The following is a 56605-nucleotide window of genomic DNA, read 5'->3' as shown; positions in this document are numbered from 1 at the left end:
CACACCTGCTCGAACGCGCCCGGCGGGATCGACAGGTAGAACGCGGTGTTGCCGCGGGTGCCGCGGGTCCGCTCCAGGTCGGTGAGCGTGTCCTTGAGCCGGTCGAACCCGGCGGGGTCGTCGAAGGCACCCGTCACGAAGCGGATGCCCGCAGCCAGCTGCTGCCACACGTTCTCGTCGAACCTGGTCCGGGCGTTCTTCTGCACGGATTCCTTGACCAGGCCGGCGAACGTCTCATCGTCCCAGTCGCGGCGGCCGAAGCCGACGAGCGCGAAGCTCGGCGGCAGCAGGCCCCGGTTGGTCAGGTCGTAGATGGCCGGTAGCAGCTTCTTCTGCGCCAGGTCACCGGTCACGCCGAACAGCACGAGCGCGGACGGACCCGCGATCCGGCTGATCCGGCGATCACGGTCGTCCCGCAGCGGGTTGCCGTTCTCCCGGCCGGCAGGGCGCCGGTCGGTGGCGACGCCCTCGGGCACGTCCGTCCTGATGCTCATCGTGCTGCGTGTCCTTCCGGTCGATCGGTCGCGGTGCCTGAGGCAAGTCCGTCGACGACCTCGCGCAGCTGGGCGACGCCGGCGGCGCGGTCGGTCAGGTTCAGGCGCAGCACCGGCCGGCCGTGCTCACCGAGGACCTGGGCATCGCCGGCGGCCTGCGCCGTGATCAGCTGGCCGAAGGTGTACGGGCGGTCCGGGATCGCGACGTCGTCGCCGGGCGCGGTGGTGGCGGTGATCTGCAGGTACACGCCCTCCGCGGGCCCGCCCTTGTGGTACTGGCCCGTCGAGTGCAGGAACCGGGGGCCCCACCCGAAGGTGACGGGCCGGCCGGTCGCCCCCGCGAGGGTGTCCCGGATCCCGGCGAGCTCGGGGAACGCGAGCCGGTCGAGGTAGGCCATCACGGCGACGTAGCCGTGCTCGGGCAGCTGCGCGAGCAGCGCCTCGAGGGCACCGGACACCGTGGTCGCGTCGCCGAGCAGCCCGGCGTCGCCGCGCACCTCGACGGAGCCGTCGGTGAACGCGGGGTCCCCGGCGTCGGGGCGCTCATCCAGCATCCCGCGGGCGGCCGCCTTGGCGGACTCGACGTCGGGCTGGTCGAACGGGTTGATCTGGAGCAGGCGGCCCGCGACGGCGGTCGCGTACTCGAAGGTGAGCATGAGGGCGCCGAGCGAACCGGAGACCTCGACCTGGTCGCTGTCGCTTCCTCCGCGAGAGGGTGCCCCCGCGTCGTCGCCGACGAGCCGGACGACGAGCACGTCGTCCGCGCCGGAGGTGACCTCGGGGGAGTCAGGGTCGGCGACGACCGGCAGCACGCCGCGGCCGAGCTTTCCGGTCGACTCGGCGATCAGCTGCTCCGCCCAGTCGGGGAAGCCGGTGATGCCGGAGCCCTCGTCCACGAGCACGATCTTGTCGCGCAGCGGGGTGGTGCCGCCGAGCGCGGCGCCCAGCTGCAGGCCGATGTTGTCCTCGGCGTCCTCCCGCAGGTGCTCGCCGGCTTCCTCGGCCTCGTCGAGCAGGCCCGCGATGTCCACGCCGGCCAGGCCCGAGGGCACGAGGCCGAACGCGGTCAGCGCGGAGTAGCGGCCGCCCACGGCCGGGTCGGCGTTGAACACGTGCCGGTAGCCTGCGGCGCGGGACGCCTCGTCCATGGGGGAGCCCGGATCGGTGACGACGACGATGCGGCTGGCCGCGTCGATCCCCGCGTCGGTGAACGCCTGGATGAACGCCCGGCGCTGCGAGTCGGTCTCGACGGTCGAGCCGGACTTGGAGGACACGACGAGGGCCGTCTCGGTGATCCGATCGCCCAGCGCGCTGGCCACCTGCTGCGGGTCGGTCGCGTCGAGGACCGTCAGGTCCACGCCGGCGGTGCGCGTGATGACCTCGGGAGCCAGCGACGAGCCGCCCATCCCGGCGAGCACGATGTGGGTGACGCCGTCCGCGGTGAGCTCGTCGCGCAGGGCGGTGATCTCGGGCACCAGCGGGCGGGACGTCTCGGCCAGGGACACCCAGCCGAGGCGCTTGCCGGCCTCGGACTCGGCGTCCGGACCCCACAGGGTCGCGTCCTTGGCGGTGATCCTCGAGGCGATCCGATCCTGGACCAGCGTGGGCACGTGCGCCTGGACGGCGTCCGCCGCGGCCCCGGAGGCCCGGAAGGACAGCGAGCTCATCGGGTGCCCTCCGAGCCCGCGCCGACCTTCGCCTTCGCGCCGTCGAGAGCGTTCTGCACGGTCTCGAGCAGCTCGCTCCAGCTGACCTCGAACTTGCTGACGCCCTCGTCCTCGAGCACCTTGACGACGTCGTCGTAGGAGATGCCGAGCTTGTCGATGGCGTCCAGCGTCGCGTTCGCGTCGTCGTAGGAGCCCCGGATGGTGTCCCCGGTGACGTCCGCGTGGTCGGCGGCGGCGTCGAGCGTCTTCTCCGGCATCGTGTTCACGACGCCCTGGGTGACCAGCTCGGTGACGTAGAGGGTGTCCGGCAGGTTCGGGTCCTTGACGCCGGTGGAGGCCCACAGGGGACGCTGCGGCTTCGCGCCGGCGTCGGCCAGCGTGGCCCAGCGCTCGGTCGCGAACTGCTGCTCGAAGATCTGGAAGGCCAGTCGCGCGTTGGCGAGCCCGGCCTTGCCCTTGAGGGCCTTCGCCTCGTCGCTGCCGACGGCGTCGAGCCGCTTGTCGATCTCCGTGTCGACGCGGGAGACGAAGAACGAGGCCACCGAGTGGATGGTGGACAGGTCCTTGCCGTTCTCCTTCGCCTGCTCGAGGCCGGTCATGAAGGCGTTGATGACGGCCCGGTAGCGCTCGAGGGAGAAGATCAGCGTCACGTTCACGCTGATGCCGGCGGCCAGCGTCTTCGTGATCGCGTCCAGGCCCTCGTAGGTGCCGGGGATCTTGATGTGCAGGTTGGACTTGCCGACCTTCTCGGCGAGGCGGGCGGCCTCGGCGACGGTCTTGTCCCCGTCGCGCGCCATCCGCGGATCGACCTCGAGGGAGACCCGGCCGTCGACGCCGTTGGTCGCGGCCGCGACCGGGGCGAAGAGGTCGCAAGCCTCGGCGACGTCGGCCGTCGTGATCTCGAAGACGGCGGTCTCGACGTCGGCGCCGGCCGCGGCCAGCTCCTCGACCTGCTTGTCGTAGGCCTCGCCCTTGGCCAGGGCCGAGGCGAAGATCGTCGGGTTCGTGGTGACGCCGACGACGTTCTTGCCCTCGATCAGCTGGCGGAGGGAGCCGTCGCCCAGTCGTTCGCGGGACAGGTCGTCCAGCCAGATGGACACACCGGCGTCGGACAGGGCCTGGGTATTGGCGGTCATCGTTTCATCTCCTTGTCTCATCCCGGTTGCTCCACCGGGCGAATCGGTGTGGTCTCAGCCCTCGTTCGAGGCGTCGCCCTGGGCGACGTCGCCGGGCTGAGCACGCTCACCCGACGTGCCGGTGTCGGCGGCGGTGTTCAGCGTCGTGTCGGAGTCGGAGGACGCGGAGTCCAGCGAGTCGTGGGCGGCCGAGACGACCGCGTCCGCGGTGATGCCGAACTCGCGGAAGAGGGTCTTGTAGTCGGCGGAGGCACCGAAGTGCTCGAGCGAGATCGCCCGGCCGTGGTCGCCGATCAGCCCGCGCCAGCTCTGCTGGACACCGGCCTCGACGCTCACGCGCGCCCGCACCGAGGAGGGGAGGACCGACTCGCGGTACTCCTCGTCCTGGGCGTCGAACCACTCGAAGCACGGCATCGAGACGACCCGCGCGGCGACGCCCTCCGCCTGCAGCTTCTCGCGGGCCTCGACGGCCAGCTGCACCTCGGAGCCGGTGGCCATCAGCAGCACGTCCGGCGTCACGGTGGCGCCGTCGCGGCTCGCCTCGGCGAGCACGTACGCGCCGCGGGCGGTGCCCTCGGCCGAGCCGAAGGTGTCACCGCTGGCGTCGCCGTCGCCGCGCTCCCACACCGGCAGGTCCTGCCGGGAGAGCACGATGCCGGCCGGGTGGTCGGTCAGCCCGACGATGGCACGCCAGGCGTGGGCCACCTCGTTCGCGTCCGCGGGCCGGACGACGTCCAGGCCGGGGATGGCGCGCAGCGAGGAGAGCTGCTCGACGGGCTGGTGCGTGGGGCCGTCCTCGCCCAGGCCGATCGAGTCGTGGGTCCAGACGAAGATCGACGGGGCGCCCATCAGCGCGGCCAGACGCAGTGCCGGGCGCTGGTAGTCGCTGAAGATGAGGAAGGTGCCCGCGAACGCCCGCGTCGGGAAGTGCAGCGAGATGCCGTTGACGATGGCCGCGGCGGCGTGCTCCCGGATGCCGAAGTGCAGCACCCGTCCGTACGGGTTGCCCTGCCACATCGTGGTCTGTCGGCTCGCGGGCACGAACGAGGGCGCGCCCTCGATCGTCGTGTTGTTGGACTCGGCCAGGTCGGCGGAGCCGCCCCACAGCTCGGGCATGACCTCGCCGAGGGCGGTCAGGACCTTGCCGGAGGCCTTGCGGGTCGACACGGCCTTGCCGGCCTCGAAGGAGGGGAGTGCCTCGTCGACGCCCTCGGGCAGCTTCCGGGCGGAGATCCGCTCGAACAGCTTCGCCTCCTCGGGGTTCTTCGAGCGCCACGCCTCGAATGCGGTGTTCCACTGCGCGTGCTCCTCGGCACCACGCTGGGCCACCTGCCGCGCGTGCTCGAGGACCTCCGGCTCGACCTGGAAGGTCTTGTCGGGGTCGAAGCCGAGAATCTCCTTGATGCCCTTGATCTCGTCGTCGCCGAGCGCCGCGCCGTGCGCCTTGCCGGTGTTCTGCAGGGTCGGCGCCGGCCAGCCGATGATGGACCGCAGCGCGATGATGGAGGGCTTGCCGGTCTCGGCCTTCGCGGCGGCGAGGGCCTCGTAGAGCGCCTGGGTGTCCTCGACGTACTCGCCGGTGGCGGTCCAGTCGACGCGCTGGACGTGCCAGCCGTACGCCTCGTAGCGGCCGAGGACGTCCTCGGAGAAGGCGACGTTCGTGTCGTCCTCGATGGAGATGTGGTTCTGGTCGTAGATGACCACGAGGTTGCCCAGCTCCTGCGTGCCGGCCAGCGAGCTGGCCTCGCTGGTGACGCCCTCCTGCAGGTCGCCGTCGGAGGCGATGACCCACACGGTGTGGTCGAACGGGCTCTCACCCGGGGCGGCCTCGGCGTCGAGCATGCCGCGGACGCGGCGCTGCGAGTAGGCGAAGCCGACGGCGGAGGCCAGGCCCTGGCCGAGCGGCCCGGTGGTGATCTCGACGCCCTTGGTGTGCCGGTACTCCGGGTGGCCCGGGGTCTTCGATCCCCACGTGCGCAGCTGCTGCAGGTCCTCGACCTCGAGGCCGTACCCGCTGAGGAACAGCTCGAGGTACAGGGTGAGGGAGGTGTGGCCCGCGGAGAGGACGAAGCGGTCGCGGCCGATCCACTCCGGATCGGCGGGGTCGTGACGCATCAGGTTCTGGAACAGCATGTACGCGGCGGGGGCCAGGCTCATCGCCGTGCCCGGGTGCCCGTTGCCGACCTTCTGGACCGCGTCGGCGGCCAGGACACGGATCGTGTCCACCGCACGCCGGTCGAGGTCGTTCCACTGGAGAGAGCTTGACGTCGGCACGAAGACCGCCCTTCTGTTCGGGGTTCGGCGTCGTCCCGGTGCCGGTCGGCACCGCAGGCGACGCGTCGGAAGTCAGGGGCTGCACTGCGGCTCCATACCCGAGCGGGCGGACGGTCCGCGTGGGCGAACCGGCCAGCCACCTCTCGGGTTCCGTACCGCGGTGGACCTGGTTTCACCTTACTCGTGGCGGTACGGCCGTCGTCAGGCGGGTTCGTCATGATCGGCGAGGTTTCGCCCTCGACGTAACGCCGGCTTCGCGCGAGGTCACGGCGGGGCCGGGAGCGCCGGCGCGGGTGACGCCGGCGGTCCTCGTCGCCGGTACACTGGACCCGGACGCGCGCGCCCTCGCGGCGTGCTCGTTCCGCGACCGCCGCCACGGGCCGAGGGCTCGGGCGCCGCACGTACTGGGACTGGGTGAGGACTTCGTTGAACACCGCTGACGCGCCGTCGTCGATGCCGGAACCGGCTCTCGCGCCGGAAGGGACGGGGGGTTCCCCGTCCGCCGGTGCGAAGTCGCGGAACCCGGTGGCGCGCAAGCTGAAGGCGTACGTCGCCCTCACCAAGCCCCGGGTCATCGAACTGCTGCTCGTGTGCACGCTGCCGACGATGATCTTCGCGCAGGGCGGCCTTCCGCAGATCGGCCTGATCATCACGACGATGATCGGCGGCGCGCTGGCCGCCGGCGCCGCGGGCGCCTTCAACTGCTACATCGACCGCGACATCGACCGGGTCATGAAGCGCACCGAGAACCGTCCGCTCGTGACGGGGGAGGTCACCGACCGCGAGGCGCTCGTCTTCGCGTGGGTGCTGGCCGTCGCCTCGGTGGTGCTGCTGGGGGCCGGAGCCAACGCCCTCACCGCCTTCCTCGGCGTCGTCGCCATCCTCTTCTACGTCGTCATCTACTCGCTGATCCTCAAGCGCCGCACCCCGCAGAACATCGTGTGGGGCGGTGCGGCCGGTTGCATGCCGGTGCTGATCGCGTGGTCGTCGGTGACGAACACGCTGTCCTGGTCCGCGTGGATCCTCTTCGCCGTCATCTTCCTCTGGACGCCGCCGCACTACTGGCCGCTGTCCGTCAAGTACGGCGAGGACTACCGTCGCGCGAACGTGCCGATGCTCGGCGCCATCGCCGGGACCGACGCCGTCTCGGTGCAGGTCGTGCTGTACGCGTGGGCCATGGTCGTCTGCTCGCTGCTGCTCGTGCCCGTGGGCGATGCCGGCTGGGTGTACCTGGTCACCGCGGTGGTCGCGGGGACCTGGTTCCTCGCGCAGAGCCACCGGTTGCACGCCGACGCGATGGCCGGCCGCGCCACCCCCAAGGGCACCATGAAGGTGTTCCACGGCTCGATCAGCTACCTGACGCTGCTGTTCCTCGCCGTCGCCATCGACCCGTTCATCGGCGGCGCCGTCCTCCGCTGAGGGTTCCTGCACTTCCGGGACACGCCGCACGGCCTCCGTCGCGCTCGACCCGTCCCGGAGTAGACCGGGTGCATGAGCGCCATGCTGCTGGAGACCGCTGATCTCGTCGTCACCGTGCCCGTCACCGAGGCGTGCCTGCGTTGCGACGGCGACATCGCCGATGGCCGCGGCTTCGCGGGCCTGTGCCCCGGCTGCCTCACCGACGCGTGCGCCGAGTGCCTGGCCGCGCTCGGCGGCGACGAGGGCGCGGACGACGGCCGCTGTCACGCGTGCGTCGACGCTGCTGACTGACCACTCCGTCCTGCGCCTGTCGTTCGGTGCTTGTCGTTCGCCGCCCGCGCCTAGCATGACCGGTATGTGGATCGGCTGGATCGAGTTCGACGTGCTGCTCGGGGACGTCCATTCGCTCAAGGAGAAACGCTCCGTCGTGCGGCCGCTGGTCGCCGAGGTCCGTCGCCGGTTCGACGTGTCCGTGGCCGAGGTCGACCACCAGGACCTGCACCGCCGCGCCGGGCTCGGGGTCGGACTCGTCGGAGCGGACCGGGCCCACCTGGTCAGCGTGCTGGACGGCGTCGAACAGTTCGTCGCCTATCGCCCCGAGGTCGAACTCCTCGAAGCACGACGCCGGCTCATCAGCTCGGACGACTGACGTCGCTGTCCTGATCCGGTGGACCAACGGCATGGGGCGTCGCTGGCGCCTCGCGATGACGCCGTGCCGAATTAGCGGGTTGCGCCCGAGAGCAGGGCTCTTTGAGCAGGGCTTTCGGGCGGCAACGGCTAAGTCACGGCTGTGGCGCAGCGCTGTCGGGCGGCAACCGCTAAGTCACGGCTGCCGAGCAGGGCTTTCGTGCGGAAGCCGCTGACTCCCGGGTGCGGCGTAGTGCTCCGGGCGCCGGCGCTCTGCGGCCCGTTACCGCGCCGCTGCCGCCGCCGGAGCCACCGGCTCCGCGGCCACCACCGGCCGCGCCCGGACCTCGTCGACGATGTTCGTCGCCGCCGCGACCGCCAGGCACGCGCCGAGCATGTGCAGGGCGACGAGGACGATGGGCAGGCCCGTGAAGTGCTGGGTGAAGCCGATGGCGGCCTGCAGGACGGCGACGGCGTCGGCGACGACGAGCGTGCGCCGCAGCCGGGCGCTCACCTCGGGCCGCCGGTACGCCAGCACGGTCGCGATCACGAGGGAGCCGACCAGCAGGTACACGGGCAACGCGTGCAGGCGGGTGACGATGTCCGGGTCGAACGGGTGCCGGACGGCGCCGTTCGCGCCCGCATGCGGCCCCGTGCCGGTGACGATGGTGCCGAGGTAGACGGCGATGCCGGTGAAGACGGCGATCGCGACGGCGAGCTGACGCAGGGTCCGGCCGGCGCCTGCCGTGGGGCGGTCGATGCCGTGCTCGGCGTCGCGTACGCGCCCGGTCCGCTTGACCAGGACGGTGGCCGCCGCGACCATCACGGCCGAGACGATGAAGTGCAGCCCCACCACCCACGGGTTGAGGTTCATCCACACGCTGATGCCGCCGATCACCGCCTGCGCCGGGATCCCGGCGAGCAGTCCGACGGCGAGGCGGAAGATCAGCGGCTGCCGCCTCCGCAGCCGCCACACCGCCACGAGCGTCGCGATCGCGACCGCGGTGAGCACGAAGGTCAGGAGCCGGTTGCCGAACTCGATGACGCCGTGCGCGCCCATCTCCGGGGTGCTGATGAAGGAGTCCGCCGTGCAGCGCGGCCACGTGGGGCAACCGAGGCCGGAGGCGGTGAGGCGGACAGCGCCACCCGTGACGACGATGCCGATCTGCGCGACGAGGGAGGCGATGGCGAGGGCGCGCACCGCGGGAGTGACCGCGGGACGGCGGTCCTCGCTCGGGAGGTCAGCGGCGACGGTGGGCTGCTGGGTGGTCATCGGGTCGAACCTTCGTGTCGGTGTAGGAAGTGTCGGAAGTGTCGGAAGAAGAGGAGTGGCGCCGGAGGTGCTCAGTCCCACCGGAACCAGCGGGTGGCGGCCAGGGAGACGACGACGGTCCAGACCAGCAGCACGAGCAGCGGCCCGATGTCGAACGCGCCCGTGGTCAGGGCGGTGCGCAGCGCGTTGCCGAGCGCGGCGGAGGGCAGGAGGTCGACCACGGTATTGAGCCAGCCCGGGAACCGTCCCGTGGGCAGCAGGAGGCCGCCCGCGCCGGCGAGCAGCACCCACAGCAGGTTGGTGATCGCCAGGGTCGCCTCGGGCCGGACCGTCCCGGCCACGAGGAGGCCGAGCGACGTGAAGCAGGCGGCGCCGAGGACGAGCAGGACGACGGCGATGAGCAGGCCCGCGGGATCCGGCCGCCAACCGAGCAGGAGCGCGACGGCGCCGATCACGACGGCCTGCAGGACGAGGACCGCGAGGACGGCGATGGCCTTGCCGGCGATCAGCCCACCGCGGCCGAGCGGCGTCGTCGAGAGGTAGCGCAGCACGCCGTACCGCCGGTCGAACCCGGTGGCGATGCCCTGCCCGGTGAAGGCGGTGGAGACCACGCACAGCGCGAGCACGCCCGGCGTCGCGAGATCGACCCGGCGCGCCCCGTACCCGTCCAGCAGGTCGACGAAGGTCAGGCCGATGAGGGCGAGCAGCGGCAGGACGACGGCGAGCAGGAGCTGCTCGCCGTTGCGGAGCATGCTCACCGTCTCCCAGCGTCCCTGCGCAGCGACGCGGGTGGCGAGCGGCGCGGGGGCGCTCATCGGTCCACTCCCGCGGCCGTACGGGTGGCCAGGTCGAGGAAGACGTCCTCGAGGGTGGGCGTCGACAGGGTCAGACTCGCCGGCATGACGTCGCGGGCGGCGAACCAGGCGCCGAGCGCGGCGAGGTCGGACGGCGACAGGGTGCCGTCGAGCACATAGCTGCCGGGGGAGACCTCGGCGAGTGTCACCCCGTCCCGCGTCGGGAACGTGCCGGCCAGACCGCTCGGGGCCTCGAAGACGAGCCGCCCGGCGCCGGTGGTCCGGGCCGCGTGGTCCTGCAGCAGCTGCGGGACGGTTCCCTCGGCGACCGAGCGGCCGGCGTCGATGATGTAGACGTAGTCGGCCAGCCGCTGCGCGTCGTCGAGCAGGTGGGTGGTCAGGAGGATGCCGATGCCGTCGCGGCGGAGCTGGTCGATGAGGTCGAAGACGACGGTGCGGGACTGCGGGTCGAGACCGGCGGACGGCTCGTCGAGGAACACGACTTCGGGCCGGCCGACGAGCGCCGCCGCGAGGGCCACGCGCTGCTTCTGGCCGCCGGAGAGCCGGCGGATGCTGGTGCGGTCGAACTCGTCGATGCCGAGCCGTTCGACGAGGTCGTCGACCGGTGCCGGGTCCCGGTAGAGCCGGGCGAGGTGGCGCAGCAGGGGTATCGGTCGCCAGGACGGGGGGAGGCCGCCGTCCTGCAGCATGACGCCGACGCGGGCCTTCAGCTCGGGGCCGGCATCCTGCGGGTCGGCGCCCAGCAGGGTGATGTCGCCGCCCTGGCGCGCCGTCAGTCCCTGCGCGCACGCGAGCGTGGTGGTCTTGCCCGCGCCGTTGGTGCCCAGGAGGACCGTGACCTGACCGAAGGCGGCGCGCAGGCTCACGTCGTGGATCACCCGGAGCATCCGGCCCTCGAGGGCGGGCACCGGGCCGACATCCTTGACCAGATGGTCGATGACGAGGGCGGAGGTACTGCGGTCGGGCACCGGCCCAGTCTACCGGCGCGCCCGGGCCGTTCCGACCGTCACAGGGGTGCCTTACTGGCTTCACGGAACAAATTACGAAATGATCATGTTGTGCAACACGTGCAGCCCGAGACCGTGGTTTCCCCGGTGCCGGCCGATGGGCCGGCGGCTGCGTCGCGCCCGGATGCCGGTGCGGTGGCCACGGCGCGGGCGGACGCTCCGGCCGTTGCGACCCGCGGGTTCTCCGGGACGCAGGGCTTCGCGCGCGGATCCCGCGCCCGCCACGGCCTGCGGTCGACGGACGCCGACAACGCCACGCTGCCCGCGACCGAGGCCCGCACCCGTGACCGCGTTCTGCAGATGGTCCTCGAACGCGGCCCCGTCAGTGCGGCCGACCTCGCCAAGCGGCTCGGGCACACCCCGACCGCCGTGCGTCGTCATCTCGACGGGCTGCTCGCCGAGGACCTGATCGAGGTCAAGCTCGTCCGCAGTCCCGGCACGCGCGCCGGACGCCCCGCCCGCCAGTTCGTCCTCAGCCGCGCCGGTCAGGCCAGCCTCGGGGACGACTACCTCGGCATCGCGCGCATCGCGCTGCGGGAACTCGCCCGGATCGGCGGCGAGGAGGCCGTCGACCGGTTCATCGGCGACCGCGTCGACGACCTGGGCCGCCGGCTCGCCCCCGCCGTCGAGGCCGCGGGCGAGGACATCGCCGACCGGGTCCGCGCGCTGGGCAGCGCCCTGGCGGACCAGGGGTTCGCCGGGTCGTCCACGACGGTCGACGCCGGGCCGATGACCGTGATGCAGTTGTGCCAGGGCCACTGCCCGGTGCAGGAGCTGGCCGCGGAGTTCCCCCGCTTCTGCGAGCGGGAGACCGAGATGTTCGCCGGGTTGCTCGGCGTCGACGTCCGCCGGCTCTCGACGCTGGCCGCCGGCGGCCACATCTGCAACACCCACGTACCCACCGGACGGGCGGCGGTCCGGGTCACCCACCGGTGACGCCGTCGGCAGTGCCGGAACCGCGGGCCACCCGCGGTGAGCAGTCTCACGCCGAGCCCGGGCCGTCCCGGCACGGACGGCGACGAGGATTGAGAAGCAAGCAGGAGGAGGAAGGTCGATGACGGAGCAGATGGCCCGTGAGCGCACGGGCGAGCGCGACACCACGATCACCGAGGTGCTCGAGAAGAACCCGCAGCTGAAGGGTCTGGGCGCCTACGAGTACGGGTGGGCGGACACGGACGTCGCGGGTGCCTCGGCGCGCCGTGGCCTGTCCGAGGAGGTCGTCCGCGACATCTCGGGCAAGAAGAGCGAGCCCCAGTGGATGCTGGACCTCCGGCTGAAGGGCCTGAAGTACTTCGACCGCAAGCCGATGCCGCTCTGGGGCTCGGACCTGTCGGACATCGACTTCGACAACATCAAGTACTTCGTGCGGTCCACCGAGAAGCAGGCAGGCTCCTGGGAGGAGCTGCCCGACGACATCCGCAACACGTACGAGCGCCTCGGCATCCCCGAGGCCGAGCGCAACCGGCTCGTCGCCGGCGTGGCCGCCCAGTACGAGTCCGAGGTCGTCTACCACCAGATCCGCGAGGACCTGGAGGAGCAGGGCGTCATCTTCATGGACACCGACACGGCCCTGAAGGAGCACCCCGAGTTCTTCGAGGAGTACTTCGGCACCGTCATCCCGGCCGGCGACAACAAGTTCGCGTCGCTGAACACCGCGGTGTGGTCCGGCGGCTCCTTCGTGTACGTGCCCAAGGGCGTGCACGTGGAGATCCCGCTGCAGGCGTACTTCCGGATCAACACCGAGAACATGGGCCAGTTCGAGCGGACGCTGATCATCGCGGACGAGGACTCCTACGTCCACTACATCGAGGGCTGCACCGCGCCGATCTACCAGTCGGACTCGCTGCACAGCGCCGTCGTGGAGATCATCTGCAAGAAGGGCTCCCGCGTCCGGTACACGACCATCCAGAACTGGTCGACCAACGTCTACAATCTCGTGACCAAGCGGGCCATCGCCCACGAGGGCGCCACCATGGAGTGGATCGACGGCAACATCGGCTCGAAGGTCACCATGAAGTACCCGGCCGTCTACATGGTCGGCGAGCACGCCCGCGGCGAGACCCTCTCGATCGCCTTCGCCGGCGAGAACCAGCACCAGGACACCGGCTCGAAGATGGTGCACATCGCGCCGAACACGTCGAGTTCGATCGTCTCCAAGTCGGTCGCCCGCGGCGGCGGACGCGCGGCCTACCGCGGTCTCGTCCAGGTCCGCGAGGGCGCCAAGCACAGCAAGAACTCCGTGGTGTGCGACGCCCTGCTGGTCGACACCATCTCCCGCTCGGACACCTATCCGTACATCGACATCCGGGAGGACGACGTCACCCTGGGTCACGAGGCGACGGTGTCCAAGGTCAGCGAGGAGCAGCTGTTCTACCTGATGTCCCGCGGCCTGCCCGAGACCGAGGCGATGGCGATGATCGTGCGCGGCTTCATCGAGCCGATCGCGCGGGAGCTGCCGATGGAGTACGCGCTCGAGTTGAACCGGCTGATCGAACTGCAGATGGAAGGGTCCGTGGGCTGAGGATGGCCGAGACGAACACCACCGAAATCACCACCGAGGACGACGTCGAGACCCAGCGGGTCGACGGCGTCGAGGTCGGGAACGCCCGGGTCGCCATTCCCGGCATGAGCCTGGAGGGCGAGAAGCTCGCCGACGACACCGAGCCGGCCGAGGCCGGCGAGGGCACGGCCGTGACCGGCGACGAGGCGGCCGTCGTCGACGGCGCCGCGGACCAGGGCACCGACCCGTCGTTCGGCACGACGGCGACCGCCCCGGTCGAGGCCGACCACGGCACCGAGCAGCACGGCGCGAAGAAGCACTCACACGGCGGCGGCTACGGCATCCCCGACTCCTCGCGGGCGGGCCGGCTGACCTCCTACCGGGTGGCCGATTTCCCCGAACTGACCGGCCGTGAGGAGGACTGGCGGTTCACGCCGCTGCCGCGGCTGCGTGGCCTCGAGAAGGCCGAGCTGACCGGGGCTGCACCCACGGTCACCGTGGACGGTTCCGAGTCGGCCGTCGCGGTCGTCCGCGTCGAGACCGTCGGCCGGGACGACGCCCGCATCGGCGTCGCCGGCATCCCCGAGGACCGGGTCTCCGCCAACGCGTGGAGCGCGTTCACCGAGGCCACCGTGCTGACGGTGCCCGTCGAGACCGAGGTCGAGGGCTACGTGCACGTGCGGATCGAGGGCTCCTCCCTCGAGCCGGCGGCCGGCCACCTGGTCATCGACGCCGAGCGTCACTCCCGCGCCGTCGTCGTGCTCGACCACGCCGGCTCTGCCACCCTCGCGCAGAACGTGGAGATCCGGCTCGGCGACGGGGCGGACCTGACGGTCGTCACGCTGCAGGGCTGGGCCGACGACGCCGTGCACGTGAGCTCCCAGCAGGCCCGCATCGGCCGGGACGCGCACCTGAAGCACGTCGCGGTCAGCCTCGGCGGCGACCTCGTGCGGCTCACGCCGTCCACGCGGTACGCCGGTCCCGGCGGCGACGTCGAGATGTACGGCCTGTACTTCGCCGACGCCGGCCAGCACCTGGAGCAGCGGCTCTTCGTCGACCACGCGCAGCCGAACTGCAAGTCGCGGGTCACCTACAAGGGCGCGCTGCAGGGCAAGGACGCGCACACCGTGTGGGTCGGCGACGTGCTCATCCGGCCCGAGGCCGAGGGCACCGACACCTACGAGATGAACCGCAACCTCGTGCTCACGGACGGCGCCCGCGCCGACTCCGTGCCCAACCTGGAGATCGAGACGGGGCTCATCGAGGGTGCCGGCCACGCCAGCGCCACCGGTCGCTTCGACGACGAGCAGCTGTTCTACCTGATGGCTCGCGGCATCGACGAGGCGACGGCCCGCCGGCTCGTCGTGCGCGGCTTCCTTCACGAGATCGTCCAGCAGATCGGCGTCGAGCAGATCGAGGAGCGCCTGATGGCGGCCCTCGAGGACGAACTGAACGCCGGGAACCTCTGATGCCCGCCGGTGAGCTCGTCGCCCGCACCGAGGACATCGCGTCCGGGTCCGCGGTGCGCGTGCTCGTCGGCGGCTATCCCGTCGTCGTCGCCCGCGACTCCGACGGAGACCTGCACGCCCTCGCGGACACCTGCTCCCACGGGCAGGTGTCCCTCGCGGAGGGCGACGTCGAGGGGTGCGCGATCGAGTGCTGGGGCCACGGCAGCCAGTTCGACCTGCGCAGCGGCGAGCCGTTGAGCCTGCCGGCCTACGACCCCGTCGCCGTGTTCGCCCTCGCGGTCGAGGACGGCGCGGTGTGGGTCGACACGGCCACCGTCACCAACGGCGCAGACCTCACCTGAGACATCCGGGCCACGGCCCACCCCCAACGCCACTGAACCACTGAGCACCAAGGAGACAGCGAACCCCATGTCCACTCTCGACATCCGGGACCTGCAGGTCAGCATCGAGACCGAGCAGGGCACCAAGGAGATCCTCAAGGGCGTGAACCTCACCGTGAAGACGGGGGAGACGCACGCCATCATGGGCCCGAACGGCTCCGGCAAGTCCACGCTCGCCTCCACCATCGCGGGCCACCCGCGGTACAACGTCGACGGCGGCTCCATCACGCTCGACGGCGAGGACGTCCTCGCCATGAGCGTCGACGAGCGCGCCCGTGCGGGCCTGTTCCTGGCCATGCAGTACCCGGTCGAGGTGCCCGGCGTGACCATGACGAACTTCCTGCGCACCGCCAAGACCGCCATCGACGGGGACGCCCCGTCGCTGCGCACCTGGACCAAGGAGGTCCGCGAGGCGATGAGCCAGCTGCGGATCGACGCGGACTTCGCGCACCGCAACGTCAACGAGGGCTTCTCCGGCGGCGAGAAGAAGCGCGTCGAGATCCTCCAGCTCGAGCTCTTCAAGCCGAAGTTCGCCATCCTCGACGAGACCGACTCCGGCCTCGACGTCGACGCGCTCAAGGTCGTCTCCGAGGGCGTCAACCGGGCGCAGGCCGCCGGTGGCATGGGCACGCTGCTCATCACCCACTACACGCGCATCCTGCGCTACATCAAGCCGGACTTCGTCCACGTGTTCGTCGACGGCCGGGTCGCCGAGGAGGGCGGCGCGGAGCTCGCCGACCGGCTCGAGGACGAGGGCTACGACCGGTTCCTCACTCCGGCAGGGAAGTGACGACGATGAGTGACACGACCGCAGCGGGCCGGACCGGCCTGGAGGACGTCGAGGAGGCCCTCAAGGACGTCATCGACCCCGAGCTCGGCGTCAACGTCGTCGACCTCGGCCTGCTCTACGGGCTCAAGTACGCCGACGACGGCGCCCTGCTCATCGACATGACGCTCACCACCGCGGCGTGCCCCCTGACCGACGTGCTCGAGGAGCAGGTCGGCCAGGCACTGGACACGATCGTGGACGAGTGGCGGATGAACTGGGTCTGGATGCCGCCGTGGGGTCCCGAGCGGATCACCGAGGACGGTCGCGACCAGATGCGGGCCCTCGGCTTCAACATCTGAGACACGCCACCGACACCGAGAGGCCCCGGCAGTTCCACGGAACCGCCGGGGCCTCTCTGCGTCCTGTCGACGGTGCCTTACAGCTGCGAGGCCCGCAGGGTGTCGCAGCGGGTGATGTCACCGGTCCTGTAGCCGTTCATGAACCAGCGCTGGCGCTGCGCCCCGGTGCCGTGGGTGTAGGTCTCGGGCTGGGTGTAGCCCTGGGCCTTCGTCTGGATCCGGTCGTCGCCGATCTTCCCGGCCGCGTCCAGCGCCTCGTTCAGCTGCGTGTCGGTGATCGGGTCGAGTGACACCGGCCCCTGGTTCTGGTCGCTGGAGGCGTGCCGTGCCCACAGGCCCGCGTAGCAGTCGGCCTGCAGTTCGACGCGCACGGCGCCGGACTCCGCTCCCTGCGGATCGCGCTGTGCGTACCCGAGGGTGCCGAGCAGGTCCTGGATGTGGTGGCCGAACTCGTGGGCGACGACGTACTCCTCGGCCAGCGGGCCGCCGGCGGTGTCGAACTGCTGCTGCAGCAGGGAGAAGAAGCTCAGGTCGAAGTAGGCCGTCTTGTCGTTGGGGCAGTAGAACGGGCCGGTGGAGCTCGACGCCGTCCCGCAGCCGGTGCTGACCCGGCTCGTGAACAGCTGCGCGCGCGGCCGGGTGTAGGTCACGTCGTACTTCGGCAGGTACGCCGCCCAGAACTGGTTGAGGCTGTTGACGGTCGCCACGACGCGGCAGTCGCTGCGCTGGTTCGCCTGCTGGCCGGTCTGGCAGGACGAGAGCGAGGAGCTCACGGCGCTCGGCTGATCCTGGGCCGGGGCGTTGTTGGTGCCCTCGATGTCCCCGGGATTCAGGCCGAGCATGACGGCGATGAGGGCGATGACGAGACCGCCGATGCCGCCGCCGGCGATGAGGCCGCCACGGCCGATGCCGCCGCCTCCGCCGCGGGAATCGCTGACCTGGGACGGGTCCAGCTGGGACCCCGCGTCGAAGCTCATGGACACACCCTAGTGGGCGGTCCGCCCGCGGAACGCGGTGACCGGCGCGGTGACCGGCGCCGTGACCGGATCGGGTACTACCGCGGTGTCGGTACCGCTGCGTAGCATGAGGCCACGCCGGACGTCCTCGGCCGGCCCGAGGGAAAGGGGCACGCCATGGGCGTGCAGACCCACCGATCATCCGACACCGGCCCGGCCTCCGGCACCGGCCCGGTCACCGAGAAGCGGGCCCGCGAGACCGCGGAGGCCGCCCGGGAGACCCGCTGGGACCGGCCGAGCTTCGCCAAGGGCCTCTTCCTGGGGCGCCTCGATCTCGGCCTGATCCACCCCGTGCCCACCGGCGACCAGCGGTTCGAGGAGGAGGGGGCGGAGTTCCTCGGCCGCCTGCGGACCCTGTGCGAGGACCTCGACGGCCAGCTGATCGAGCGGGAGGCGCGGGTCCCCGACGAGTACCTGCACCGGATGGCGGACCTCGGCCTGTTCGGCATGAAGATCCCGCGCCGGTACGGGGGCCTCGGCCTGAGCCTGACCGTCTACGGCCGGGCGCTCACGCTGGTCGGCTCCGTGCACCCGAGCCTGGGCGCCCTGCTCTCGGCCCACCAGTCGATCGGCGTGCCGGAACCGGTCAAGGTGTTCGGGACCGACGAGCAGAAGGAACGGTTCCTGCCGCGCTGCGCCCGCGGCGCCGTGACGGCGTTCCTGCTGACCGAGCCCGACGTCGGCTCCGACCCGGCCCGCCTGGCGACCACCGCGACGCCCACCGCCGACGGCGACTACCTGCTCGACGGCGTCAAGCTGTGGACCACCAACGGGGTGATCGCCGACCTCGTCGTGGTGATGGCCCGGGTCCCGGCGCACACCGATGCGACCGGTGCGCCACGGCCGGGCGGCATCAGCGCCTTCGTCGTCGAGACGAACGCGCCGGGCGTCACCGTCGAGCGACGCAACGCGTTCATGGGGCTGCGCGGGATCGAGAACGGGGTCACCCGCTTCCACCGGGTGCGGGTCGCCGCCGCCGACCGGCTCGGCGCCGAGGGGCAGGGCCTGAGGATCGCGCTGACGACCCTGAACACCGGGCGCCTCGCCATCCCGGCGATCTGCACGGCGGGCGGCAAGTGGTCGCTGAAGATCGCCCGCGAGTGGAGCGGCGCGCGCGTCCAGTGGGGCCGGCCGGTGGGGCAGCACCAGGCGGTCGCCGCGAAGATCGCGTTCATCGCCGCCACCACGTTCGGGATGGAGGCGGCGTGCGAACTCTCGACGCGGCTGGCCGACGCGGGCAGCAAGGACATCCGCATCGAGGCGGCGCTGGCCAAGCTGTGGTGCAGCGAGATGGCCTACCGGATCGCGGACGAGCTCGTTCAGATCCGCGGCGGCCGCGGCTACGAGACGGCGGCGTCGCTGGCCGCCCGCGGCGAACGCGCGGTGCCCGCCGAGCAGCTGCTGCGCGACACCCGGATCAACCGCATCTTCGAGGGCTCGACCGAGATCATGCACCTGCTGATCGCGCGCGAGGCCGTCGACGCGCACCTCGCCGCCGCGGGCGACCTCGCCAGCGCGGACGCGGACCTGGCCGCGAAGGCGCGCGCCGCGGTCGGTGCGAGCGGCTTCTACGCGTCCTGGCTGCCCCGGCTCGTGGTGGGCGACGGCACCCTGCCGACCGGTTTCCGCGAGTTCGGGCCGCTGGGCCGGCATCTGCGGTACGTCGAACGCGCCTCACGGCGCCTGGCGCGGCAGACGTTCTACGCGATGGGCCGGTGGCAGGCGGGCCTGGAGAAGAGACAGGTCTTCCTCGGGCGGATCGTCGACATCGGGGCGGAACTGTTCGTGACGGCGGCCGCCTGCGCCTGGGCACGCCATCTCGAGCAGACCGAGAAGGAGCGGGGCGCCGGTGCCGAGCAGCTGGCCGGCGCGTTCTGCGAGCAGTCACGACTGCGGGTCGAGCGGCTCTTCGACGAGCTGTGGCACAACACCGACGACGGGGACACCCGCCTGGCCGCGCGCGTCCTGGCCGGGGACGTCGCCTGGCTCGAGGAGGGCGTCGTCGACCCGTCCGAGGGCACGGGTCCGTGGATCGCCGACGCGTCACCGGGCCCGAGCAGCGCCGAGAACCTGCTGCGCCGCATCGACTGAAGCCTAGCGCTCGGCTCCCGGCGGTACCGGGTCGCCCAGGCCGCGGGCGGCCAGGGCCAGGCCGGTGCGCTGTGCGTGGTCGACCGTCCGCAGCACGACCGGCAGCGTGCGGGCCCGCAGGGACCGCTGCAGGCCGCGGGCGAGGGCGGCGTCCCGCGCGTCGTCGAACGCCCCCGCGATCCAGGGCAGGGAGCGCAGGACGATGAGGGTGGTCAGGGCGAACCGGTCCGGGTCCGCGCCGAGGCGACGCAGCGGCCGGACGGCGGTGACGACGCCGTCGAGCAGGCGACCCGTCGGGGTGGTCGCGGTGAGCAGCTGCGCCGAGGTCATCGCGGCGAGCAGGACGGCGACGACGGCCACGGCCTGACCGATGCTCGGCGCGCTGCCGCCGCCGGCGAGCACCTGGTAGCCGCCGACGAGCAGCAGGACCACCCAGCCGGCCCGCGCGGGCGCGAACACGCGGCGAGCGGGCACCCGGGACGACCCGGCGACCAGCAGGACGACCGCGAGCAGCGCCAGGGCGGGCAACGGATCGCGCGCCAGGACGGCCGCGACCGAGACCAGCACCATGCCCACCGCCTTGACGCGCAGCCGGGCCCGGTGGACGGGGGAGTCGCCCGGCCAGTACGCGCCGAGCTCGCGGGCGGCGCTCACGAGCCGCCGCCGGTCGAGCCGGGTGGCCCCGGCCGCAGTCCCTCGTCGCAGCGCCGCCGGTAGAACGCGACCGCGGCCGGGCCGTCGTCGTCGGCGATCACCCGGCCGTCCTCGAGGACGAGCACCCGGTCGCAGGCGGCGGCCAGGTCCAGGTCGTGGGTGCTCATCAGCACCTGCTGGTCCAGGGCTGCGAGGGTGCGGCGCAGCAGCAGGGTGTTGCGCAGGTCGAGCAGCGTGGACGGTTCGTCGAGGACAAGGACCGCCGGGCCGACGGCGAGGACGACGGCCAGCGCGCCGAGCTGCCGTTCCCCGGCCGAGAGGTCGAACACGCTCTGGTCCGCCAGGGCTGTCAGGCCGAAGCGGTCGAGCACCTCGGCCGCCCGGGCGGCACGCTCGCGGCGGGGGACGGACCGGCGCAGCGACAGGGTCACGTCCTCCCGCAGTGTGGGCATGATCAGCTGGGCCGAGGGGTCGGTGAACACGAAGCCGACACGGGACCGGATCGTCGCGGGATCGTGCCGAGTGTCCACGCCGTCCACCGTCACGGACCCGGCGGTGGGTTCCTGGAGAGCGTCGACCAGCTTGAGCAGCGTCGACTTGCCGGAGCCGTTGGCGCCGATCACGGCGATCCGCCGTTCGGTCAGCTCGAGCGTCAGGGGATGGAGGAGCGTGCGACCGGCCCCGCGTCCGGTCTCAGAGCCGACCTCGACGGCGGCGCCGTCGAACGCGATCCGGCTCATCGCCCGATCGCGGGCCCGCTCACGGCCGGCCGGGCGCGGAAGGTCACCGCCGCGGCCCGAGCAGGGCGGGGAACGCCCGGTGCACGGTGAGGGCGACCGCGACGGCGACGGCGCACTTGAGCAGGTCGACGGGCAGGAACGCGACGTCGGCGGCCAGCGCCGCGGGGAAGGCCAACCGGGCGTTGAGCATCAACCCGGCGATTCCGGCCGGGTGGACGATGAGCACGGTGCCGGCGACGGCCGCGCCGACCAGGGCGAGCGCGCGACCGACGCGGGGCAGCGGGCGACGGCGGCGCAGCGCCAGCGCGGCCAGCCCACCGGTCAGGGCGGCGGCGAACGGGAAGGCCACGAGGTATCCGGCCGACGGTCCGGCGAGCACGGCCAGTCCACCGCGGAATCCCGCGAGGATCGGCAGCCCGGCCAGGCCGAGCACCACGTAGAGCCCGACGGCGGCGAACGCCCGGGTCGGCCCGATCAGCAGTGCGGTGAGCATGATCGCGAGCATCTGCAGGGTGATCGGCACGCCCGCGGCCAGCGGGATCGCCGGAGCGAGCGAGGCCGCCGCGACGAGCGCGGTGAAGACGCCGATCAGCGAGAGATCGGTGGCGTCCCAGCGTCGGCGAGCGCCCTGACGCCGTCGCAGTCGCGTCTGCGGCACCGCCGATCCGGTGTCCGGGGTGGGACGTCGGTCACGAGTCGCGGGCATGGGGGCACTCCAGTGGCTAGAATGGATCGGCTCTCTCAGGCATCGTGCCACATCGAAGGACGCGACCGCCGAGCCATCGTCGAGTTGGGACTTTCATCTGTGATCAGCGTTCAGGACCTGGAACTGCGTGCCGGAGCACGCCTGCTCATGGAGTCGGTGACGTTCCGGCTCGATGCGGGCGACAAGATCGGGCTCGTGGGCAGGAACGGCGCCGGCAAGACGACGCTGACCAAGGTGCTCGCCGGGCAGACGCTGCCCGCGGGCGGCACCATCACCCGGTCGGGGGAGATCGGCTACCTGCCGCAGGACCCGCGGTCGGGCGATCCCGAGCAGCTGGCGCGCAACCGCATCCTCTCGGCTCGCAACCTGGACGACGTCATCACCCGCATGCGCAAGGCCGAGACGGACATGGCGAGTGAGAACGACGCCGTCCGCGACAAGGCCATGGCCCGCTATGGCCGGCTCGAGGCGGAGTTCCTCGCCGGCGGTGGCTACGCGGCGGAGGCCGAGGCCGCCTCGATCGCCTCCAACCTCTCCCTGCCGGACCGCATCCTCGCCCAGCCGCTGCGCACCCTCTCGGGTGGTCAGCGTCGCCGCGTGGAGCTCGCCCGGATCCTCTTCTCGGGCGCGGACACGATGCTGCTCGACGAGCCCACCAACCACCTCGACGCCGACTCCATCGTCTGGCTGCGCGACTTCCTGTCCGCTCACCAGGGCGGCCTCCTGATCATCAGCCACGACGTGGGACTGCTCGAGCAGACCGTGAACAAGGTGTTCCACCTGGACGCGAACCGCGCGGTCATCGACATCTACAACATGGGCTGGAAGACGTACCTGACCCAGCGGGAGACCGACGAGCGCCGCCGGCACCGGGAGCGGGACAACGCCCAGAAGAAGGCGCAGGTCCTCATGGACCAGGCCAACAAGATGCGCGCCAAGGCGACGAAGGCGGTCGCGGCCCAGAACATGGCCAAGCGCGCCGAGAAGCTGCTGGCCGGGATCGAGGGACCGCGCGTCAGCGACCGGGTGGCCGCTCTGCGCTTCCCCGAGCCCGCCCCGTGCGGGAAGACCCCGCTGACGGCGGAACACCTGAGCAAGTCCTACGGCTCGCTGGAGATCTTCACCGACGTGGACCTGGCCATCGACCGCGGGTCCCGCGTCGTCGTCCTCGGCCTCAACGGCGCCGGCAAGACGACCCTGCTCAAGCTCCTGGCGGGCACGGAGGACCCGGACACCGGGGGCATCGTCCCCGGGCACGGGCTCAAGCTCGGCTACTACGCGCAGGAGCACGAGACGCTCGACGTGAACCGCACGGTGCTCGAGAACATGCGCACCGCGGCCCCGGACCTGAAGGACGCGGAGGTGCGCGGCGTCCTCGGCTCGTTCCTGTTCTCCGGTGACGACGTCTCCAAGCCGGCCGGGGTGCTCTCCGGCGGCGAGAAGACCCGGCTCGCGCTGGCGACGCTGGTCGCCTCCTCCGCCAACGTGCTGCTGCTGGACGAGCCCACGAACAACCTGGACCCGGCCAGCCGCGAGGAGGTCCTCGGGGCTCTGCGCAACTATGCGGGCGCCGTCGTCCTCGTGACCCACGACGAGGGCGCGGTGGAGGCGCTGAACCCCGAGCGGGTCGTGCTGTTGCCCGACGGCGTCGAGGACCACTGGAACGCCGACTACCAGGACCTCGTGTCCCTGGCCTGACGGCCGCCCATCCGGCTCGGCCTCACCCGTGGGTCGAGACCGCGACGCGTCGCCGCTGCTGTCACCGCCAGCCGGCGGCGTCGAGCAGCGCGTCCTCCTCGTCCTCCGCGGTGCGCCGCGTGCGGCGTCGGGGTCGCTTCTTCAGGGCACCCGACCGCAGGTGCACCGGGATGTCCTCGTCGTCGTCGAGCCCGCCGTTGCGGTTGAGCCAGGCCTGCTGCCGCGCCGCGTAGCCGAGCCCCACGAAGCCGAGCAGCCCGAACGCGAACCACTGCATGGCGTAGGAGAGGTGCGGACCCTCGTCGAGCGACGGCTTCGAGAAGGCCACCGGTGAGGTGGCCGGCGCGGGCTTCTCGTCGTCCAGGGCCGCGTAGGCGCCGGTGGCAAGGGGCGTGCCGAGCTGCCCGTCGATCTGGGCGGCGTAGACCGTGAGGTCGATCGAGGCGAGCTGGCCGGCGGGGGCGCCGCGGTCCACGGCGGCCTCGGGGTGCTTGAGCCGGGCGACGACGTCGACGGTGCCGGCCGGGGGAGCAGGCACCGCGGCGGAATCGCCGTTGCTGCCGAGCTGGAGCCAGCCGCGGTCGATGACGACGATCGGTCCGGCACTCGTGCGGAAGGGCACGAGCACCTCGAAGCCGGGCTGGCCGTTCAGGGGCCGGTTGCGCACGACGCGGGTCTGCTCCGGCAGGTACCGGCCGGTCATCTGCACGGGCGTCCATTCGCGTGCCGTGTCGAACTGCCGGAATTGGCCGGCGGCCTGGGCGAAGGGGACCGGGGCGCGGTCGTAATTCGTCTCGATGGTGTCGATCGCGGCGACCGTCTCGGCGCGGCGGTCGAGCTGCCAGTGGCCGAGGAACGCGCACATGATCGCGAACAGCACGGCGAGGGCGAACCAGCCGAGCCACTGCGGGGTGACCAGGAAGCGGTAGTCACGCACGGGCGTCACCGCCGTCGGGAACTGCGTCGTCAGGAACCGTGCCGTCGAGAGGCAGCGTCTCGCGCCACAGCCCGCGCTCGGTCAGGTAGGACTGCAGCCAGTCGCGGTGGTCTCCGCAGGCAAGCCACTCCTTGCGCCGCTCCGGGGTGTGGATGCGCGGGTTGTTCCAGCGGAGGCGCCAGCGGGCGGCGGCCCGGCAGCCGCGGCGCGAGCACTGCGGCGCATCCGGACCGGTGGGACCGGGCGCGCCGGAGAGGCTGCCGAGGAGATCGGTCATGCCGGGGACTCCGGCCGGCGACCGGTCCCGGGCTCGCCCTCGTCCGGGGCGGCCGCGTGGGAGCCGGACCCTGATCCACCGGGTGCCCGGTGTCCGCCGGGAGCGTCGTCGTCGAGCACCTCGCCGTCGAGCACCTCGTCCTCGACGCGGTCAGGTCCGCGGGTCAGGGCGGGGCGCGGCGGCTCGGTCACCGTGGACTGGTTGCTGTTGCTCACGTCGACGGTGCCGCCGGCGTTGGCGATCACGACGGCGATCCAGGGGAGGATGACCGCACCGGCGATCATGACCCACCGCAACCAGCCGTCGAGGACGAACGCGAGCACGATGCACACCAACCGGATGCCCATCGAGGTGGCGTACCGGATCATGCGCCCGTTCATGTCCGAGGAGTGGGACTGCTGGGCATCGGTGATGGTGTGGACGTCGGGGGTGCCGGGGCGGCGGCGCGAGCCGCGGCCCTCGGTGTGATTCTGCGTCATCATGTCTCGTCTACCGGCTATTCTCCCACCGCGGACGCGAGGGGGGAAACGACGGCCGGGACCGCGCCCCGTAGGATCGACGGGAATCGATTCCAGCTGCGGAGGTACGGATGTCACAGGGTGAGCAGGCGACGAGCGGTCGGGCGCGGGAGGAGACCGTCGAGCAGCCGAGCGGGCGCAGTGTGCTCGTCACGGGCGGCAACCGCGGCATCGGCCGGGCCATCGCCGAGGAGTTCCGCGCCAACGGGGACAAGGTGGCCATCACCTACCGCAGCGGCGAGCCGCCCGCCGGGTTCCTCGCCGTCCAGGCGGACGTGACCGACGCCGCCTCCCTGGACGCCGCGTTCACCACGATCGAGGCCGAGCACGGCCCGGTCGAGGTCGTCGTCGCCAACGCCGGCATCACCCGCGACACCCTGCTGCTGCGCATGTCCGAGGAGGACTTCACCTCCGTCCTCGACACCAACCTCACCGGTGCGTTCCGGGTGGTCAAGCGGGCCGCGCGCGGCATGATCCGGCTGAGGAAGGGCCGCGTCGTGCTCATCTCCTCGGTCGTCGGCCTCTACGGCTCCCCGGGGCAGATCAACTACGCCGCCTCCAAGGCCGGCCTGGTCGGCATCGCCCGGTCCCTGACCCGCGAGCTCGGCTCCCGCAACATCACGGCCAACGTCGTCGCCCCCGGGTTCATCAACACCGAGATGACGGCCGAACTGCCGGAGAAGCAGCAGCAGGAGTACAAGGCGTCGATCCCGGCCGGCCGGTTCGCCGAGACCGACGAGGTCGCGAAGGTGGTCCGCTGGATCGCCTCGGACGAGGCCGCCTACATCTCCGGCGCGGTCATCCCCGTCGACGGCGGCCTCGGCATGGGCCACTGACGCCCGGACTCCCCGACACCCACTCGCACCCGTCCCTCACAAGGAGCACCCCGTGACCGAAGAGAACACCGCCACCCCGTCCGGCCCTCTGGCCGGCAAGAGCGCGATCGTCACCGGCTCGTCCCGCGGCATCGGCGCCGAGGTGGCGCGACTGCTGGCCGCCCAGGGCGCCGGCGTCGTCGTCAACTACCGGCAGAAGGCGCCACGGGCCACCAAGGTCGTCGCCGGCATCGAGGCCGCGGGCGGCCGCGCGGTGGCCGTCGGGGCGGACCTGACCGCCGAGGGCGGCGCCCAGGCCCTCGTTGACGCGGCGAAGGAGAACTTCGGCGGCCTCGACGTCCTCGTCCTCAACGCCTCCGGCGGCATGGAGGCCGATCTGGGCGAGGACTACGCGATGCGGCTGAACCGGGACGCGCAGGTCAACATGCTCGAGGCGGCCGTGGCCGCGATGCCGACCGGTTCGCGCGTCGTCTTCGTGACCAGCCACCAGGCGCACTTCATCGAGACCGTGCCGACGATGCCCGAGTACGAGGCGGTCGCCCGGTCCAAGCGGGCCGGCGAGGACGCGCTGCGCCAGCAGCAGCCGGAGCTGACGGGCCGGGGCATCAGCCTGGTCGTCGTCTCGGGCGACATGATCGAGGGCACCGTCACGGCGACGCTGCTGGACCGGGCGCGCCCCGGCACCCTCGACGAGCGCCGCACCGACGCCGGCAAGCTCTACTCCGTCGAGGAGTTCGCCGCCGAGGTGGCCCGCATGGTCACCGCGGACGTGCCGACCGGCCACACGGAGTACGTCGGCGGCGCCGACCACATGAAGTAGGGCCTCCCCTAGAAGTCCGGCAGGCCCGCGAGGGCGCCGATGGCGTCCAGGCGCGGCAGGTTCAGCTGGGCGTCCGCCGCGCGGCGCAGCGCCGGCTTCGCGTTGTAGGCCACGGAGAGGGCGGCCCCGGCGAGCATGTCGAGGTCGTTCGCGCCGTCCCCGACCGCGATCACGTGGTCGGGGGCGACGTCGCCCGCGGCCGCCCACTCGCGCAGGCTCGCGGCCTTGACCGCCCGGTCGACGACGGCGCCCTCGACCCGGCCGGTCAGGGCGCCGTCGCGCACCTCGAGCACGTTGGCCCGGTGGTGGGTCAGGCCGAGGCGGCCGGCGAGCGGGGTGAGCACCTGGGTGAACCCGCCGGAGACGGCGGCGACGTGGTGCCCGTCCGCGAGCAGGGCCGTGACCAGCCGTTCGGCTCCGGGGGAGAGGCGCACCATGCCGACGACCTCCTCGATCACCCGCACCGGCAGCCCGGCGAGGGCCTCGACGCGGGCGTGCAGGGACTGGGCGAAGTCGAGCTCGCCCCGCATCGCCGCGTCGGTCACCGCGGCCACCTCGGCCTCCCGGCCCGCATGCGCAGCGAGCATCTCGATCACCTCCTGCTGGATCAGCGTCGAGTCGACGTCCATGATCAGCAGCAGCCGGCCGCCGTCGTGCAGGGCGTCCGGGACGACGGCCAGGTCCACGCCCGGCACCGCCTGCGCGACCGGATCGGGCCGCAGGACCGACCGGAGCATCGCCGCGGCCGCCGGGGCGTCCTCCAGTTCCCCGAGGGGCCAGCGGGCCCACGCGTAGCCGGGTCCGTCCGCGTCGTCGTCGTGCCCGCCCGTGACCGGCTCGGGCAGGGGCAGACCCGCCTCCCGCAGGGCCTGCTCGACCAGTGGAGCGGCGTCGTGCGGCCGGGCGCGCGTCGCCTCGGTCTCGGCCGCCGACGGCCTCGCGGGAGTCGTCGGGGCAAGGGCGATCACGGAGAAGGCGGGAGGCACACCGGGGAGTCTAGTCAGCGGCGCGCCCGGCCCCGACGGCCGCCGTGCGGGCGCGTCTCGCTTCGTCGAACCCCGACCCGGTGACCTAGGCTCTTGGCTCATGGGTGATGTGCTGGAACTGGACGCGGTGAGCATCGTGCGGGGCGGGAAGACCCTGCTGGACGCCGTGGACTGGGACGTCTCCGACGGGGACCGCTGGATCGTGCTCGGCCCCAACGGCGCCGGCAAGTCCACGCTCCTGCAGATCGCCGGGGCCCGCATGCACCCCACGTCGGGTACCGCCGAGATCCTCGGCGAGCGGATGGGCGCGGTCGACGTGTTCGAGCTGCGCCCGCGCATCGGCATGACGTCCGCACTGCTGGCCGCCCAGATCCCCGCCGACGAGACGGTCGTCGACACCGTCGTCACCGCCGCCTGGGGCGTCACGGGCCGCTGGCGGGAACGCTACGAGGGCTTCGACGAGGACCGCGCCCGGGAACTGCTCGGCGACTGGGGCATGGGTTCCCTGACCGACCGACGGTTCGGCACCCTGAGCTCGGGTGAGCAGAAGCGCGTCCTGATCGCTCGTGCCCTGATGACCGACCCCGAACTGCTGCTGCTCGACGAGCCGGCCGCGGGGCTCGACGTCGGCGGCCGCGAGGACCTCGTCGGGCGGCTCGCGGACCTGCTGGCCGACCCGTACGCGCCGGCCGTCGTCATGGTCACCCACCACGTCGAGGAGATCGCGCCGGGCTTCACGCACGCGCTGCTGCTGCGCGACGGCGCCGTCGTCGCCGCGGGCCCGCTCGACGAGGTGCTGACCAGCGAGAACCTCAGCCAGACGTACGGCATCGAGCTGGAGCTCACGCGCGACGGTGACCGTTTCCACGCGGTCGCCGCTCGCTGATGAGCATCCTCGCGTCCGCCCTCGTCGTTCTCGCCGGCCTGTGGGCCGGCACCATCAACGCCATCGTCGGCTCCGGCACGCTGGTCACCTTCCCCGTGCTCGTCGCGCTGGGCATCCCGCCGGTGACGGCGACGATCTCCAACGCGATGGGCCTGGTTCCGGGCGGTGCGGCCGGAGCACTCGGCTACCGCGCCGAGCTGAAGGGCCTCGGCAAGCTCGTGGCGCGGCTGCTGCCCGCGTCCCTGCTCGGCGGGATCACCGGCGCCACCCTGCTCCTGCACCTGCCCGAGTCGGTGTTCGAGATCGTCGCACCGTTCCTCATCGTGGTCGCTCTCGGGTTCGTCATCCTCCAACCCCGGCTCCAGGCGTGGGTCCGCCGCCGCGCCGAGGCGCGCCGGCAGCCCGTCACGGGGGATGCGGTGCTGCACCAGCCCCCCATCCTGTACGTGCTCGTGTTCCTGGCCGGCGTGTACGGCGGCTATTTCGTCGCGGCGCAGGGCATCCTGCTGGTCGGTATCCTCGGCGTGTTCATGGTGGGCACCCTGCAGGCCGCCAATGCGATGAAGAACGTGCTCGTCCTCGGCGTGAACGTCATCGCGGCGATCTCGTACCTCATCTTCGCGCTGCAGCGGATCGACTGGTGGGTCGTGCTGCTCATCGCCGTGGGCTCGACCGTCGGCGGCCTCGTCGGCGCGCGGATCGGCCGCCGGCTCAAGCCGGTCGTGCTGCGCGGGGTGATCGTCGTGCTCGGCCTCGTGGCCCTCGGCGTCATGATCGCCCGCCTCGTCACCGGCTGAGACACCCGTGCCCATCGTCCGGATCACCGACCCCGCCGACCCCCGGGTCCACGACTACACGAGCCTGACCGACGCGGCCCTGCGCCGCCGCCGTGAGCCGGCCGAGGGCCTCTACATCGCGGAGAGCTCCACCGTGGTGCGCCGTGCCCTTGCCGCGGGTCACCGGCCGCGGTCCTTCTTCCTCGCGCAGGCGTGGCTCGCCGACCTCGCCGACGTCCTCGACGCCCATCCAGAGATCCCCGCCTACGTGGGGGAGCCGGCGGTACTGCAGGAGATCGCCGGCTTCCACCTGCATCGCGGGGCGCTGGCGGCCATGCACCGGCCCGAGCCGGTCGATCCCGGGCACCTGGTCGCGCACGCTCGGCGCGTCGCGGTGCTGGAGGACATCGTCGACCACACGAACGTGGGCGGCTCTGAACTTCGAGAGCCATACCCGCAGGCCAGCGGGTCGCAGCGTCGCTCGCGGATCGCGATCCTGGACGGATTGGTCGACCATACCAATGTTGGCGCGTGTTTTCGCTCCGCCGCAGCGATGGGGGTCGACGCAGTCCTGGTGACTCCGACATGCGCGGATCCGCTCTACCGCAGGGCGATTCGCGTGTCGATGGGGACGGTCTTCCAGGTGCCGTGGACACGCATCGACTCCTGGCCGAGTGGCGTCGATCAGCTCAAGGCGGCTGGATACGTCGTGGCGGGGATGACGCTGGGGGAGGGCTCGATCACTCTCGACGAGCTCGTGGACGAAGACCACCAGAACCTCGCGCTCGTGTTCGGTACCGAGGGACACGGGCTTTCCGCTCAAACGGAGAAGGTGCTCGATCGGAGGGTCACGATCCCGATGATGGGTGGTGTCGATTCGCTGAACGTTGCGGCGAGTTCGGCGGTGGCGTTCTACGCGACGCGGTCGACGAGCTGAGATCGGGCAAGGACGGACGGGACCATGCATCTGACATTAGTCACCCAGATCGTTACCGCCGTGGCGACGCTTCTCGCGTCGCTCGGCGGGTACCTGCTCGCTGGCCTGAACGAGCGACGGCGCGACGAGAGAACTCGTATTCGTGAGAGCGAGTCACGGCGCTTCGAACGTGCTGCCCAACTCGAAGACGAGGGCCATGCCTTCCAACGGGAGACGCTCCTATCACTGCAGGACGCGTTGCAGAAGATGGCGCGCCTGACAGGCAAAGCGATGCACTTCGATCACATGCAGGCGCGTGAAGGGAAGTACACCCAGCTCCCCGACGGGCTCGACGAACAGATGCTCGCTGCTGACGTCGAGGTAAGCCGGCTGACGGCACGGATCCTCGATCCCCGCGTACGTGTCGCGGTCAAAGACCTCACCAAGCTCTCAGCTCAGCTTTCGACGCTTCCCACCGATTTGCAGGGGCTAAACGGCAACGATCTGGAGCGCCGCGGTGACGCGAGGCTGCGTGAGTTCGGGGACGGGTACAACGCGGTAATGGACGTCCTCGGGGAAGCGGTACGCCGTGAGATCGACTGGCGACCCTCGTAGGTGACAAGAGGCGGGATATTGAATCGGCTCGTTCAAACAGCGGCTCGCGGTAATCCTCAGCGGCCGCCGTCAGGGTCCAGGGCGCAGGGCGGGAGGGGCGCGGACGCCTCTCGAGCGGGAGAATAGAGCCATGGATGCCAGCCTGCTCCCCGAACCCGACAGCGAACTCGGCTATTCCGAGCATCAGCTCACCGGTATACTCGGCGACCGCATGGCCGACTTCCACGAGTACATGGACATGAAGACCCATGCGTTCGGCGACCGGGGTCCTGTCTACTACCCGACCGACGTGCGTCGTTACGTCGAGCACAGGTTGCCGCCTCGTTCGGCTCCGCTCTCTCGTGCGCAGGTCGCGGCTGTGCTCTCGGCCCGTGATGAGCGCTTGTCCTGACCGTTCGGAGACTGGGGCAAGCTCGGTTTGGTCTGGACTCGCGCAAGTCGGAGGATTTCTCGACCATCAGTGTGGTTGTTGGGACCGCAGCCGATCCGCTCGGGATCCACAGCACGAGATTGGGCCGATTCGCTCCCAGGTCGTGTGGCATGTGTGAGTGACCAAAGGAGCATGGGCTAACCAAGACGCCGATCAGGAGGGCCGAGGATGAGTTCGAGCTACGCATGGTTGCCCGACCACCATCTTGGGGTGGCCGCGGCGCTCGCCCACGCCGACGAGCTCATCGGGGAAGTCGCCAGTTTGCTCTTCGACTATCAGACGCAGCCGGAAGGGATCATCCAGCTGCGAGAGGTGCCGATGGTCACGCACAGTCAGACTGTCGTCACCAGCATCTCGCCGATCCCGCGCAAGGTCGCCCTCCTGGTCGCCGACGCCCTGGTCGTCCTGCGCAACGCGATCGAGCACACGCTGTTTGCCGAGGTTGAGTACCGCGATGGCAGACTCGATGAGAAGGTGGCCAAGGTCGTTGAGATGCCGGCGGCGCAGACCTACGACGCATTCGACGCATGGGTGAAGGGTCGAGCGAGGAACGGGCCGCGGTCTCTGCAGCGGGGTAGTGAGTTGATCAAGCGCATCGAGGGGCTACAACCCTTCCAACGGACATTGGACCCGCATGAACACCCGCTGGCGCTGCTAGCGTCACACACGAACCACTCCAAGCACCGAGCGCCGGCGATCACGGCCGTCCGCCTTGCAGCGATCCACCGTGAAGACCGCACGCCTCCGTCGCTGGCAGACGTGGAGCGCCGACCAGAAGTGCCTCTGCGGATCGGAGAGGTGATCGCGGAGACACCGAGGGGCCAGCACATCCCCGTTGCGCTCTTCCCGACCATCGGTATCAACCGGCCCGGTACCGAGCGCTGGCCGGTACTGATGAAGGAGCTCGACGAGATCGCCACGTGGGTACGGACTCAGGCGATGCCACGGCTGATCACCGGGATCGAGCCGCCGGCACCGGTCTTGCCTGCTCGGTACGAGATCTCGGTCGGCCATAAAGATGAACGCAGTGCACTGTCGCGCGGGCAGACGACTCCTGCAGCGCAGCTGCACAACGACCGCCTCGGAGCCGCAGCCGTACGACTCGACATGGTCGAAACCATCGCCCAGATGGATGATGCCCCGAGCAGCGCGCAGATCTCGGCATGGCTGGAGAGCTTGTCGGACCAAGAGATGCTTGCCCGGATGCGGCAACTGAGACCTACCGTCACATATGAGCCGGAGATCGTGTTGAGCAACTTCGCCGTGCTCGAGCAGATGCGTGACGACGCCCGCCGGTTCTCGGGGCTTTCGGATAAGTGATAGTTAGGCCACTGACCTCTGGCGTGGCGCTAGCCACGAACATCGTTCATGACCTCTTCCGGAATGACCGTGAGCATCTGAGTGCAGGTCACGGCAGCTTGATCTGCGGCGGCACCCACGGTCCTCTGATCGGGCCGGTCACCATGTAGGCGTCAGGCAGGTTCCCGCCGGCCCTTACTTCGCCCTGAAGCGCCTCTTCGAAGGCGATGGCGATGACCGAGAGGTCGACGATCTCGCGTACCTTCCAGACTCGCTCCCGCAGTTGAGGGGCATCACCCTTCTTGGCGGGCGGAGAGTGCTTCACGTGGTAGCCCACGTCGCGGAGCTCCAAGCCGTTCCCGTGCACCAAGTGGTTGCGCTGCTCGGCGATGGCAGCGTACGCATCTGCAACTTCGGCTCGCCCGAGCCGGCGCAGCTCCTCGACGACCGACTGGCCGGACTTGCCAGTGAACTTGGCTCGCACCTGGCCGGCATCTCCGCCAGCGTCTGTCCTGATGCGGACGATGAGTTCGACCAGCGTCGTCTCCAGCATCGCCGCCCGGACCACAAGGAGGCCCAGGGCCTTCGTCGTCTCGCTTACGTCATCCAGCTCGCTCATCTAGCCAGGGTATAGACCGCGAAACCGGAGGCGACGCTGCCGGACAGCCTTCGCCGGCACGCCGACGACTGATCAGCGCCAGTGGAACGTTACGCGATCCCGATTGATGCCGCGCTTGCCGCGCTCGTCTTTGCCGACGCGGTGGATCCGGGGCTCAACGAGCAACCTGATGACCTGACGCTTGTCCACGATCGCAAGCTGTTCCCACCGTGCCTCGACGTCGTTCGACCCGGCGAGCTCGATGATCATCGGGTCAGTCGCGGTGAGTGACTCCAAGCGCTTCTGCGCCGCGTCGATCTTCGGCTGCACCCGGCGCTCTTGGTCGAACAACGCGGTGACGTTGCGCTCGCGCTCAGCCTCGGCGCGCACCTGCTCGAGCCACTCTCGGTGTCCGCGGATCTCGTCCAGCAGCGCCGCCGGCTCCTCGTCCACGCCGTTGTCTTCCTGTCCGACACGAGCCAGGAAGTCCGGGCGCTGGATCCGCGCGAGCACGACCTCGGTGACGAGCAGGTCCAGGTGGACCTCCCGCATGGCGACGTGAAAACCTGTCTTCCCGGGCGCGCCGTGGCAGAGGTACGTGTTGTAGAAGGCCCGCGGGAGTCTCTCGCCGGTCTCCGCGTCGTAGCGCTGCTTCCCGGCGTTCTGCTTGCCGATTCGCGTCCCAGCGCCGCACACCCCGCACACGGCGATCCCGCCGAGCAGGTGCCTCGCCGGCCAGCTATTTGTCTTCTGCTCGCTGCGGGAGGCCATGATGCTTTGCAGCTTCGTCCACTCGGCCGGTTCGATGAGCGGAGGCCAGACGGTCTGCACGTCCTCGAGCACCTCGCCCTGGTCCTGCCGAAGACCGGCGTACGCCGGTATCTTGAGCATCTGCTTGATCGCCGGGGTCGTCCACCCGAGCACGGTCCGGCGATCGGTGTACGCGGCTCGACGAGGCGGGATGCCTCGTGCGTTGAAGTCCTTGGCGATCGCACAGAACGTCTCACCCGCGAACACCCGGGCTGCCGCCTCACGAACGATCGGGCCCTGCTCGGGGTGCTCCTCGACCCTGACTAGCCGCCGCGTCTCTGAGTCGTAAATGCGCTGGTATCCAAAGATGTTCTTACCGTGTGGCCGGCCTTTCTCGCCGTTGGCCCGCACGTTCCGCCTGACCCGTGACGACGTCTTGGCCAACTCGTACTCGGAGTCCACCGCGTCCTCGAGCAGAGTGCGCCGGTCCCGGGCGTTGGCCGGGTCGTACAGCCTGCCGTGCGTGGTCACCCAGATCCTGACCCCGCGCTCCTCACAAAGCTCGATCAGCGTGACCCACTCGCCGGTCCGGCGGGACCCGCGCGAGGACTCCCAGAGAGCGAGGGCATCGGCGTCGAAAGCGTCGTCCTCGAGATCGGCCAGCAGGCGCTGGAACTCCGCCCGCGCGCTCTTCGAGTAGCGCGACGCGCTGACCGACGTCGGCTCACGGTACGGGTCGCTGTGCAGCCTCCAACCAGAGTGCCGTGCAACCGCCTCGGCGTTCTCATCGTGCTGCTGATCGGGCGACCGCCCCTCTTGCCCGGCTCGATCCTTCGAGACGCGGAGGTACTCCCGCAGGACGAGGTCGGTCGGATCCACAAGAGTAGGGCACCCACCTCGAACATCATTCGTAACGAGGAGATTGTGGCGACAATGCTGCCCACGCGCGGGTACGACCTGTCAACATGAAGCATGGCTGAATCACAGGTTGCTGCGCTCGGCGACGACGGGATCCCTATCGCCCAGGCTTCTGGACCTGGCGCGCGGTGGTGGAGCATCGATATTCATGCTCACTCGCCAGCGTCATTCGACTACGGGGGCCTGTCCGATGTAGCGAACACGGGAGAGAAGCCGACGTACAAGGAGTGGATCCAGGCGTACCTCGATGCCGGCGTAGACGGCATCGTGGTCACCGACCACAACACGCACGAGGGCATCGATCAGGCGCGTGAGGCGCTAAGCGAACTCATGGCAGAGAATGATGATCTTCCGCCGTTGGTGATCTTCCCCGGTGTGGAATTGACGGTGACGGGTGGGACTCACGTTCTTGCGATCTTCGACCCGGGCTGCCCGGCTGAGACCGTCAATCAGGTGCTGACGCTGTGCCAGTACAGGGGCACCAGAGGCGACAGCAACCAAACCGCGAACGTTACGGTCAGCGATGCTGCGAAGGTCGTTCATGACAACGGCGGCCTCTTCGTCCCGGCGCATGCCGATGGCCCGCAGGGCGTGTTCGGCATAGACCAGCGGGATCTGCTTGCACTCAAAGAGCACCCCGCCGTCCACGCCGTCGAGGTCATCGAAGAAGCCGGGGTCGAGTTAGCCGAGCGGCACGGATGGGTCGGCCTTATTGGCTCCGACGCCCACCATCTCAGCAGCGACTCGCATACTGGGTCAGGCCCGGCGAAGGCTCCTGGTACGCATGTCACGCTCGTCAAGGCTGAGACGCTCGATCTACACGGTCTTCGACTCGCGATAACGGATGCAACGGAGTCCATACAGCGTCATGTGATGGGCTACATGGACCCGAACGAGGTTGAGCACGGTCACATCGATGCGATCGAGATCCTCCACAACGGGACTACTGAGACGCTCCGGTTCGGCCCATGGATGAACTGCCTCATCGGCGGCCGAGGGGTCGGTAAGTCGACGGTCATCGAGCTGCTCCGGCTGGCCCTCGGGCGCACAGAGGAATTGCCGCCTGGTGTTGCGCGGGACTTGGCAAGGTTCATGCCTGCCGGCGACGCCGATGAGCGGTGGTGGGACGAGAGCACCCGGATCACCGTGCAGTACACCCGGGACGGACGGCCGCTCCGAGTCACCTGGCTTGGCTCCGAACCCGGACGATCGACGATCGAAGTTTGGGATGGTTCCGAGTGGGAAGAGCAGGCGGGGAGGGCGTTCGACCGGACTCCTATTCGGGTCTTCAGCCAGAAGCAGATCTACGAACTGGCAACAAGGACGCAGAGCTTCCTGACCATCCTCGACGACATGCCCGAGATTCGCCGAGCCGAGTGGGACGAGGAGATTGATTCCCTCGAGCTCCAGTTCAAGGCGGAGCGGAACAAGCTGCGCCAGCTGCTGGCGGAGTCTGAGAAGGCCGACCGGATCCGAGGTGAGCTGGAACAAGTCCAGGGCCGGCTCCGTCACCTCGAGGAACTTCGAGCAAGCGACCAGTACAGGGAGCTTGAGACCCTCGAGAACCAGCTCCGGCAGTCAGCTGTGGCAGACGAGCGGGCGGCGGAGATCGAAGGCCTCGCGAGCGACCAAGCACGCACGTTGCGCGGACTCACGACGGATGCCCTGAAGGTAGATGGGTATGCGGGCCGCTCTGCGAAACTGGCGCGCGCTGCTGATCTGCTCGAAGAGGCATCCGGGTTGCTCGGTGAGTCTCGAACAGAGTGGGAGTCGGGGGACACCCGCCAGCAGTGGCAGTCGCGAGTGTCAGAGCTCAACGCATGGCTGGGCGAGCAGGGGGGCTCGTCCCGGGCAACGCCTGACCAGACGCGCCGGGACCGAGAGCGTGAGGCCGAACTGCAGGCTGAGCTCCGCACGGTTGAAAACTCGGATGAGCGGCGTGCGGCGCAACAGGACGTGATCGACGGCATCCTCGACGCCATCGTGAAGAAGCGTCGCGAACTTTTCGAGCGTCGGCAGGCGTTCGTCAAGAGCCTCAGTGCCTCAGATGGCTCCCTCACGAAGGTCGAGGTCTTCCATCAAGGTGATGTGGGCAGCCTCGGCGGAGTGCTCCGCGAGCTGCTGAATTGCCCCGACTCATTCGACTCGGCGTTCGCGAGGGACGGCTTCGCGTCTTTCCTCACCGGCGAGCCCAAGAACCCGAAGTTCCCGGACCGCGTTGTCGGTTTCAAGACGAAACTGACGGAGCTTGCCGAACAAGGTAACTCTTCCGAGATCGGGGCTGCTGTCACAGTCGACGCACGCTTCTACAGCCGACTAGCCAGAGCGGACACGTTCGACATGGTCACCGGGATCATGCTGTGGTTCCCCGATGACCTAGTATCCGTGCGGTACCGGACGCAGGAGTCAGGCAACTTCGTCCCCGTCGACCGGGGGTCCCCAGGTCAGAAGACCGCGGCGCTGTTGACGGTCATCCTCCAGATGGGGACGGATCCTCTTCTCCTGGATCAGCCCGAGGATGACTTGGAGAACAAACTGATCCGGCACCTGGCGGTGGAGACGCTCAAGTCCATCAAGCGGAAGCGCCAGCTCATCGTTTCAACCCATAACGCGAACGTTGTTGTGACGTCTGGAGCGGAGAACGTCCTGGTGGTTCAGCATGGCGACGACGTCCCAAGCGTAGAGGCGGCGGGAACCCTTCAGCAGGCGGCAGTGAAAGACAACGTCTGCGAGATTCTCGAGGGAGGCGAGGACGCAATCAAGACTCGCTACCAACGACTGGTCGGCTCGCTTAGTTAGTTGGCTGACATGACGAGACAGGCCCCACTCGAGGGCCCGTCTCACCGCCGCTGTCCGCGAGGGGAAGCCGAAGCCCGGAAGTCTCGCGGCGAACGCGTCTTCTGATCGTACCCAATTCACTCGCACTGCTGCGGTTGCAGCGCCAGGCACGGGTTCATGGCCGCGTGATCTGAGAACCGGAGGTCGGTAGATCCGCCAGCGCGGCCGCCGACGCGAGTCGCGCCAGCACAACCGCTATACCCCCTCAAGACCGAACTGTACCCGGGCTGAGTGCGATCACATGCGTGACGAGTCCGGGTCGCGGCAGTGGCACAGAGGTCGTGTGGTCTCGTCGCCCCGTCATCTGCGGCGCAGGAGCTTCACTTTCCGCCGAGGACAGCGTGCACGGTCCCGACTGACACGCTGAGCGATCGTGCGATTGAGCGGAGCGTCTCTCCCTCATCACGCTGGGTGAAGATGGCGGCTCGCATGGTGCGGTCGACTACTCGCGGGCGGCCCCGGGATTTCCGCGTTCGCGGGCTGCTTGCAGTCCGTCCTTGATGCTCACGCTCAGGAGCGACCGGCGGATCTCGGTGATTTCGCGTGCACCTTCTCGGACGTCCGACACCCTGTCATAGTCGCCGGCATCGGAACCTTCGAGCACCCTGACCGCGACGCCGTGCTCGACCAAGTCGATCAGCACCTCCCATCCGTCGACCATGCTCTGCGCCAGGTGCCTGACCTTCGCGACGACGAGCCGGTCGCCCGTGCCGAGCTGCTCGAGTGCCGCAAGGGGTTGTGGGCGGTTCTCGATCAGGCGTCGGCGGGACGACTCCTCCTCGAAGACGCGCGCGCAGATCGGCTGCAGCACCTCGTGCTGCCGCTCCGCGTCGCGAGTATCTCCGGTCACTCGCACCAGGCCTATGAGAGCCATGCTGCGTGAATCAAGATCAGTCCTTCTGGGCCCGCCGCCGGCGGCGTCGACGAGGTTTCGAAGTCCTTGGATCGCATAGGTTTATTGAACACGAGGCACCGAAGACCAGACGTCGGTATAAACCCAATTTGCAGCCTGACCAGGGGAAACACGTCTTGGATGTGACTTCGTCGGTGACGCGTGAAAGTCGCGACTGGAGGGCTGGCATATCCAGAACAGATCGCAACACCCAACAACCTTGGGGCGGTCTTCCGCTCCGCTGCCGCGCTCGACGTCGACGCCGTGTTGCTGTCTCCGCGCTGTGCCGACCCGCTGTACCGGAGGTCCGTACGGGTCAGCATGGGCACGGTGTTCCAGGTGCCGTGGGCGCGACTGACCGCGTGGCCCGGCGGGCTCGTGTCGCTGAAGGACGCGGGATTCACGACCGCGGCGCTGGCCCTGAGCGAGACGGCCCAGGACCTCGACACCGCCGCCGTCGACGGGACGCTGCTTCCCGCACTCGACCGACTGGCCCTCGTGCTCGGCACCGAGGGGGCCGGGCTGAGCCGGGAGGCGATCGAGGCGTGCGACGCCGTCGTCCGCATTCCGATGAGCGGGGGAGTCGACTCGCTCAACGTCGCTGCCGCCGCCGCCGTGGCGTTCTGGCACACGCGCCCGATGCGGTAGAGTGGAGGGCTGGCCCGTGCTTCGGCGCTGGTCCCCGCGAACCATTCAGGGTCTGGCCAAATCCAGCCCCGCACACCGAAGGTATCGAACCCATGAAGACTGAGATCCACCCCCAGTACAAGGCCGTCGTGTTCCGCGACCTGGCCTCCGGCACCTCCTTCCTGACCCGCTCGACGGTGTCCTCGGACAAGACCACCGAGTGGGAGGACGGCAAGACCTACCCCCTCATCGAGGTCGAGATCTCGTCGGCGTCGCACCCGTTCTACACGGGCAAGCAGCGCATCATGGACTCCGCCGGCCGCGTGGAGCGCTTCAACCAGCGGTTCAAGAACTTCGGCAAGAAGTAAGCACCGCAGCAGTGCTTGTCGCGGGCCCGCATTCCGGAAGGGATGCGGGCCCGCCGTCGTTGACGCCCGTGGACAGCGCCACGGTGACGACGTCACGGCTAAGAAGTCACGGCGAAGAAGCCACGGGACGAAGGAGAGGTCATGACCGGACAGACGCCCGCAGTCCAGCACGGGGAGTACAAGGTGCCCGGGGGTAAGCTCGTCGTCGTCGACCTGAGGGTGGACGACGGACGGCTGGCGGACGTGTCCATCAGCGGCGACTTCTTCCTCGAGCCGGACGACTTCCTCCCCGTGCTCAACGGGGCGCTCGACGGGTTGGACGCGAACGCCGCGCCGTCGGCGCTGACCGCCGCGCTCGACGCCGTCGTCACGGAGGACACCCGGCTGCACGGCTTCTCGACGGCGGCGATCACGGTGGCCGTCCGGCGTGCCCTGGGCAAGGCGACCGGCTGGACCGACCACGAGTGGGAGATCATCACCGACGCCGCGTTCACCACGTTGATGCACGTCTCGCTCGACGAGGTGCTCACCGAGGAGGTCGGGAACGGGACGCGGCGCCCGACGCTGCGGTTCTGGGAACTCGCCGATTCGCCCAACGTGTACATCGGCAGCTTCCAGTCGCTGCGCAACGAGGTCGATCCCGAGGGGGCGCGGGAGACCGGGGCCCACGTGGTGCGGCGCATCACCGGCGGCGGGGCCATGTTCACCGAGCACGGCAACGCCATCACGTACTCGATCTACGTGCCGCAGACGCTCGTCGACGGGCTCAGCTACACCGATTCCTACGCGTTCCTCGACTCCTGGGTGATGGCGTCGCTGGAGAAGATCGGCGTGACGGCGTTCTACCAGCCGATCAACGACATCGCCACGCCTGAGGGCAAGATCGGCGGGGCCGCGCAGAAGCGGCTCGCCAACGGGGGTCTGCTGCACCACGTGACGATGTCCTATGACGTGGACGCGGACAAGATGGTCAAGGTCCTGCGGATCGGCAAGGAGAAGATGTCCGACAAGGGCACCCGCAGCGCGAAGAAGCGGGTGGACCCCCTGCGCCGGCAGACGGGCATGACCCGCGAGGCGATCATCGACGTCATGGCGCAGACGTTCATCGAGCGCACCGGTGCGGTCCACGGTGAGGTGACCGAGGCGGAACTCGCCGAGGCACAGCGCCGGATCGACACGAAGTTCGGCACCGAGGAGTGGCTCACGCGGGTGCCATGAGGGGCCACGGCGCTTCTCGTGGCCGCGGTGAGCCCGGGCGCGTGACCGATATCGCGATGCTGACGGCGCTCGAATTGGCCCTCGTCCTCGTCCTCGGCTCCCTGACGCTGCTCGCCCGAAACGCCCGACGGCGAGGAGTGGCGGGCCGGGCGTTCGCGGCAGCGATGGCCGCCGACGACGAGGGCTTCCACGGCACCGCCCTCGACGCCTTCGTGGAAGTCGCGGCGGCGGAGGAGCGGGCGGAGCGGCCCCCGGTTCTCGGGTCCGGCGAGGGACTCTGCGCCTGACGTCCCGCTACGTCGAGTTGTGTCGGTGGTGGGTGGTTCAGTGGATTCATGGAGGCCCCACCGGTTCCGTCGCCCACATCGCCACCGCGGTCAGTGGCGTGGGCCAGGGAGCTGCCCGGCCTCGAGTTGTTCCCGTCGTCCTTGGCTCTGGGCGATGCCGCCGGCCCGGAGACACCGGACGATGACGCGCTGAGGGTGGCCGCCTTCGTCGCTCATGTGGCTGATCCGAACGCCGCGACCACCGTGACTGGTGCCGTCTCGGCACTGGAGGACGTCCGTCGAATCGAGTCGTGGGCGGCGTGGGCCAAGCACCGGCTTGCGGCAGCTGCGGTCCAGGCGGCGAAGGGCGAGCATGAACGCTGGCTGATGACGTCGACGGTCGATGCCGACGATCGTCCTGGTCTGGCTCGGGCCGAGCGCATGGCGGTCGGAGAGCGGAGCGGAATCGCGGAAGTCGCCTGCGCACTGCACGTCAGTGAGGGTGCCGTGCACGCGCTGGTGACGCGGGCGGAGACCTTGACCGGGTGTCTCCCGCGTACGTCCACGGCCCTGCGAGCTGGAGCGATCTCGGCGACAGCGGGCATGCTGATCGCCGACGCGGCACGCGAGTACGCCGAGGAACTCCCGTCCGCTTCGGACGAGGCGACCGTGGACTGTCTGACCATGGCGATCGAGGCGACGGAGAGTGGGCTCCTCCACGCCGCTATCTGCGGCCGGACGAAGGCGGAGCTCGAGGCCCGCGCACGGAGACTCAGGGAGCGCTGCCATCCATCTTCCTTCACCGAGCGCGAGCGGGCGGCGCGGGCCGAGCGGTATGTGCGGATCAGCACGGACCGCGACGGTATGGCGCGCCTGTCGGCTCTGCTGCCGGCTGCGGTCGCCTATCGGATCGACGGCCGGTTGTCTGCACTCGCTCGGACGGTCCAGGCAGCAATCGCGGCCGGCGATGAGTCTCAAGGCGCGTCGATCGACGCCGAGCCGGTGGGTGACGTCGTCCCCGACGTGCCGACGATCGGCCAGCTGCGCGCCGACGTTCTCGCTGCTCTGGCGGCCGGCTTCCCTCACCCTGATGGGGATCGCGAAGCCGCTCGCAGGGCCGGAAGGGACACGTCGCCGGGCGCGGCGGTCGCGTCTGCTGCCGCGGGTTGGGACGGTGTCGACCCGGTGCCGCGGGTGCTGCTGACGGTTCCGGCGGAGACCCTGCTCGGCGGCGACGAGCCGGGCTGGCTGGGTGCCTTCGGCCCGATTCCCGCAGCCGACGCGCGTGACCTGGCGGCCCGGGCCACCTCCTTCATGCTGGGCGTGACCGCCGACGACCAGCCGCCCGCCGGCGAGAATAACGACGCCGGCGACGAGCGCACCGGCACCGTCGACGGCGGGCCAGCCGCCCGGGTGGTCCCGGTCCTGATGACCGACGGCGCCCAGTACCGGCTGCCGGTGGCGGTGCGTCGAGCGCTGGCCGTGCGAGACGGCACCTGCCGCTTCCCGGGATGCCGGCGTTCGGCCGCCCGGTGCGATGTCGACCACGTCGTCGCCTGGGCCGACGGCGGAAGCTCCGTCCCCGAGAATCTGGCGCACCTGTGCCGCAAGCATCACGTGCTCAAGCACCACTCGGGGTGGTCGGTCAACGTCGGACCACCCGGCAACGCGACCGAGGGATCGCCGCCGGACGCGAGCGCCCGCCTGATCTGGACCTCACCGACCGGTCGGCGATACACCACCGAGCCGGACGACCCGCCGCCGTTCTGACCCGCCGCCGTTCAACCCGCGGCGCCCTCTGACCGGCGTGCACGGCGACAGCCGAACCGTGGACGCACGGTGCCGATTCGACGCTCAACCCTCGCTCGCGCCGGCCAGGACGTGGCCGCTCAGCGAAGATCCTCGAAGCACTCCTCGCCCGGTCGCCAGACCATCCAGGCTCGATCGGCGAATCCGCTCAGTTCGGCGATCTCGACGAACACGTCTTCCCTGGCGGGGTGGAGCACGACCGCGCCGGTGTCCAGCTCGATCCGGATCCCGCTACCGGTGGCCTCGCTCGTCGCCGTCACCGTCCCGGGGCAGAGCTGGCGGAGCGCATCCGCGTAACCCAGGTCCGGTTCCCGCCAGAGGCGGCCGTCTGCCTCCACGACGGGCCACACATAGCAGTTCAGGACGACGGGTCCGGAGGCGGGGGATGACCCATCGAACCGGAGCTGGACATAGTCGTTGACCACGAATTCCACCGAGTACATGCGGTCGCCGATCAGGCGCGACAGCAACTCGTTCGGAACGTACGGACCTGCGTGCGTGGCGACCTCGCCGCTCGCTGCGGCCTGTGCGCGGAGGGCTCGCAGCAGGCCGTCCTGTTCCTCGACGAGGATCCGCCGCAGCGCTGCGGGCGCGTCCGGGTTCGCGTCCAGCCATGCGCCGGCGCGCACCACCACCGGGTGCTCCGCCGGCTCGGTGCCCGGCGTCAGCTCCTGGGCCGGCGGGAACAGGCCGCGCACCAGGCGCGAGGCCATCTCGATGCTTCGCCCCTCCCACCAGTCCGACACCGACGCGAAGTACGGCTCGGTGAACGGCTCCGCCGTCGCCGCGTCCGTCAGCGCGAAGCCCCGCAGCGACGCGGACAGCAGCTCGTTCGAGAGGCTCTCGTCCCCGGTCACGCTGTCCCACACCCGCTGCTTGACCGCGGCACCCGGCCGCGCGCTGCGAGCGGTGAGCGCCTGACGCCGGCCGTCCGCGGTCTCGTCGCGGGCCAGCTCCGCCGCGATGCGGTCGTCGGACACGGCGTCACGTGCCGCCAGCGCCACCAGCACGCTCCAGCGCAGGTCCTGGTTGGTGACCAGCGGCTCAAGGGACGCAGCCGCCGCGGATGGCTCGTTCGCCAGCGCGTCCAGCAACTCAGCCTCGCCGCCCCCGTGCGCCGCGGCCACCGCGAACAGCCGCGCGAAGGTCAGCGATCCCGTCGTCCGCACCTGGTCCGCGAGCGCCCCGAGCAGGACGTCGAGCAGAGCGCGCCGCCCCCCGGGAGGCGTATACCGGATCACCGCGGTCAGGGCCTGCGAGAACAGCATCTGCCGCACCCCGTCGTCGGTCTCCGAAGCCCCCGCCCGGGCGACCGTGCGCACGTACCGCTCCGCCGGCAGGGCGGCGTCCCGGGTCATCGCCCACAGAGCCGACCAGCAGACGGTGCGCGCCATCTCGTCGTCGATGTCCTCGATCCGGTCCAGCACCGTCGCCAGGCTCTCCGGGTCGAGCGCCACCGTCGCGTAGGTCAGGTCCCCGTCGTTGGGCAGCAGCAGGGGAGCATCCGCGGCGCCGGGCACCGACACGGAGACCGTCGCTGCCGCGAGCTCCGCCGGCACCCGCGTCGACGCGCGCAGCCGGCCATCGGCCTCTTCGCGGTACGCCCCGATCACCAGGGCGTGGGGCCGCACCGCCGGCTCCCCGGTCACCGGGTCCGTCCCCGACTGGCGCAGCCGCACCGTGTCGCCCGCGGAGGGCCGCTCCACCGCGATCGTGCTGATCCCCGCGGTCTGCAACCACGCGGCCGCCCACGCCCCCATGTCCCGACCGGACGCCTCGCTCAGAGCCGCCAGGAAGTCCGCCAGCGTCGTGTTGCCCCACGCGTGCTCGCGGAAGTACGCCCGCGACGCCGCGTCGAACGCCTCCTGCCCGACGAACGCCACCAGCTGCTTGAGCGCCGAGGCACCCTTCGCGTAGGTGATGCCGTCGAAGTTCTGCTTGGCCGCGTCCAGGTCGACGATGTCCGCGACGATCGGGTGCGTCGTCGGCAGCGCGTCCTGCACGTACGCCCACGCCTTGCGCCGGTTCGCGAAGGTGACCCAGGACCCCGGGTACAGCCCGGTGTCCGCGAGCGACGCCGAGCCCATGAAGTCGGCGAACGACTCCTTGAGCCACAGGTCGTCCCACCAGCGCATCGTCACGAGGTCCCCGAACCACATGTGCGCCATCTCGTGCATGATGACGTTCGCGCGCCCCTGGTACTGGATCTCGGTGGCCTCGGTGCGGAACACGAACGCCTCCGTGAAGGTCACCAGGCCCGGGTTCTCCATCGCGCCGAGGTTGTACTCGGGCACGAACGCCTGGTCGTACTTGCCGAACGGGTAGGGGACGCCGAACCGCTCCTGGTAGTGGTCGAGGCCCGCCCGGGTGACGTCGGCGATCCGGTCCGCGTCGAGGTGCTCGGCCAGTGACGCCCGGCAGAACACGGCCATCGGCACCTCGAGCGGCCCGTCCGGCGTCGTCACCGTGTGCTCGGCGTCGGCCTGGTGATACGGGCCGGCGAGCACCGCCACGAGGTAGGTGGAGATGGGCTCGGTCGGCGCGAAGTGGCGCACGGTTCCGGAAAAGTCACCGGAAGAGTCACCGGAAGAGGCGACCTCGGCCCCGTTGCCGCGCACCACCCAGTCCGCCGGCGCGTCCACGTGCATGGTGAAGCGCGCCTTCAGGTCCGGCTGCTCGAAGACCGGGATCCACCGGCAGCAGTCCGCCGGCTCGTTCTGCGTGTACAGGTACACGCGCCCGTCCGCCGGGTCGACGAACCGGTGCAGCCCCTCGCCGCTGCGGCTGTACAGGCCGGTGGCCCGGACCCGGACGACGTTCTCCGCCGCCAGAGAGCGCAGGTGGATACGCTGCCCGTCCACGACGTCGGCCACGTCCAGGGCCGTCCCGTTGAGCGTGACCTCCTCGACCGAGGCGCCGATGAAGTCGAGGAAGGTGTCCGCGCCGGCGGACCCGCAGTCGAACGCGATCTCGCTGACCGTGCCGAACGTCGTCGCGCCGTCCGCCTCTGCCCCAGTGAGGTCCAGGTGCACGTCACAGGCGTGGACGGTGATGAGGGCTGCGCGGGCGGCCGCCTCGTCGCGGGTGAGGTTCAGGGAGGGCATGTGGCCCATTCAAACACCCGCACCGAAACGCGCCGGTGATGTGATCGACATCGATCCGTGGCACGCTGTGGACCATGTCCGACCTGTTCGACGACTACGACCACGCCACGGCCCGGACCCGCGCGTACGACGAGATGTTCGACGACGGGCAGTCCGTGCGTGCCGCCTACCGGCAGGTCGAGGACGTGCTCGGCGAGCTCACCCTGCACGACGTCTCCGCCCGGGCCGACTCCATGGCCCGCACCTTCCTCGACCGCGGCGTCACCTTCGACTACGCGGGGGAGGAGCGGCCCTTCCCGCTGGACATCGTCCCGCGGGTCATCCCCGCCGCCGAGTGGGACGTCCTGGAGCGCGGGGTCGCCCAGCGGGTCCAGACCCTCGAGGCCTTCCTCGACGACGTGTACGACACGATGGCGGTCGTCGCCGACGGCGTCGTGCCCCGCTCCCTGATCACCTCCAGCTCCCACTTCCACCGCTGCGTCGCCGGCTTCCGTCCCGCCGGCGGGGTCCGGGTGCACGTCTCCGGGATCGACGTCGTCCGGGACGACGCCGGCTGCTTCCGCGTGCTCGAGGACAACGTGCGGGTGCCCAGCGGCGTCTCCTACGTGATCGAGAACCGGCGCGCGATGGCCAAGGGCTTGCCCGAGGCGTTCAACCAGCAGGACATCCGCGGCGTCGACGAGTACCCCCGCCGGCTGCTGCAGGCCCTGCGCAAGACGGCGCCGTCCTCGGTCGCGGACCCGACCGTCGTCGTCCTCACCCCGGGCGTCTTCAACTCCGCCTACTTCGAGCACACCCTGCTCGCCGGGCTGATGGGCGTCGAACTGGTCGAAGGGCGCGACCTCGTGTGCCGCGCCAACCGCGTCTACATGCGCACCACCGCGGGCGAGCAGCGGGTCGACGTCATCTACCGCCGGGTCGACGACGCCTACATCGACCCGCTCCAGTTCCGCTCGGACTCCCTGCTCGGCTGCCCGGGCCTGATCAACGCCGCCCGCGCCGGCAACGTCACCATCGCCAACGCGGTGGGCAACGGCGTCGCCGACGACAAGCTGATCTACAGCTACCTGCCGGACCTGATCCGCTACTACCGCGGCGAGGACCCGATCATCCCCAACGTCGACACCTTCCGGCTCGGCGAGGCCGCCGCCCGCGAGGAGGTGCTCGACCGCCTCGACGAGCTCGTGGTCAAGCCCGTCGACGGCTCGGGCGGCAAGGGCATCGTCATCGGCCCCGACGCCACCCGCGAGGAACTCGACGCCCTGCGTGGCCGCATCCTCGCCGACCCCCGCGGCTGGATCGCCCAGCCGGTGCTGCAGCTCTCCACCGTTCCCACCCTCGCCGGCGATCGCTTCGGCCCCCGGCACGTCGACCTGCGGCCCTTCGCCGTCAACGACGGCGACGAGGTGTGGGTGCTCCCCGGCGGACTGACCCGGGTCGCCCTGCAGGAGGGGTCCCTGATCGTCAACTCCAGCCAGGGCGGCGGCTCGAAGGACACCTGGGTGGTCGGCGACGGGCCGGCCCCGGCCATGCCGCACACCCCGGCACCCCTGCCCGGGCGGGAACGCATCTCGGTGTGGCCCATCGAGAGCAACGCCCGGGACCGGCAGGACGAAGCCCAACAGCAGTAACCAGCGTCAGCGAGAGTCAGCAGCGAGCAGCAGGAACGGAAAGGAGACGGGATGCTCAGCCGGATCGCCGAGTCGTTGTTCTGGATCGGCCGCTACGTCGAGCGTGCCGACGGCACCGCGCGCATCCTCGACGTGCACCTGGAACGCATGAACCAGATGAGCGCCGCGGACCAGGAACTGGTCGCGCGCCGGCTGCTCGCGGTCATGGGCACCGGGCGCGGCGACGAGGGCATCGGTATCGGCCCGCTCCTGGACGCCCTCGCCTACGACCGCAGCTCGCCCGCCTCGATCGCCGGGGCCCTCGGCGCCGCCCGCGAGAACGCGCGCCGGGCCCGCGAGACGGTGTCCTCGGGCCTCTGGGAGTGCCTGAACACCACCTGGTACGGCCTGAGCCAGCACCGCAAGGACGTCGTCGGCACCTACCGGTTCTGCACCTGGGTGGGCGAGCGGACGGCGATGGTGCGCGGCCTCGCGGACCTGACCATGAGCCACGACGAGAGCTGGGTGTTCATGGTGCTCGGCCGCAGCCTCGAGCGGGCGGACATGACGGCGCGCATGCTCTCCACGCGCGACGTCGCCAACTCGTGGGTGACGATGCTGCGCTGTGCGGGCGCCTACGAGTCGTTCCTGCGCAACCAGCGGGCCGCGTTCGGCGACGAGGAGGCCGCCGAGTTCCTCCTGCTGGACCGGCTCTTCCCGCGCTCGATCGTCTACGCCCTGACCGAGGCCGAGACCGCGCTCGAGCAGCTCGACCCGTCCAACCAGCGGATCGGGTTCCTCGACGACGCCCGTCGCCTCGTCGGCCAGGCCCGCTCGTTCCTCGAGTTCCACCAGACCGCGGACCTGCTCGACGAACTGCCCGAACACATGGACCGGGTGCAGCAGGCCTGCGCCCGCGCCTCCGACGCCATCTCCCGGAAGTACTTCTCCCGGTCCGAGAGCCTCGAATGGGTGGGGGAACTGTCATGACCCGGCTGCGGATCTCCCACCGGACCACGTACGACTACGTGCGCCGCGTGTCCCTGTCCTACAACGAGGCGCGCATGTCGCCGATCACCGACCCCCACCAGGTGGTGCTCGAGTCCTCCCTGACCGTCGGTCCCGAGCAGGCCGCCGTCGAGACCTACCGCGACTACTGGGGCACCCGTGTCACCAGCTTCGACATCACCAGCCCGCACGACAGGCTGGCCGTGCTCGCCGAGGCGACCGTCGAGGTGCACCGCGGCCGCGGTCCCGGCGAGGTCGACGCCGACCCCGTCGACTGGGACGAGCTTCACGGCCCGGCCGCGCAGAACCGGTTCTCGGACTGGTTGCCGCAGACCCCGTTGTCCGGACCCGGCGACGAGGTGATCGCACTCGTGCGCGACGAGGTGCGGGGCCTGAACCCGCACGAGGCGGCGATGGCGGTCTTCGCCTGGATGCGGGGGCAGATGAGCTACGTGCCCGGCGCGACGCACGTGCACTCGAACGCCGAACACGCGTGGACCGCCCGCAAGGGCGTCTGCCAGGACCTCGCGCACCTGGGAGCGGGCGCCCTGCGCAGCCTCGGCATCCCGGCCCGCTACGTCTCCGGCTACCTGCACCCCCGGCCCGCGGCCGGGATCGGCGAGGAGGTCGTCGGAGAGTCCCACGCCTGGGTCGAGTGGTGGGACGGCGCCTGGCGCGCCTGGGACCCGACCAACACCGGGCCGGTCGGGGACCTGCACGTCGTCGTCGCCCGAGGCCGGGACTACCGGGACGTCACGCCCCTGAAGGGCATCCTCTCCGGTGGCGGCGGCTCGACGCTCGCCGTCCGGGTCGCGGTGACACGGCTCGCGTGAGCCAGGCCGCCGCGCCGGTCGGCCGATGAAGCGCCGGCCGGCCGGCGGAGGCATCGGTCTCAGGACGCGGCGACCGTCACACCCTTGCTGACGACGGTGATGCCCGAGTCGGTGACCTTGTACCCGCGGGAGCGGTCCAGTTCGGCGTCGACGCCCACGGTGGCGCCGTCCTCGAGCCGGACGTTCTTGTCGAGGATCGCGCGCTTGACCACGGCGCCCCGCCCGATGAGGACGTTGTCCATCAGCACGCCACCCGAGACGCGCGCGCCGTCGGAGACGAACACGTCGGGGGAGAGCACCGAGCCCTTCACCAGGCCGCCGGTGACGACGGCGCCCGGGCCGACGATCGAGTCGTAGGCGACGCCCCAGTCGGGGTTGCGGCCCCGCACGAACTTCGCCGGCGGCGACGTGATCTGGCGGGTGTAGATCGGCCAGTCCATGTTGTAGAGGTTGAAGATCGGCAGCGGCGAGATCAGGTCCATGTGGGCGTCGTAGAACGAGTCGATGGTCCCGACGTCGCGCCAGTACCGGCGATCCCGTTCGGTGGAGCCGGCCACCGAGTTCTCCGTGAAGTCGTAGACGGCGCAGTCGTTCCGGTCCACGAAGTAGGGGACGAGGTCCCCGCCCATGTCGTGCTTGGTGTCGAGCCGCTCGTTGTCGGCCCGCAGCGCCTCGACGAGGGCGTCCGTGGTGAACACGTAGTTGCCCATCGATGCGAGGAAGCTGTTCGGGTCGTCCGGCAGGCCCTCGGTCGTCGGCGGCTTCTCGACGAAGCGGGCGATCCGGGACCGGTCCTGCGGGTCCGTCTCGATGACGCCGAACTGGGACACCTGGTCGAGCGGCTGACGCACGGCGGCCACCGACGCGGAGGCGCCCGAGGCGATGTGCGCGTCCACCATCTGGGAGAAGTCCATCCGGTACACGTGGTCCGCGCCGACGACGACGACGATGTCGGGCCGGGCGTCGTGGATGAGGTTGAGCGACTGGTAGATGGCGTCCGCGCTGCCCTGGAACCAGCTCTTGCCGACGCGCTGCTGGGCAGGCACGGAGGCGACGTAGTTGCCGAGCAGGGTGGACATCCGCCACGTCTCGGAGATGTGCCGGTCGAGGCTGTGCGACTTGTACTGGGTCAGCACGACGACCTGCAGGTACCGGGAGTTCACCAGGTTCGAGAGGGCGAAGTCGATGAGGCGGTAACTACCGCCGAACGGGACGGCGGGCTTCGCGCGGTCCATGGTCAGCGGCATCAGGCGGTTCCCCTCGCCGCCGGCCAGCACGATCGCGAGGACTTTGGGGCTCATGAGGGCATCACTGACCTTTCTCGACGTGCACCCCGCGAGCGGGATGCCGGCTGGTGCTCCGACCTGCGGCGTCGGTGAGACTCACACTAGAGGACACCGCCGACAGGCACTACCTTGGCACTGTGCGCATCGACATCGTGAGCAAGGAGTTCCCGCCGGACATCTACGGCGGGGCAGGAGTCCACGTCGCGGAGCTGAGCCGTGTGCTCGCCTCCCAGGTGGACCTGTACGTGCACTGCTTCGGTGCCGCGCGGGACACCGACTTCCACGGCGCGACCGTGCGCGCCTACCCGAACCTGACGGAGCTCGGCGACGCCAATGCGGCGCTCCAGACGTTCGGTGTCGACCTGGCGATCGTGCCCGGCATCGCCGGCGCCGACCTCGTCCACTCCCACACCTGGTACGCCAACCTCGCCGGGCACCTGGCCAAGCTGCTGCACGGCATCCCGCACGTGCTCTCCGCCCACAGCCTCGAGCCGCTGCGGCCCTGGAAGGCCGAGCAGCTCGGCGGCGGCTACGCGCTGTCGTCGTGGGCCGAGAAGACCGCCTACGAGGCGGCCGACGCGATCATCGCCGTGTCCGCCGGCATGCGGGCGGACATCCTGCGCTGCTACCCCGACGTCGACCCGGCGAAGGTCAAGGTCGTGCACAACGGCATCGACGTGAGCCTGTGGGAGCCGGACCTCGAGACCGACGTGCTCGAGTCCTACGGCATCGACCCGCACCGGCCCTCCGTCACCTTCGTCGGCCGGATCACCCGGCAGAAGGGGGTGCCCTACCTGCTCCGTGCCGCCAAGCTGCTGCCGCCGGAGGTGCAGGTCGTCCTGTGCGCCGGGGCCGCCGACACGCCCGAGCTCGGAGCCGAGGTCAACCAGCTGATCGAGGAGCTGAAGGCCGAGCGCGACGGCGTCGTGCTGATCGAGAAGATGCTGCCGCGGCGCGAGCTGATCCAGATCCTCTCCCACACCACGGCGTTCGCCTGCCCCTCGGTCTACGAGCCGCTCGGCATCGTCAACCTCGAGGCCATGGCGTGCGGGGCCGCGGTCGTCGCGAGCGCCACCGGGGGCATCCCGGAGGTGGTCGACGACGGCGTCACCGGCCGGCTCGTGCCGATCGAGCAGGTGCAGGACGGCACCGGCACCCCGCTGGACCCCGACCGGTTCGTCCGGGACTTCGCCGCCGCCCTGACCGAGACCGTGAGCGACCGCGACGAGGCCCGGCGGATGGGCGAGGCCGGGCGCCGCCGCGCCCAGGAGCACTTCTCGTGGGAGTCGATCGGGCGGACGACGATGGACGTGTACCGCAGCGTGCTCTGAGCGGCCGACCCCTCAGACGGACAGCGGCCCCGGACGGTGATCCGTCCGGGGCCGCTGTCCGTCTGACCTTCGGTGGTGTCAGGCCCCGCGCTTGGGGGACTCCCGCGCGTAGAGCACCTTCTCGTCGACCGGGGCGTCACCGTTCGCGCGCTGCTGCCGCTGATATGCCCGGGCCTCGTCCTGCCGGTGCGCCTCCGCGCCGGAGGAGATGGCCGCCCGAAGGTGGGCCTGCTCGTACCCGAAGGCATCGACGAGGTCCTGCGCGTGCGGCCGCAGCCGGGCGAGCAGCCGGTTGACGTAGCCGGAGAGGGTCCGGGCCCGCTGCATCGAGATGCGCCCGTGCATGAGGTACCAGCCGAGGTTGTCCTCGATCAGGGTGAGGCCGAACAGGTCGCGCACCCAGGTGAGCACGGTGCGGGTGCCCTCGTCCTCGATCGAGGCCAGGGCGGTGGTGAAGGCCTCCCACTGGAGCAGTTCGCCGTGCGCGCGGGCCGCCTCGATCAGCTCGTTCTGGTGCGAGTTGAACACCGATGCGGCCTTCTCCGCGGGCAGCTTGCGCGCGGCCCGCAGGTGCTGGGCGACCTCGGCCACCATGTCCTCGACCCGGCCGGTCAGCAGCGCCCGCTGGGCGCCCTCCTCGCGCAGGGCGTTGACGGCGAGGCGCTGGTCGCCGCGGTCCGAGAAGAACTGCACGGCCTGCCGCAGGCCGGACCGGCTGAAGGTGCGGTCCGCGGCCTGCCCGACGGCGTACCGGGCCATGGCACCGAAGTCGATGCCGCGGAAGTCGTTGGCATAGTCGGTCAGCAGGCGCTTGGCCACCAGCTGGAGGAGGACGTTGTTGTCGCCCTCGAACGTCGCGTAGACGTCCAGGTCGGCGCGCAGGCCGGTGAACCGGTTGGCCGAGAGGAACCCGGCCCCGCCGCACGCCTCGCGGGACTCCTGGATCGTGTCGAGCGCGTTCCAGGTGGAGAGGGCCTTCAGCGCCGCGGCGAGGGTCTCGAGATCCTGCCGGTCCTCGTCGGTGTCGTGGGCCCCGGAGAACACGTCGTCGAACCGGGCGAGCAGTTCCTCGTGGGCGAAGGAGCCGGCGTAGGTGCGGGCGATGCGGGTGATGAGCCGGCGCTGGTGGCGCTGGTAGTCCATCACCACCTCCTCCTCGCCCGTGCCCGTGCCGAACTGGCGGCGCTGGTTGGCGTAGGTGACGGCGATCTGCAGGGCGACCTTGCTCGCCGCGACGCTCGCCCCGTCGAGGGAGACCCGACCCTGCACGAGGGTGCCGAGCATCGTGAAGAAGCGGCGACCCGGGCTCGCGATGGGGGAGCTGTAGCTGCCGTCGGCGGTGACGGCGCCGTACCGGTCGAGCAGGTTGAAGCGGGGTACCCGGACGTGCGTGAAGTGCAGCCGGCCGTTGTCGATGCCGTTCAGGCCGCCCTTGTGACCGTCGTCCTCGCCGCCTATACCCGGCAGGAAGGCGTCCTCGTCGTTCCGGATCGGCACGTAGAAGGCGTGGACGCCGTGGTTGACGCCGCCCGTGACGAGCTGGGCGAACACGACGGCCGCCTTGCCGTGGAGGGCCGCATTGCCCAGGTAGTCCTTCCACGCCGCCCGGAACGGGGTGTGCAGGTCGAACTCCTCGGTGGTCGGGTCGTAGGTGGCGGTGGTGGCGATCGAGGCGACGTCGGACCCGTGCCCCGTCTCGGTCATCGCGAAGGCGCCCGGAACGGTCATGTCCATGATGCCCGGCAGCCACGCGTCCTGGTGGGCGTCGGTGCCCAGGTGCAGGACGGCGGAGCCGAACAGGCCCCACTGCACGCCCGCCTTGATCTGCAGGGACGGGTCGGCGACGACCAGCTCCTCGAAGCCGGCGATGTTGCCGCCGTGGTTCTCCTCGCCGCCGAGCCGCTTCGGGAACGCCCGGTGCACGGCGCCCTCGGCGACAAGGGTGTGCAGCTGGCCGAGGACGCGCTCGCGGTGCTCGCCCCAGGGCTGTCCCTCGATCTTCTGCAGGTCCTCCCGTGCGGCGAGCGCTCGTGCCTGACGGCGCACGTCGGCCCAGCGGCCGAGCAGCACGGTCTCCAGCGCCGGCACGTCCACGCGGGGCGCGTCGTCCAGCGACGGGGTGCGCGTCGGCGTCGTCGGCGCCGACTTCGTGCGGCTCGACGTGGGGGCGGTGGTGTCCACAGTGGTCATCGGTTGTCCTTCGTGGTGGGGGAGACGGCCTCGGTCGGGGAAGCCGCGGGAAGGGGAGTACGGGTGCCGGGCGAGCTCATGACGCCGTCGAGGAGCCAGCCGGTCAGCAGGTCGGCGAAGGCGTCGAGACCGGGCTTGTCGGGGCCGTCCGGGGTGGCCAGCCACTGCTCGCCGGCGTTGCGGACGAGCCCGATGGCGGCGGTCGGCCAGTAGGCCAGCACACGGGAGGCGTCTCCGACGGACCGCCGTCCCTCGACGTGGCGGCGCATCGGCTCGGACATCAGGGTCGAGACGGCGCGGAAGAAGTGGTGGATGTGGGCGCCGGTGGTGGGACCACCGGTGACGAACGCGTAGACGTTCGGGGACGCCGCCGCCAGGTCGAGATAGGCGTGGACCATGCCGTGCACGCCGTCGAGCGGGGACCGCGCGCTCACCGCGGCCTCGTGGAGCTCCTGCTCGAGACGGCCGAGCACGCGCTCGGCGACGGCCTGCTGCAGTCCTGCCTTGTCGCCGAAGTACCGGTAGAACACGGACTTGGACGTGCCCGACGCCGCCGCGATCTCGTCCATCGACGCCTCGGGACCGAGGCGGTGGACGGCCCGTCGCGCCAGGCGCACCAGCTCCACGCGGCGCGCGGTGCGATGGGCGCGCCACCGGATCGAGCGGCCGTCCGCTTCGGGGTGCGCAGGGCGCAGTCCGGTCGAGTTCACGGTACCCAGCGTATCAGGTACGCTGGGTACCGGTAACCACCCGATGGAAGGACGGCACTCCATGCCCCAGGACGCATCCGGCAACCCGACGCCGAGCACTCCCAGCACGCCCGCCACCACGCCCGCCGCCACGCCCGCCGCCACCCGGCGGGCCGTCGTCGTCGGCGGCAACCGGATCCCCTTCGCCCGTGCCAACGGCCCCTACTCCCGCGTGTCCAACCAGGACATGCTGACCGCGGCGATCGACGGCCTGGTCGCGCGGTTCGGGTTGGCGGGGGAGCGGATCGGGGAGGTCGCCGCGGGTGCCGTGCTCAAGCACTCCCGGGACTTCAACCTGACCCGCGAGGCCGTCCTCGGCTCCGCGCTGGACCCCGCCACCCCCGCGTACGACCTCCAGCAGGCCTGTGCCACGGGGCTGGAGACCGTCGTCGGGCTCGCCAACAAGATCCGGCTGGGCCAGATCGAGTCGGGCATCGCCGGTGGCGTGGACAGCGCGTCCGATGCCCCCATCGCGGTCAGCGAGGGTCTCCGCCAGGTGCTGCTGGAGCTCGGCCGGGCGAAGACCACCCAGCAGAAGCTCGCCGCCGTGGTCAAGCTGCGCCCCCGTGACCTCGCGCCGAACGCGCCGTCGACCGGCGAGCCGCGCACCGGCCTGTCGATGGGCGAGCACCAGGCGCTGACGACGGCGCTGTGGGAGATCAGCCGCGAGGCGCAGGACGAGCTGGCGCTGGCCAGCCACCGCAATCTCGCCGCCGCGTGGGACCGCGGGTTCTTCGACGATCTGACCACCTCCTATCGAGGCGTCACCCGCGACACCAACCTCCGGGCCGACAGCAGCATGGAGAAGCTGGCCAAGCTCTCCCCGGTGTTCGGCAAGTCGCTGTCCACCCCGGCGACGATGACCGCGGGCAACTCGACTCCGCTGACCGACGGGGCCTCGGCAGTGCTGCTGGCGTCGGAGGACTGGGCGCAGCATCACGACCTGCCCATGCTGGCCGACGTCATCGACGCCGAGGCCGCCGCCGTGGACTTCGTCAACGGGGCCGAGGGACTGCTGATGGCGCCGGTGTATGCCGTGCCGCGCCTGCTCGCCCGCAACGGCCTGAGCCTGGCGGACTTCGACTACTACGAGATCCACGAGGCCTTCGCGTCCACCGTGCTCTCCGCGCTCGCCGCGTGGGAGGACGCCGAGTACTGCCGCACCCGGCTCGGGCTCGAGGCGCCGCTCGGCTCGATCGACCGGAGCAAGCTCAACGTCAACGGGTCGTCGCTGGCCGCGGGGCACCCCTTCGCCGCGACCGGCGGCCGGATCGTCGGGGCGCTCGCCAAGCAGCTCGCGGAGACCGCCGCCTCGACGGGGCGCCGCACCCGCGGCCTCGTGTCGGTGTGCGCGGCCGGCGGCCAGGGCGTCGTCGCCGTCCTCGAGTCACACTGACCCGGCCACCGAAGCATCCCGGACACCTGGAAGGAGCGCCATGACCGACACCTACCTCAACCTCGTCAACGCCGCCCCGTTCGCGGGCGTGGCGAAGCGCCTCGGGCTCCCGCGCCCCGTCGAGCTGCGCCGGTACCGCCCCGGCGCCCCGCTCGTCGACGGACCGGTGCTGCTCGTCGGCACCGGCGCCGGCGCGCAGGAGCTCGCCGACGAACTGCTGGGCTGGGACCTGGACGTCGTCCGGCACCACCGCCCGAAGCAGCGACTCGGCGCGATCGTGCTGGTCCTCGACGACGTCACCGATCCCACCGCCCTCTCGGCGCCCGTGCTCGCCGCCGCCGAGGCGCTGCGCGACCTGCGACCGGGCGGCCGCGTCGTCACCCTGTCCCGGCCGGCGGCCGACACGACCGACCCGGCGATGGCC

At 70.7% G+C, this 56605-nt stretch carries 52 protein-coding genes and 1 pseudogene (2 of these 53 running past the window's edge); 31 read left to right on the top strand and 22 right to left on the bottom strand.

The genetic code is table 11. The features are described from left to right. The 4 genes in view from zwf to tkt are tightly spaced (at most 54 nt apart) and all read right to left on the bottom strand, a layout consistent with a single transcriptional unit that may run on beyond the window. Nucleotides 1-494, bottom strand: partial view of a glucose-6-phosphate dehydrogenase gene (gene zwf, locus V6N00_RS09285; RefSeq protein WP_416385060.1) — the 5' end (the start) only. It extends 1177 nt beyond the left edge of the window; the window shows 494 of its 1671 coding nt (coding positions 1-494); the start codon lies at nucleotides 492-494; its stop codon lies off the left edge, out of view. After that, complete coding sequence (locus V6N00_RS09280; protein ID WP_334231805.1) at nucleotides 491-2161, bottom strand: glucose-6-phosphate isomerase; 1671 nt, start codon at nucleotides 2159-2161, stop codon at nucleotides 491-493. Before V6N00_RS09280 ends, zwf begins: the two co-directional genes overlap by 4 nt. After that, on the bottom strand, nucleotides 2158-3297 hold the full coding sequence (gene tal, locus V6N00_RS09275) for a transaldolase (RefSeq protein WP_334231804.1): 1140 nt from the start codon (nucleotides 3295-3297) through the stop codon (nucleotides 2158-2160). Before tal ends, V6N00_RS09280 begins: the two co-directional genes overlap by 4 nt. Nucleotides 3298-3351: 54 nt before the next feature. Then, the gene (gene tkt / locus V6N00_RS09270) at nucleotides 3352-5571 is read right to left on the bottom strand and encodes a transketolase (RefSeq protein WP_334231803.1); all 2220 of its coding nucleotides are present in this window, start codon (nucleotides 5569-5571) and stop codon (nucleotides 3352-3354) included. Nucleotides 5572-6024: 453 nt separating this feature from the next. Between tkt and V6N00_RS09265 the strand changes: the two genes are divergently transcribed. The 3 genes from V6N00_RS09265 (at nucleotide 6025) to V6N00_RS09255 (ending at nucleotide 7639) form a co-directional block, all read left to right on the top strand. Next, nucleotides 6025-6990 carry a heme o synthase gene (locus V6N00_RS09265; protein ID WP_334232230.1) on the top strand — a complete coding sequence of 322 codons (966 nt, stop codon included), beginning with the start codon at nucleotides 6025-6027 and terminating at the stop codon, nucleotides 6988-6990. 72 nt (nucleotides 6991-7062) lie between these two features. Next, a complete protein-coding gene (locus V6N00_RS09260; protein WP_334231802.1) occupies nucleotides 7063-7281 on the top strand; it encodes a hypothetical protein in 219 nt (72 codons plus the stop codon). Between the two features lie 64 nt (nucleotides 7282-7345). Further along, nucleotides 7346-7639, top strand: a complete 294-nt coding sequence (locus V6N00_RS09255) for a DUF503 domain-containing protein (protein WP_334232228.1) — start codon at nucleotides 7346-7348, stop codon at nucleotides 7637-7639. A 261-nt stretch (nucleotides 7640-7900) separates the two neighbouring features. On the opposite strand, the gene V6N00_RS09250 is transcribed toward V6N00_RS09255, so the two are convergent. The 3 genes from V6N00_RS09250 to V6N00_RS09240 form a co-directional block, all read right to left on the bottom strand. Beyond that, nucleotides 7901-8890, bottom strand: a complete 990-nt coding sequence (locus V6N00_RS09250) for a COX15/CtaA family protein (protein WP_334231801.1) — start codon at nucleotides 8888-8890, stop codon at nucleotides 7901-7903. Between the two features lie 71 nt (nucleotides 8891-8961). Continuing rightward, the gene (locus V6N00_RS09245) at nucleotides 8962-9705 is read right to left on the bottom strand and encodes an ABC transporter permease (protein WP_334231800.1); all 744 of its coding nucleotides are present in this window, start codon (nucleotides 9703-9705) and stop codon (nucleotides 8962-8964) included. Next, entirely contained in the window at nucleotides 9702-10592 is an 891-nt protein-coding gene (locus V6N00_RS09240; RefSeq protein ID WP_334232227.1) for an ABC transporter ATP-binding protein, read from the bottom strand. Before V6N00_RS09240 ends, V6N00_RS09245 begins: the two co-directional genes overlap by 4 nt. A gap of 255 nt (nucleotides 10593-10847) precedes the next feature. Between V6N00_RS09240 and V6N00_RS09235 the strand changes: the two genes are divergently transcribed. From V6N00_RS09235 to V6N00_RS09210, 6 genes are all read left to right on the top strand, one after another. Then, on the top strand, nucleotides 10848-11648 hold the full coding sequence (locus V6N00_RS09235; protein WP_334231799.1) for a helix-turn-helix transcriptional regulator: 801 nt from the start codon (nucleotides 10848-10850) through the stop codon (nucleotides 11646-11648). 118 nt (nucleotides 11649-11766) lie between these two features. Beyond that, complete coding sequence (gene sufB / locus V6N00_RS09230; protein ID WP_334231798.1) at nucleotides 11767-13233, top strand: Fe-S cluster assembly protein SufB; 1467 nt, start codon at nucleotides 11767-11769, stop codon at nucleotides 13231-13233. 104 nt (nucleotides 13234-13337) lie between these two features. Next, entirely contained in the window at nucleotides 13338-14681 is a 1344-nt protein-coding gene (gene sufD / locus V6N00_RS09225; protein WP_334232225.1) for a Fe-S cluster assembly protein SufD, read from the top strand. Beyond that, on the top strand, nucleotides 14681-15022 hold the full coding sequence (locus V6N00_RS09220; protein WP_334231797.1) for a non-heme iron oxygenase ferredoxin subunit: 342 nt from the start codon (nucleotides 14681-14683) through the stop codon (nucleotides 15020-15022). The genes sufD and V6N00_RS09220 overlap by 1 nt, the downstream gene beginning before the upstream one ends. Before the next feature lie 67 nt (nucleotides 15023-15089). After that, complete coding sequence (gene sufC / locus V6N00_RS09215) at nucleotides 15090-15851, top strand: Fe-S cluster assembly ATPase SufC (RefSeq protein ID WP_334231796.1); 762 nt, start codon at nucleotides 15090-15092, stop codon at nucleotides 15849-15851. 5 nt (nucleotides 15852-15856) lie between these two features. Continuing rightward, a complete protein-coding gene (locus V6N00_RS09210; protein ID WP_334231795.1) occupies nucleotides 15857-16189 on the top strand; it encodes a metal-sulfur cluster assembly factor in 333 nt (110 codons plus the stop codon). Between the two features lie 77 nt (nucleotides 16190-16266). On the opposite strand, the gene ypfJ is transcribed toward V6N00_RS09210, so the two are convergent. Continuing rightward, nucleotides 16267-17166, bottom strand: a complete 900-nt coding sequence (gene ypfJ, locus V6N00_RS09205; protein WP_334231794.1) for a KPN_02809 family neutral zinc metallopeptidase — start codon at nucleotides 17164-17166, stop codon at nucleotides 16267-16269. Nucleotides 17167-17322: 156 nt separating this feature from the next. Between ypfJ and V6N00_RS09200 the strand changes: the two genes are divergently transcribed. Further along, on the top strand, nucleotides 17323-19296 hold the full coding sequence (locus V6N00_RS09200) for an acyl-CoA dehydrogenase family protein (protein ID WP_334231793.1): 1974 nt from the start codon (nucleotides 17323-17325) through the stop codon (nucleotides 19294-19296). A 3-nt stretch (nucleotides 19297-19299) separates the two neighbouring features. On the opposite strand, the gene V6N00_RS09195 is transcribed toward V6N00_RS09200, so the two are convergent. Genes V6N00_RS09195 through V6N00_RS09185 form a run of 3 tightly spaced genes read right to left on the bottom strand, consistent with a single transcriptional unit; the run spans nucleotide 19300 to nucleotide 21396 of the window. Continuing rightward, nucleotides 19300-19950: an energy-coupling factor transporter transmembrane component T family protein gene (locus V6N00_RS09195; protein WP_334231792.1), complete on the bottom strand. Its 651-nt coding sequence runs from the start codon at nucleotides 19948-19950 to the stop codon at nucleotides 19300-19302. Beyond that, complete coding sequence (locus tag V6N00_RS09190) at nucleotides 19947-20690, bottom strand: energy-coupling factor ABC transporter ATP-binding protein (RefSeq protein WP_334231791.1); 744 nt, start codon at nucleotides 20688-20690, stop codon at nucleotides 19947-19949. The genes V6N00_RS09195 and V6N00_RS09190 overlap by 4 nt, the downstream gene beginning before the upstream one ends. Nucleotides 20691-20733: 43 nt before the next feature. Beyond that, nucleotides 20734-21396, bottom strand: a complete 663-nt coding sequence (locus V6N00_RS09185; RefSeq protein ID WP_334231790.1) for a biotin transporter BioY — start codon at nucleotides 21394-21396, stop codon at nucleotides 20734-20736. Nucleotides 21397-21495: 99 nt separating this feature from the next. Between V6N00_RS09185 and V6N00_RS09180 the strand changes: the two genes are divergently transcribed. Further along, a complete protein-coding gene (locus V6N00_RS09180) occupies nucleotides 21496-23094 on the top strand; it encodes an ABC-F family ATP-binding cassette domain-containing protein (protein ID WP_334231789.1) in 1599 nt (532 codons plus the stop codon). 61 nt (nucleotides 23095-23155) lie between these two features. On the opposite strand, the gene V6N00_RS09175 is transcribed toward V6N00_RS09180, so the two are convergent. Genes V6N00_RS09175 through V6N00_RS09165 form a run of 3 tightly spaced genes read right to left on the bottom strand, consistent with a single transcriptional unit; the run spans nucleotide 23156 to nucleotide 24787 of the window. After that, nucleotides 23156-24031: an SURF1 family cytochrome oxidase biogenesis protein gene (locus tag V6N00_RS09175; protein WP_334231788.1), complete on the bottom strand. Its 876-nt coding sequence runs from the start codon at nucleotides 24029-24031 to the stop codon at nucleotides 23156-23158. Beyond that, a complete protein-coding gene (locus V6N00_RS09170) occupies nucleotides 24024-24308 on the bottom strand; it encodes a hypothetical protein (protein ID WP_334231787.1) in 285 nt (94 codons plus the stop codon). Before V6N00_RS09170 ends, V6N00_RS09175 begins: the two co-directional genes overlap by 8 nt. Then, entirely contained in the window at nucleotides 24305-24787 is a 483-nt protein-coding gene (locus tag V6N00_RS09165) for a DUF3099 domain-containing protein (RefSeq protein ID WP_334231786.1), read from the bottom strand. Before V6N00_RS09165 ends, V6N00_RS09170 begins: the two co-directional genes overlap by 4 nt. Nucleotides 24788-24897: 110 nt before the next feature. Here V6N00_RS09165 and V6N00_RS09160 point away from each other — a divergent pair, with 110 nt between their 5' ends. After that, nucleotides 24898-25662, top strand: a complete 765-nt coding sequence (locus V6N00_RS09160) for a beta-ketoacyl-ACP reductase (RefSeq protein ID WP_334231785.1) — start codon at nucleotides 24898-24900, stop codon at nucleotides 25660-25662. A gap of 52 nt (nucleotides 25663-25714) precedes the next feature. Next, complete coding sequence (locus tag V6N00_RS09155) at nucleotides 25715-26482, top strand: SDR family oxidoreductase (protein ID WP_334231784.1); 768 nt, start codon at nucleotides 25715-25717, stop codon at nucleotides 26480-26482. Between the two features lie 8 nt (nucleotides 26483-26490). Here the strand turns inward: V6N00_RS09155 and serB are convergent, their stop codons facing one another. Continuing rightward, entirely contained in the window at nucleotides 26491-27468 is a 978-nt protein-coding gene (gene serB / locus V6N00_RS09150; protein WP_334231783.1) for a phosphoserine phosphatase SerB, read from the bottom strand. 100 nt (nucleotides 27469-27568) lie between these two features. Here serB and V6N00_RS09145 point away from each other — a divergent pair, with 100 nt between their 5' ends. The 6 genes from V6N00_RS09145 (at nucleotide 27569) to V6N00_RS09120 (ending at nucleotide 32411) form a co-directional block, all read left to right on the top strand. Then, nucleotides 27569-28354, top strand: a complete 786-nt coding sequence (locus V6N00_RS09145) for an ABC transporter ATP-binding protein (protein ID WP_334231782.1) — start codon at nucleotides 27569-27571, stop codon at nucleotides 28352-28354. Continuing rightward, the gene (locus V6N00_RS09140) at nucleotides 28354-29151 is read left to right on the top strand and encodes a sulfite exporter TauE/SafE family protein (RefSeq protein ID WP_334231781.1); all 798 of its coding nucleotides are present in this window, start codon (nucleotides 28354-28356) and stop codon (nucleotides 29149-29151) included. The genes V6N00_RS09145 and V6N00_RS09140 overlap by 1 nt, the downstream gene beginning before the upstream one ends. Before the next feature lie 7 nt (nucleotides 29152-29158). Further along, the gene (locus V6N00_RS09135; RefSeq protein WP_334231780.1) at nucleotides 29159-30067 is read left to right on the top strand and encodes a TrmH family RNA methyltransferase; all 909 of its coding nucleotides are present in this window, start codon (nucleotides 29159-29161) and stop codon (nucleotides 30065-30067) included. Between the two features lie 24 nt (nucleotides 30068-30091). After that, complete coding sequence (locus V6N00_RS09130; protein WP_334231779.1) at nucleotides 30092-30661, top strand: hypothetical protein; 570 nt, start codon at nucleotides 30092-30094, stop codon at nucleotides 30659-30661. Between the two features lie 130 nt (nucleotides 30662-30791). Continuing rightward, the gene (locus tag V6N00_RS09125) at nucleotides 30792-31052 is read left to right on the top strand and encodes a hypothetical protein (RefSeq protein WP_334231778.1); all 261 of its coding nucleotides are present in this window, start codon (nucleotides 30792-30794) and stop codon (nucleotides 31050-31052) included. A 207-nt stretch (nucleotides 31053-31259) separates the two neighbouring features. Further along, nucleotides 31260-32411: a hypothetical protein gene (locus V6N00_RS09120; protein WP_334231777.1), complete on the top strand. Its 1152-nt coding sequence runs from the start codon at nucleotides 31260-31262 to the stop codon at nucleotides 32409-32411. Between the two features lie 88 nt (nucleotides 32412-32499). Here V6N00_RS09120 and V6N00_RS09115 read toward each other — a convergent pair whose 3' ends face one another. Both V6N00_RS09115 and V6N00_RS09110 read right to left on the bottom strand, forming a co-directional pair. Continuing rightward, nucleotides 32500-33009, bottom strand: coding sequence for a hypothetical protein (locus V6N00_RS09115; RefSeq protein ID WP_334231776.1), 510 nt, complete (start codon nucleotides 33007-33009; stop codon nucleotides 32500-32502). 72 nt (nucleotides 33010-33081) lie between these two features. Beyond that, nucleotides 33082-34617 (bottom strand): recombinase family protein, encoded by a 1536-nt coding sequence (locus V6N00_RS09110; RefSeq protein WP_334231775.1) that lies wholly within the window; start codon nucleotides 34615-34617, stop codon nucleotides 33082-33084. Between the two features lie 93 nt (nucleotides 34618-34710). Between V6N00_RS09110 and V6N00_RS09105 the strand changes: the two genes are divergently transcribed. Further along, nucleotides 34711-37455, top strand: coding sequence for a TrlF family AAA-like ATPase (locus V6N00_RS09105; RefSeq protein ID WP_334231774.1), 2745 nt, complete (start codon nucleotides 34711-34713; stop codon nucleotides 37453-37455). 481 nt (nucleotides 37456-37936) lie between these two features. Here V6N00_RS09105 and V6N00_RS09100 read toward each other — a convergent pair whose 3' ends face one another. Then, nucleotides 37937-38368, bottom strand: coding sequence for a recombinase family protein (locus V6N00_RS09100; RefSeq protein ID WP_334231773.1), 432 nt, complete (start codon nucleotides 38366-38368; stop codon nucleotides 37937-37939). 201 nt (nucleotides 38369-38569) lie between these two features. Between V6N00_RS09100 and V6N00_RS09095 the strand changes: the two are divergent. The 5 genes and pseudogenes from V6N00_RS09095 to V6N00_RS09075 form a co-directional block, all read left to right on the top strand. Then, nucleotides 38570-39034, top strand: a pseudogene (locus V6N00_RS09095) (TrmH family RNA methyltransferase); the annotation flags it as partial. A gap of 92 nt (nucleotides 39035-39126) precedes the next feature. After that, nucleotides 39127-39381, top strand: coding sequence for a type B 50S ribosomal protein L31 (locus V6N00_RS09090; RefSeq protein ID WP_334231771.1), 255 nt, complete (start codon nucleotides 39127-39129; stop codon nucleotides 39379-39381). A gap of 141 nt (nucleotides 39382-39522) precedes the next feature. Then, nucleotides 39523-40599 (top strand): lipoate--protein ligase family protein, encoded by a 1077-nt coding sequence (locus V6N00_RS09085; RefSeq protein WP_334231770.1) that lies wholly within the window; start codon nucleotides 39523-39525, stop codon nucleotides 40597-40599. Nucleotides 40600-40640: 41 nt separating this feature from the next. Further along, nucleotides 40641-40886 (top strand): hypothetical protein, encoded by a 246-nt coding sequence (locus V6N00_RS09080; protein WP_334231769.1) that lies wholly within the window; start codon nucleotides 40641-40643, stop codon nucleotides 40884-40886. 195 nt (nucleotides 40887-41081) lie between these two features. Further along, the gene (locus V6N00_RS09075; RefSeq protein ID WP_334231768.1) at nucleotides 41082-42635 is read left to right on the top strand and encodes an HNH endonuclease signature motif containing protein; all 1554 of its coding nucleotides are present in this window, start codon (nucleotides 41082-41084) and stop codon (nucleotides 42633-42635) included. A 119-nt stretch (nucleotides 42636-42754) separates the two neighbouring features. Here V6N00_RS09075 and pepN read toward each other — a convergent pair whose 3' ends face one another. Continuing rightward, nucleotides 42755-45778 (bottom strand): aminopeptidase N, encoded by a 3024-nt coding sequence (pepN, locus tag V6N00_RS09070; RefSeq protein WP_334231767.1) that lies wholly within the window; start codon nucleotides 45776-45778, stop codon nucleotides 42755-42757. 74 nt (nucleotides 45779-45852) lie between these two features. Between pepN and V6N00_RS09065 the strand changes: the two genes are divergently transcribed. Genes V6N00_RS09065 through V6N00_RS09055 form a run of 3 tightly spaced genes read left to right on the top strand, consistent with a single transcriptional unit; the run spans nucleotide 45853 to nucleotide 49229 of the window. Further along, nucleotides 45853-47409 (top strand): circularly permuted type 2 ATP-grasp protein, encoded by a 1557-nt coding sequence (locus V6N00_RS09065; protein WP_334231766.1) that lies wholly within the window; start codon nucleotides 45853-45855, stop codon nucleotides 47407-47409. 51 nt (nucleotides 47410-47460) lie between these two features. After that, entirely contained in the window at nucleotides 47461-48378 is a 918-nt protein-coding gene (locus V6N00_RS09060; RefSeq protein ID WP_334231765.1) for an alpha-E domain-containing protein, read from the top strand. Continuing rightward, complete coding sequence (locus V6N00_RS09055; protein ID WP_334231764.1) at nucleotides 48375-49229, top strand: transglutaminase family protein; 855 nt, start codon at nucleotides 48375-48377, stop codon at nucleotides 49227-49229. Before V6N00_RS09060 ends, V6N00_RS09055 begins: the two co-directional genes overlap by 4 nt. A 59-nt stretch (nucleotides 49230-49288) precedes the next feature. On the opposite strand, the gene glgC is transcribed toward V6N00_RS09055, so the two are convergent. Next, nucleotides 49289-50530, bottom strand: coding sequence for a glucose-1-phosphate adenylyltransferase (glgC, locus tag V6N00_RS09050; RefSeq protein ID WP_334231763.1), 1242 nt, complete (start codon nucleotides 50528-50530; stop codon nucleotides 49289-49291). A 122-nt stretch (nucleotides 50531-50652) separates the two neighbouring features. Here glgC and glgA point away from each other — a divergent pair, with 122 nt between their 5' ends. Then, nucleotides 50653-51846, top strand: a complete 1194-nt coding sequence (glgA, locus tag V6N00_RS09045) for a glycogen synthase (protein WP_334231762.1) — start codon at nucleotides 50653-50655, stop codon at nucleotides 51844-51846. 78 nt (nucleotides 51847-51924) lie between these two features. Here glgA and V6N00_RS09040 read toward each other — a convergent pair whose 3' ends face one another. Together V6N00_RS09040 and V6N00_RS09035 are read right to left on the bottom strand one after the other, a co-directional pair. Beyond that, nucleotides 51925-54036 carry an acyl-CoA dehydrogenase family protein gene (locus V6N00_RS09040; RefSeq protein ID WP_334231761.1) on the bottom strand — a complete coding sequence of 704 codons (2112 nt, stop codon included), beginning with the start codon at nucleotides 54034-54036 and terminating at the stop codon, nucleotides 51925-51927. Further along, nucleotides 54033-54746, bottom strand: coding sequence for a TetR/AcrR family transcriptional regulator (locus V6N00_RS09035; protein ID WP_334231760.1), 714 nt, complete (start codon nucleotides 54744-54746; stop codon nucleotides 54033-54035). Before V6N00_RS09035 ends, V6N00_RS09040 begins: the two co-directional genes overlap by 4 nt. A 61-nt stretch (nucleotides 54747-54807) precedes the next feature. On the opposite strand from V6N00_RS09035, the gene V6N00_RS09030 reads away from it, so the two are divergent. After that, nucleotides 54808-56181 (top strand): acetyl-CoA C-acetyltransferase, encoded by a 1374-nt coding sequence (locus V6N00_RS09030; RefSeq protein ID WP_334231759.1) that lies wholly within the window; start codon nucleotides 54808-54810, stop codon nucleotides 56179-56181. Between the two features lie 40 nt (nucleotides 56182-56221). Continuing rightward, nucleotides 56222-56605, top strand: the 5' portion of a protein-coding gene (locus V6N00_RS09025; protein WP_334231758.1) for a 3-oxoacyl-ACP reductase. 954 nt of this gene lie beyond the right edge of the window; the window shows 384 of its 1338 coding nt (coding positions 1-384); it begins with the start codon at nucleotides 56222-56224; the stop codon falls past the right edge of the window.

The organism is Tersicoccus mangrovi (assembly GCF_036881825.1).
Lineage (GTDB): Bacteria > Actinomycetota > Actinomycetes > Actinomycetales > Micrococcaceae > Tersicoccus > Tersicoccus mangrovi.
This window is presented reverse-complemented; position numbering and strand designations above follow the sequence as displayed.

Bases quoted from the DNA above. Each gene is read 5' to 3' on its own strand.
- V6N00_RS09280 (WP_334231805.1), bottom strand. From the start codon at position 2,161: ATGAGCTCGCTGTCCTTCCGGGCCTCCGGGGCCGCGGCGGACGCCGTC.
- tal (WP_334231804.1), bottom strand. From the start codon at position 3,297: ATGACCGCCAATACCCAGGCCCTGTCCGACGCCGGTGTGTCCATCTGG.
- V6N00_RS09265 (WP_334232230.1), top strand. From the start codon at position 6,025: ATGCCGGAACCGGCTCTCGCGCCGGAAGGGACGGGGGGTTCCCCGTCC.
- V6N00_RS09260 (WP_334231802.1), top strand. From the start codon at position 7,063: ATGAGCGCCATGCTGCTGGAGACCGCTGATCTCGTCGTCACCGTGCCC.
- V6N00_RS09255 (WP_334232228.1), top strand. From the start codon at position 7,346: ATGTGGATCGGCTGGATCGAGTTCGACGTGCTGCTCGGGGACGTCCAT.
- V6N00_RS09250 (WP_334231801.1), bottom strand. From the start codon at position 8,890: ATGACCACCCAGCAGCCCACCGTCGCCGCTGACCTCCCGAGCGAGGAC.
- V6N00_RS09245 (WP_334231800.1), bottom strand. From the start codon at position 9,705: ATGAGCGCCCCCGCGCCGCTCGCCACCCGCGTCGCTGCGCAGGGACGC.
- V6N00_RS09240 (WP_334232227.1), bottom strand. From the start codon at position 10,592: ATGCTCCGGGTGATCCACGACGTGAGCCTGCGCGCCGCCTTCGGTCAG.
- sufB (WP_334231798.1), top strand. From the start codon at position 11,767: ATGACGGAGCAGATGGCCCGTGAGCGCACGGGCGAGCGCGACACCACG.
- sufD (WP_334232225.1), top strand. From the start codon at position 13,338: ATGAGCCTGGAGGGCGAGAAGCTCGCCGACGACACCGAGCCGGCCGAG.
- V6N00_RS09220 (WP_334231797.1), top strand. From the start codon at position 14,681: ATGCCCGCCGGTGAGCTCGTCGCCCGCACCGAGGACATCGCGTCCGGG.
- sufC (WP_334231796.1), top strand. From the start codon at position 15,090: ATGTCCACTCTCGACATCCGGGACCTGCAGGTCAGCATCGAGACCGAG.
- V6N00_RS09210 (WP_334231795.1), top strand. From the start codon at position 15,857: ATGAGTGACACGACCGCAGCGGGCCGGACCGGCCTGGAGGACGTCGAG.
- ypfJ (WP_334231794.1), bottom strand. From the start codon at position 17,166: ATGAGCTTCGACGCGGGGTCCCAGCTGGACCCGTCCCAGGTCAGCGAT.
- V6N00_RS09200 (WP_334231793.1), top strand. From the start codon at position 17,323: ATGGGCGTGCAGACCCACCGATCATCCGACACCGGCCCGGCCTCCGGC.
- V6N00_RS09190 (WP_334231791.1), bottom strand. From the start codon at position 20,690: ATGAGCCGGATCGCGTTCGACGGCGCCGCCGTCGAGGTCGGCTCTGAG.
- V6N00_RS09185 (WP_334231790.1), bottom strand. From the start codon at position 21,396: ATGCCCGCGACTCGTGACCGACGTCCCACCCCGGACACCGGATCGGCG.
- V6N00_RS09170 (WP_334231787.1), bottom strand. From the start codon at position 24,308: ATGACCGATCTCCTCGGCAGCCTCTCCGGCGCGCCCGGTCCCACCGGT.
- V6N00_RS09165 (WP_334231786.1), bottom strand. From the start codon at position 24,787: ATGACGCAGAATCACACCGAGGGCCGCGGCTCGCGCCGCCGCCCCGGC.
- V6N00_RS09160 (WP_334231785.1), top strand. From the start codon at position 24,898: ATGTCACAGGGTGAGCAGGCGACGAGCGGTCGGGCGCGGGAGGAGACC.
- V6N00_RS09145 (WP_334231782.1), top strand. From the start codon at position 27,569: ATGGGTGATGTGCTGGAACTGGACGCGGTGAGCATCGTGCGGGGCGGG.
- V6N00_RS09140 (WP_334231781.1), top strand. From the start codon at position 28,354: ATGAGCATCCTCGCGTCCGCCCTCGTCGTTCTCGCCGGCCTGTGGGCC.
- V6N00_RS09130 (WP_334231779.1), top strand. From the start codon at position 30,092: ATGCATCTGACATTAGTCACCCAGATCGTTACCGCCGTGGCGACGCTT.
- V6N00_RS09125 (WP_334231778.1), top strand. From the start codon at position 30,792: ATGGATGCCAGCCTGCTCCCCGAACCCGACAGCGAACTCGGCTATTCC.
- V6N00_RS09120 (WP_334231777.1), top strand. From the start codon at position 31,260: ATGAGTTCGAGCTACGCATGGTTGCCCGACCACCATCTTGGGGTGGCC.
- V6N00_RS09115 (WP_334231776.1), bottom strand. From the start codon at position 33,009: ATGAGCGAGCTGGATGACGTAAGCGAGACGACGAAGGCCCTGGGCCTC.
- V6N00_RS09105 (WP_334231774.1), top strand. From the start codon at position 34,711: ATGGCTGAATCACAGGTTGCTGCGCTCGGCGACGACGGGATCCCTATC.
- V6N00_RS09100 (WP_334231773.1), bottom strand. From the start codon at position 38,368: ATGGCTCTCATAGGCCTGGTGCGAGTGACCGGAGATACTCGCGACGCG.
- V6N00_RS09090 (WP_334231771.1), top strand. From the start codon at position 39,127: ATGAAGACTGAGATCCACCCCCAGTACAAGGCCGTCGTGTTCCGCGAC.
- V6N00_RS09085 (WP_334231770.1), top strand. From the start codon at position 39,523: ATGACCGGACAGACGCCCGCAGTCCAGCACGGGGAGTACAAGGTGCCC.
- pepN (WP_334231767.1), bottom strand. From the start codon at position 45,778: ATGCCCTCCCTGAACCTCACCCGCGACGAGGCGGCCGCCCGCGCAGCC.
- V6N00_RS09065 (WP_334231766.1), top strand. From the start codon at position 45,853: ATGTCCGACCTGTTCGACGACTACGACCACGCCACGGCCCGGACCCGC.
- V6N00_RS09060 (WP_334231765.1), top strand. From the start codon at position 47,461: ATGCTCAGCCGGATCGCCGAGTCGTTGTTCTGGATCGGCCGCTACGTC.
- V6N00_RS09055 (WP_334231764.1), top strand. From the start codon at position 48,375: ATGACCCGGCTGCGGATCTCCCACCGGACCACGTACGACTACGTGCGC.
- glgC (WP_334231763.1), bottom strand. From the start codon at position 50,530: ATGAGCCCCAAAGTCCTCGCGATCGTGCTGGCCGGCGGCGAGGGGAAC.
- V6N00_RS09040 (WP_334231761.1), bottom strand. From the start codon at position 54,036: ATGACCACTGTGGACACCACCGCCCCCACGTCGAGCCGCACGAAGTCG.
- V6N00_RS09030 (WP_334231759.1), top strand. From the start codon at position 54,808: ATGCCCCAGGACGCATCCGGCAACCCGACGCCGAGCACTCCCAGCACG.